The following is a 45,557-nucleotide window of genomic DNA, read 5'->3' as shown; positions in this document are numbered from 1 at the left end:
AATCAATCATTGACTCTGAAGGTCGTGTGATTGCAACTTGGGCGGATGTAATCAACCGCGCTAACCTGGGTATGGAAGTAATGCACGAGCGTAACGCTCACAACTTCCCTCTCGATTTGGCTGCTGGCGATTCTGCTCCTGTAGCTCTTACCGCTCCTGCTATCAACGGTTAATCAATAATCTGAGATACGCTCCCCACGCTTATCTGTAAACGAAAGACGCTCTCCCGAAAGGGGGGGCGTTTTTCCATTGGGTTAATTAATCCGTTAAGCATGACACTTGACATTTTTTTGAAGTGTAAAAATGATCCTTATAGTTGAGAAGTTAGGAAATAATTATCAAAAAGTAAATTTTACGGGTAATAATTGCTAGCAGCGCAGATAATTGCCTGAAAGCTCAACTATAAGGAAAAGCCAAGAATGATTTTACACCGTGGACGTAGGGTAGTAGCCGCTTTGCTGCTGTCAGTGGTACTACTGACAACAGCCTGTAGTCCAAAAACACCTGGACGTTTTGACCAGGCGCAAAAAGAAAGCACTCAACAGAAAAAGGGTCTTGCGGTAGCTAAAACCGCAACTCAAGGTAGCGAATTTAATAAATTTTTCCCAAAAGCTGGTGATGGCTACCAACGCGTCTATACCCAAGAGAAAAAAGGCTTTGCGGAAGCGAAGTTGAAAAAAGGCGGTAAAGATATAGCGGTGCTGTCTATTTCTGATACCACTAGCACACCCAATGCAGCAGCAAAGTTCTCGAAAAGCACTAAAAAAATTGGCGGTTATCCCGCAATAGAAGTTGGTAAAACGCAAACTGCAATTTTGGTAGGTAAGTACCAAGTAAAAGCACTTTCTCGCGATTCATCATTTACAGGTAGCGATCGCGAAGATTGGCTAGAGAAGTTTAATCTTAATGGTTTGGCTAACCTGAAATGATTTGCACTAGTAACATTCAAATAATAAAACCTAAATAAGGAGATTTTTGTGAGCAAATCGATTGTTGAGTTGGTCGATCAATTGCCAACTGGCGGCTTGACTGTTTCTATGTTGAAGTCCCTAGATTTTGTTGCTCCTGGAGAGTGGCAAAATACCGTCGGCTTTGTCAACACTATCAAGAAAGTTACTGGCGAAGACGACGAAGATTTAATTCAGCAAATTGGCGAACGAGCGATTTATCTATTCAATGACAAATCCCAAGGATACCAAACAGCCTTGTGGTTATATCAAACTGTTGATAATACAGATAAAGCGCTTGGTGCAGCAGCTTTAGCTAACAAAGTCGGCGAAAAAATTCCTCTGTTGGGTTTTTTAAACTCTGTCACTCCCAAACCAGATAAAGCCCAAACCATTGATTTGACATTAAAGTTAGTGGCTGAATTGGTAGCCTTCTGTCAAATTAACGGCATTCCGGGAGATAGTATTGGGGATTTTGTCGCCTCTTTAGGAGAGTATAGTGGTGAGTCACTGATCCGCATGGTGGCATTAGTTTGCGTTGATGGTTTGATACCTTTGGGCCCAGATTTTATCAGCAAAGCGATATCTGGGTTGAATCAAACAAATCCACAGGAGTTAGAACAAAACTCGACTTTCCAAAACATCAAAGATGTGATTCCAGGGAACAATGCTGGCAGTAAACTTAACTTTATCGGCGAAAGCTTTGACTCTGTGAAAGGTTGGATGAATGGGTTAGTTAGCGCCAATAATTTAACACCGCAAAAGGTTGTCCACAACTTGCAAAGTTTTACCGATATTGCCGATGACAAGTTGGACTACCTCGCAGCATTCCTGGATGTAGCAACAAATTATTATGAGCATACTGGCACGCAAACTTTAGCACATCGCTTGATTGAACGCGCGGTGGCTGAGATTTAGGTTGATAGGAAGTGGGGACTGGGAAGATTTCCCAATCTCCAATTCCTATTGGGGTAAATGCAAATCTGCTGCGATCGCATACAAGTAAGGTTGAAAAATAGCCAAGTTTTCTAGTTTATCAAACTTACCTGTTTGCGTACCTGTGTCAAATGCAGTAGTCATTACGTAAAGTTTAGTACCATCAAAGGCAACATGACCGATATGTTGCTCTTGTACTCCACCTTGTCGCTTAAGTCCGGCGAACCCATAACGGATTCCCTGAAGCTTACCAATCGGTACTGGTTGCGGTGGGTAGGCTGAGAAAATAATCTCTTTTCCATATTCACCCTGGCGATCTTTGGCTAACGCAGCGTAGTGGTCTACAACCCAAGTCTTAAGTACTGGTAATAATTGGGTTTGGTATTTGGGACTTTGGTAGTCTACTAAAGAAGCAGTTGGAATACCAGATGCTAAGAGTTTCTTTCGGAAATCCTCATTGTTTGCTAGTGGGTAAATGTTAATCTCAACTGTACCCAAACGTTTTCCTTTGGAGGAGACACACAACAGGGGTGCATTTCCTTCACAGGGATAAATTTGCCAGTTAGTTGGAGCAGCAGCACTTCCCAGAATTTTCTGCCAGATATTTCCTTGATTAGAGTTGGGAAGTTCGGCAACAGTAGGAGGTTTTACTACTTTGGGTGAAGAAAATTGGGGTAGAAAAAATTTGGCTCCCACCGGTATTGACACCAGCAAAATAGAACCTAGTAATAAATGATAAAGTCGTAACATTTTTTCAAAATCCAGAGCCAGGGATTGCAGACTAACGATATCTACAATACTTTATGGATCTCTGCTTCGGGAGAGTTTCTAGCTATGATGTATATCTAAGAACATCAATCAAGTTGTTCTTAGATTACATCTTATGGTTTATTGCCTAAGTTGACACATTAAGCAATGCTGTACTCCTAGAAATAATTTGTATTGCTTTCAATGGTTCAGCCGTTTAATCTTCGTCAAGGGCTGGGAAAGCTTCTTCAAGCTGCCACAACCGATCTTTATTTTCAACGAACCAAATACGAGTTTCTGGAGTTAATTTACTCCAAATGTCTTCAACCGGGATGTGAGGAGATGCATACTGATAATGCTGACCAAGTGATTTAAGATTGTCCGCTACATCACGGGGAATTCCAAATTGTTCCCAGTCAACTGTTATATGTCTTCCCGAAACTCCGGCTGTGGGGTCGAAAACCAATTGTGCCGATCTGACTAAATCAGCAAAGTGTTTCGGTTTGAGTTTGGTGATTTCTTGAATTTGGAGTGATTCGTTATGCTCTTGAGACATGATCGCCGCAGTGGTAAAGATTAGTGATTCAGTTGAATTTACTGCCAGAGATTTTTACCCCAATATTTTTACTTTAGCGCAGAGGCACTAACTCGATCGTGACTTAACCACACAAGGGGTTTGAGCAAATCGTTTAAGGTGAGCAAATTTACCACATATCTATCAGTACAATGTCTAAGCTAGTAATAAAAGTTTGTAGTAAGCACTTTAGTGCTTAAAAAATAAGGACTAAAGTGCTTACTACGAACTGTTCCCAGTATCTATTTTAGTGACGAGTGTAGGAATGCTCAAAGTGAGTTTTGAGTGTATGAGCCATAACAGAGATGACAATTGCTACTATAGCAACCGATATTGCTGCGATTTTAATTCTAAAATCATCTGCAAGTATTGCTACAGCAGCTAGAGCGATCGCTACTCCGATACAACCTTGTTTGACTCTATTTGTCACCTGATAAGCTCGATTGCAAGAACTACAAATAAGTGTGTGTCGCGTGAATCTATCTAGCAAAATCGGCTTTGAATTCAACTCTTCATTCTCAATATTTTTAAATGTAGAATAGCCTTGATAAAAAGGCAAAGATGACCCAAATTTATCTAGCCACTTGCGGTACTCAATCACTAATGTGTCAGATGTTTTCAGCGGCAAATATAATTCTTTGAGACTTCTTCCCAAGCGCTCAATTTCTGCCTGTTGTCCCGCAATCAGAGGCAAATCCTGCTCCAATATTTTGTTCGTATTCAAGTGATCGAGCCAGCGCGGCCTCAGCTTGACTCCCCAAGTCATGAAATTACGATAACCTCTAGCTAAAAGACGGCATCGCCCTTTACCTAAAGGAATTGAATATAAAGCTAATCCAAATGTCCAATCTTTTTTTTCAATATAAGCAGTGTTCAGTACAAGACTTGGAGCAACAAAATCAATATACTTCCAGGCTTCATTTGATTTGTTAGCTCCCCGCCACCTACCTTTAACTCCCTGAACTGAATTCTCTAGCACTTCCATTTCTAGCGGTTGGGCATTTTTACGATTACCACCACCTCTAGTGCCATTATGGCTAATAGCAACATGAGCAGGATCGATGACGTTTTCTACTAGATATGTTTGGTCATAAGGCAGATCCAATATAAAGTCTGCACACACAAATCCTGATTTATCTAAATCTGGCAAAATTGGAATACTTTCATCAACAGCAGTTTCTTTTTCGCCAGCCCATACCCAAATCATGCCTTGGCGTTCCACAACTTTAAAAGATGGCACGCAAGCATTGGCTGGAATTTTTGCATCTGTTGGTAATTGGGGAATGTGCAGACATTCACCATCACTGCCAAACTGCCAGCCGTGATACAAGCATTCAATTTTGCCGTCAATAATTTGTCCTTCAGAAAGTTTCGCTGTACGGTGAGGACAACGATCGGCTAAACAAATCAATTGTCCATCTTTGTCTTTGAACAAAACCAAAGGTTCATCGTACAAGGAAAAGCTATGAGGGCGGTTAGCAGGTAAGTCTTTGACGAAGGTGACGGGATACCAGCATTGCCTCCAGTTAAATTCTTGCTTTTCCTCTAATTTCTCAAAGGTAGAAGTTGACGGTATCGCCTGTAGTGTTTCTGTTTCTAATGACATATTTATCTCCAGGTTTCTATTATTTTAGACTTTTGGATTTGCAAATCTTTAGTCCTATAGATAGAACATTTCTAGAGTGAAACTTCAAAGATTAACCATGAGAAAGCATTTAAGCATTTTGAGGAAGTCAAAGGTCATTTTGCTTGCGGAAAATACTGAAATTAGTAAGCAAACTGGGGTTTGAATAAGCCAAAGGTCATTTTGCTTGCGGAAAACACCAAAATGAGTAAGCAAACTGGGGTTTGAGTAAGTCAAAGGTCATTTTACTTGCGGAAAACACCAAAATGAGTAAGCAAACACAGCTTTTGAGTAAGTCAAAGGTCATTTTGCTTGCGGAAAACACCAAAATGAGTAAGCAAACACAGCTTTTGAGTAAGTCAAACCTCATTTTGAGAAAGCATTTAAGTATTGTGAGAAAGTAAACGGGTGTTTTTATAAAGAAATGAGGCTTTTTGATAAAGTAATCGATAAATATACTTAACTATTGAAAATCGCGCCTGCACAAATGAAGTCGGCGATCGAATAACTTGATAACTTAGTGATTTGTTTATAGAATAATTACCTCAGCTACTCATCTTCGATTAGAACTGTAACAGCAGCGATCGCAATCAACATTTCGTCATTTTTATCATTGAGTTCGGGAATCGCCCGCCCTTGAACTATCATCCCCCCAGATTCTACGGTGAGGGTTTTTCGCCCAAATGGTAATACAGCGAGTACTTCTTCTTCTCTAACTTGTTCTGGATATGGCACTGCTACCTGAACTTCTATAATCATTTGATTGGGGTGACTCAAACCTGCAACTTCCCAAACACCAGGTAAGGCATTGTGAGCGATCGCATTTCGTACTGCCCTAGATGCTGCTACAGTTGGTTCTTGTCCGTGTTGATCGATTCCCATCCCCATTTCGATAATCAAGCGTTTACGGACCATTGCTAACTCCGGTAAATTTTGCACCTTTCACCAAGAAAAGCAGCTATTCTGGGGGGCAAGAGCCAAAACGAATACTGCATCCCTTCTCTACAAGACCCTTTCCACAGAGTCCTGCAATGAGAGCCAGATATACTCGCGCCCTCTTACCTCCTGTCTGCTGCCTACTTTCACAGTAGACGCTGCAAGCGACTTAGACGGTCTGAATAACTTCTCATAACCTCTATGGCAAACATAGGAGTTTCCTGAACGGCAAACAGAAAGCCTTTCTCATCAAGGAAAACCAGTTTGCTATCCACCTTAGCAATAGCTGTGTAAGTTCTACTTTTTACTCCCACAAGTACCCCAGCACCAAAAACTCCACCCGTTTCAATGGTTTCTACAACCTTGCCATTGACCAATATATTTACTTCTCCTTCGAGAATGCCATACATTTCATCACCAGACTGTCCTTCTTCAAAGATGACTTGGCCTGCTGAAAATGCTTTAGGATCGGGTTGTTTTTGAAATATACCGACTGTTACAACAGGACTTAACATTAGAGCAACCCCGAAATTCTTTGTTTTTGAACGAAATCTTTTGATAGCTTTAGGCGAACCCAAAAAAGTATACTACTTTCTGCTGATAAACTCTCAATCTCCGCAAAATTCCTGATTAGTCTCTTAATCGCCTAGATACCTCTCCCTGGTTTTACTACGCAAAATCGTCCCTCTCGCTCGTCTGAGAGGGAGAGACAGGAACGAAATTCAGCTTTTTGCTCTCCTCTCCGAAGCCTACAGTGTACACACAAGTCTGAAATAGCAGATTAACCAAGGTTTTACCCCACCCTAACCCTCCCCTTATAAAGGGGAGGGAACTAAATTTCTTGTTTCTCCCCTTTATAAGGCTACGGTGTACACACATCTTTCTAGAAAACCAAAATCGTCCTAGATCCCCCTAAATCCCCCTTAAAAAGGGGGACTTTGAGAGCTTTTTGCCCCCCTTTTTAAGGGGGGTTGGGGGGATCAAAAGCCTGTGGCGCAACTCTAGAAGACTTGTGTGTACACCGTAGCTTTATAAGGGGGGATTAAGGGGGGTAATTTAACTTGTGTGTCACCGTAGCAAAGTTGGGAGACGGGCTGGGGCGAAGGTCAAATAATACTTATCAAACTCAGGTTAAAATAGTGAATTTTGGTTTTCAGGCTATCTTCTATAATTAATAAAACCTGCACACCTAATTCTAGGCATGAGACTGTGACCGAATCAGGAAGTTACAAAGATACTGTAAACCTACCCAAGACTAATTTTGATATGCGGGCAAACGCCATCAAGCGTGAGCCTGAAATCCAAAAATTTTGGGAAGAAAATAAAATTTACGATCGCCTCTTTGAAAGTAACCCCGGCGAATTATTTATACTGCACGATGGGCCTCCCTACGCTAATGGCTCACTCCATATTGGTCATGCCTTAAATAAAATTCTCAAAGATATTATTAACCGCTACCAAATGTTACAAGGGCGGAAAGTTCGCTACGTCCCTGGTTGGGATTGTCACGGATTGCCAATTGAGTTAAAAGTTTTGCAGAACATGAAGTCAGCAGAACGGCAAAATTTAACGCCTTTACAACTGCGGCAAAAAGCGAAAGAATTTGGTCTAGCGACGGTAAACGACCAGCGCAATAATTTTAAACGCTACGGTATTTGGGGTGATTGGGAACATCCTTATCTAACTTTGAAGCCGGAATATGAAGCGGCTCAAATTGGCGTGTTTGGTCAGATGTTCTTAAAAGGCTACATCTATCGCGGTTTGAAGCCTGTTCACTGGAGTCCTAGTTCTAAAACTGCTTTGGCTGAAGCTGAGTTGGAATATCCAGAAGGTCACGTTTCCCGGAGTATCTATGCAGCTTTTGCAATCACAAGTTTGGCGTCAGCTGTAAAACCACTGTTGGCAGAATATTTGTCAGATTTGGGTGTGGCTATTTGGACAACTACACCTTGGACAATTCCGGGGAATTTGGCTGTGGCGGTGAATGCAGATTTAAATTATGCAGTGGTGGAAGTTTCACCTTCAGAAGCAAAAGCACAGAGTAATTTTAAATATCTCATCGTTGCTGCTGATTTAGTAGAACGTTTATCTTCAACCTTGGGAGTTGAGTTAACTGTAAAAGCTACGTTTAAGGGGAATGATTTAGAACATACTACTTACCGCCATCCTCTATATGACCGCGAAAGTCCGATTGTTGTCGGTGGTGATTACATCACTACTGAATCGGGTACGGGGTTAGTACATACTGCTCCCGGTCATGGTCAAGAAGACTACATTGTAGGTCAGCGCTACGGTTTACCCATCCTTGCACCAGTGGATGACAACGGCAATTTTACCGAAGAAGCGGGACAATTTGCTGGGTTGAATGTGCTGGGTGATGGGAACCAGGCGGTGATTGATGCAATGGCGGCGGCTGGTTCCTTGTTGAAAGAAGAACCATATCCCCATAAGTATCCTTATGATTGGCGGACGAAGAAACCAACGATTTTCCGCGCTACTGAACAATGGTTTGCTTCCGTGGAAGGATTTAGAGAAGAAGCATTAAAGGCGATCGCCACGGTAAAATGGATTCCAGCCCAAGGTGAAAATCGCATCACGCCAATGGTAGCGGAACGTTCCGATTGGTGTATCTCTCGTCAACGCGCTTGGGGTGTACCCATTCCCGTTTTCTACGACGAAGCCACGGGAGAACCACTACTGAACGAAGAAATTATCAACTACGTCCAAGGAATTATTGCCGAAAAAGGTTCTGATGCTTGGTGGGAATTATCAGTTGAGGAGTTATTACCCGAATCCTATCGCCAAAATGGCAAGTCTTACCGCAAGGGTACAGACACAATGGATGTATGGTTTGATTCTGGCTCATCTTGGGCGGCTGTCGTTCAACAGCGTCCAGAGCTACGCTACCCTGCTGATATATATTTGGAAGGTTCCGACCAACATCGCGGTTGGTTTCAATCCAGCTTGCTCACCAGTGTAGCGGTAAATGACATTGCGCCTTACAAAACTGTACTAACTCACGGCTTCGCTTTAGACGAACAAGGGCGAAAGATGAGTAAGTCAGAAGGAAATGTGGTCGATCCAAATACAATTATTGAAGGCGGAAAAAATCAAAAAGTAGAACCGCCTTACGGTGCAGATGTATTGCGATTGTGGGTATCATCGGTTGACTACTCCGGCGATGTCCGCATTGGCAAAAACATCATCAAGCAAATGAATGATGTTAGGGGTAAGATTCGCAATACAGCGCGGTTTTTGTTGGGTAGCTTGGATGATTTTGACCCAGAAAAAGATGCAGTTCCCTTTGAAGAATTGCCAGAACTTGACCGTTATATGCTGCACCGCATCACTGAGGTATTTGAGGAAGTAACGGAAGCCTTTGAAAGTTTCCAATTCTTCCGCTTTTTCCAAACAGTGCAGAATTTCTGCGTGGTGGATTTATCCAACTTTTATTTAGATGTGGCCAAAGATAGGTTGTACATCAGTGCAAAAGATGCTTTCCGCCGTCGCAGTTGTCAAACGGTGCTGAAGATAGCAATAGATAATTTAGCACGAGCGATCGCACCAGTGTTATCTCACACTGCCGAAGATATCTGGCAATATCTCCCTTACAAAACACCTTACAAATCGGTGTTTGAAGCCGGTTGGGTGCAGGTTGAGGAAAAATGGCGTAATCCAGAGTTAGCAGAATTTTGGTCAGCACTGCGACAACTCCGCACCGATGTTAATAAGGTGTTGGAACAAGCCAGGATTGAAAAACTCATTGGTTCTTCCCTGGAAGCGAAAGCTTTGATTCATATACCTCACAAACAATTAGGTGATGCTATCAAAGCCTTTAACCCGGTTAAGGGTAACGGTATCGACGAACTGCGGTATTTATTGCTGACTTCCCAAGTGGAATTATTAGATTCTGCTGAAGGATTGCAAGGATTAGAATATACAGCGCAGACAGAAGACTGGGTAATTGGTGTAGTAAAAGCAGATGGGCAAAAGTGCGATCGCTGTTGGAACTACTCTATTCATGTGGGAGAATCAGCAGAACACCCCTTAATTTGCGAACGGTGTGTTGCAGCCTTAGCTGGAAAGTTTTAAAAGCAAAAATTTCACGGCGCTAGCAAACTACAAATCACTAGACTTATTGCAAAAGTCCTTAACACCCCACCCCACAAGCGGGTTGGGGTTCTTTATTTTTGATTTATGCAAGAAGAGGTCTACTAACCTACAAATGGCTAAATGCACTGACAGCAGTTTTGTTTTACATGAAGTACAAAACGACAGGATTTGAGGCAAAAGACAGAAACAAGGAAGTAGAAATTCTTGATGTTTAATGCGTGAGTCCTGCATTTTGTACCTCATCTACTGGAAAACTGCAAGAATATAGAAACGAGCAGTGCTAAGTCTCTATTAGGGTTCTGTATAACCGATATTTAATTTCTGGAAATTTCTTTTTAACATGATGAAGTCCGCATAAGCGGACTTCGCTTGATAGCCTAGTACAACACGGTGTAAATAAACCACCCATTCAACATCAATAAAATGCTTACGCTGTATTCATTTTGAATTTTGAATTCCGCCTTGCGGTACTAGTCATTCCCAGAAATTACGCAACTGGCACAAAGTTAAATATGTAATTAAATCAGATTACAGTCAGCGACTGAAAAAATTTTTTATGTAATACGCATTCAGATTATTTCGTATTATGCAGAAGTTCCAAGTGTAATATACTTTGGTAGCAAAAAATTGGGTATTATTACTGAACATTTATCAGTATTTTCACTGTATTATCTTTATTAAAGAGTTGAATCGGGTTATTATTAAGAAAAAATAAAGGTATGGATTAATACGTGTAATCTCGTTTAAAACATCCATTAACTCAATCAAAATTTAAGAGATAGAGAGATATGTCAAATAAAATTGCTCAAGATTTGGCTGATTTTCTGCTGCAAATAGAACAGCGATCGCAGCTTCATGCAGGCTATCCATATAATTTAAGTTGTGATTACAGTGCGATCGCTAAATTTTTCAATCTTTTGTTAAATAATGCTGGAGATCCATATATTGAACCAGATTTTGGTCTCCATTCTCGTAAGTTTGAGCAAGAAGTATTATCTTTTTTTGCCCAACTCTATAAAATTCCAGAAGATCAGTTTTGGGGTTATGTTACTGCTGGCGGAACTGAAGGTAATTTATATGGAATATTCTTAGCAAGAGAAATCTACACTGATGGCATTCTTTACTCATCACAAGATTCTCATTACTCCATACCAAAAGCGGCAAAATTATTCCGCATCCAACACAACATTGTTAACTCACAAATTAATGGAGAGATGAATTATGAGCATTTTGAAAAACTCATTAGCGAAAATCGTAATTATCCTGCGATCGTAAATTTGAATATTGGAACTACTGTCAAAGGCGCAATTGATAACTTAGATAAAGTTCTCGAAATCTTAGAGCGCAATCAGATTAAAGATTACTACATTCATTGTGATGCCGCCCTTTCAGGATTAATATTACCCTTTCTAGATGGCGCTCCACAAGTTAACTTTCAAAAACCCATAGATAGTATAGCTATTTCTGCTAAATTCATTGGTTCACCCTTGCCTTGCGGTGTAGTTTTAACCAAGAAAAAATGGGTAGAAAAAGTTGAAACAGCAATTGAATATATTGGTTCATCAGATACAACCATTCTGGGTTCTAGAAACGGTCATACCCCTCTGATTCTCTGGTATGCAATGAAAACAAGAGGCTATGATGGGTTAGCCAAAGAAGCAAAGACTTGTATAGATAACGCCCAATATCTTTTCCAACAACTTAAAATCAGAGAATATCCATGTATGCTCAATAAATTTTCCAATACCGTAGTGTTTCAAAAACCTTCTCAAAAGTTAATTAAAAAGTGGCAGTTAGCGATTTATGAAAATTGGGTACACATTGTAGTCATGCAAAATATCGAGCTGCACAAAATTGATACTTTTGTTAACGAACTTTTGTTAGAAGAAGGGTTAATTGATAACGTAGATAATTTTCAGCTAGAATCAGCGCTACATTAAAAATAAATTGTCAAGTGAAGTCGATCGCCCAGTTTGAGAAGGTGTTTCTCTAAAAAAAATTTACTCCCAAGATTTTATCTTTTTAAAAAGTTTTTTCCGCACAAGTTAGCAGCAAGGAGTATTTCTACTTCTGCCCGTTCCATAGGTGGTAAGAAAAAATACCCTTGCCCATAATCACATTGTAAAGCCTTCAATTGTACTAATTGGTCTACAGTTTCTATGCCTTCTGCTGTTACAGACATATTTAAATTATGGGCTAATGTTACAATCGCTCGAATAATTTCTAAATTTTCTCCTTGACTACCTATGCTGGTGACAAAAGAACGGTCAATCTTAATGGTTTTGATTGGTAGGCGATGCAGATAACTCAAAGATGAATAGCCAGTCCCAAAATCATCCATGTGCATCTCGACATTCAGCGCTGTTAACTGGGAAAGCACAGTGGTAGCTAATTCAAAATTATCCAACAACAAGCTTTCAGTAATCTCCAATTTCAAACAGCATGGCTTCAGTCCAGTTTGCTGTAAAATATGTTTAACCTGTTTAAACACATCAGGTTGCGTGATTTGTCTACCAGAAAAATTTACGCTAATTGTCAGAGGTTGCGAGATAGGAAATTGTTTATGCCATTTGTGCATTTGGTAACAGGCTTCATAAAGCACCCATTGCCCGATACTAACAATCATTCCAGTTTCCTCAGCCAGGGGAATAAAATCTTGAGGGGAAATAAGTCCTCGTTCTGGATGATACCAACGTATCAGTGCCTCAAATCCAATAATTTTGCCAGTTGTCAGTGAAACAATTGGCTGGTAATTAAGGCGAAATTCTTCTTGTTTGAGCAGCGCATTTCGCAGAGCAGTTTCTAACTCTAAGAGCAAAGCTGCACCCTCGTGCATCTTTGGATCAAAAACCTCATAACGTGCCTTACCAAGTGATTTGGCACAATACATTGCCACATCAGCATCGCGTAGAATCTGTGCTGCTTGCTCATAATCTGCTCTACTTAAAGCAATGCCAATACTAACATTAGTAAACACCCGATGCTCATTTAATTGAAATGGCAAAGCTAGCACCTTTTTAATTCGCTCAGCCACCTGTATCGCTGTGTTGATATCCTCAATTTCCTCAATTAAGATTGTGAACTCATCTCCGCCAAAACGAGCTACTATGTCTCCGCCTCGCAGAACTGACTTGAGCCGATGAGAAATTGCAATCAAAAGTTGATTTCCTAGTAGATGTCCAAGGCTGTCATTAACAACTTTAAAGCGGTCTAAGTCTAAGAAGAGTACGGCAAATAAATAATTATTTTGCTGTTTAGCCTGTTCTATTGCCTGCTGTACCCGCTCCATAAATAATCGTTGGTTAGGTAATCCGGTTAGCCCATCATGAAGACTATTGTGCAGTAATTGTTCTTGTGCTTCTTGACGTTTAACAATGTCTTGTTCAAGTTGTTGATTAACCCTAATAAGTTCAATAGTGCGTTCTAGCACCAACTGCTCAAGCTGATAACGATACTGGACTAATTCTTCTTCAGCTAGCTTCCGCTTAGTGATGTCACGGACAATAACAATATACTCCCGTAGCAAAGAATTAAATGGCTGGGAAATCGTTGATTCAACAATTCGCAAACCTTGGTTAACTTTCAAGCTTTGCTCGCTCCTAATAGACCATTGCTCCGGTTTGCCGCGATAGCATATTAAAAGTTGATTCAAGTTTTGCCCAAGCAACTGCTGAATACTTGTTTGAAATAACTCTTCAGCAGCAGCATTTGTTTGAGAAATTGTCCCGTCTTCATCTAATACTAAAACAGTATCTGGAACAGTATCGAGAGTAGTTATAAATAGGTTTCTTGCTTGTTTGCGTGCTTCATCAATAGCAATGATTTGTGGTAAGGTTGTCCAACAAGCGATCGCAACCCCTGCAAAAGAAAGCGTCACTAATAAAATCGCTAGGAAAGAATTTTGAGGATGATTAGAAAGTCTATCTACAAAATCGCGAATAACCCAACTGATTGTGGCAGTAATACAAATCAATGATACTAAAACAATCACTTGCAATACTACAAAATCTGGATTATTTCTACTAGACTTAGTATCGTAACGCTGTGTCCACCAATTTGGGTGTAGTGGCGCAAATCTTAATCGCCTTAGAACTAAATCTCCAATTGTCAAAATAATGGGTAATAATAATCCCACTAAGAAATCTCTCCAGTTCCAAGCTAAACCTCCCATTATTAGAACTACCGCTTCGACCAAGAAAAAACCAAGTGACCACCAAGGCCATAACACGTATGGTTTGCCACGACACATCCATAATCCCAGATGTAGCCCCATAATGGACATGAGATAACAGGTGCCTGCTACTGTGACAAGTTGAGATACATTTCCCAAATTTAGACAAAGTAAACTGAGTAGAAAGGTAACTAAAATAGCAGGGACAAGGACACCTTGACGGGAAACTAATGCAAATATAGGAGAAAGCTGTCTATCTAAAGCAAGTTGGTATAATATCCGAGGAGAGTTAGAAACTGCTGTAGCAGAACTTAGAAGGCAAGATATAGTAATCAGAAGTGTTACTAGAAAAGAGGCAGATTCACCCCAAAAAGGCTTAGAAGCCGCTACTAGATTTAAGAAAGCATCACTTATTGTAGGATTTTGAGTAGAAGACATTAATACCCAAGAACCACCTAGAAAGACCGGAGGAATTAACCAAGCAGCTACGGTTAAAAACTTTAAAGTTTTATACGGGTGGCGACTATCAGCAACAAAAGAAGAAGTGGTTTCACAAGCATAAATTGAATAGCTAGCTAGAAAAAACCATTTTGCCCATTCTTGAAAGCTCAGGCTATGTGTGCTATTTGGGAGAAAATTATAATTAGCAGATGAGAAGGCTAACCATAAGACTCCTTGAACACAAAATAATAACAGTAATAAAATTGCTGGTAATACAAAAAATAAATGTAGGAGCGCCAAAGCACGAGTGCCACTGAACGCTAAAATAAAAGGAATCGCTGTAAATAAAATTTTTAATAAAGTTTCTGGACAAGAAATACCTAATGTTTCAAAATTGACTTTAATTAGGTTGGTGAGAATAATCGCATACAGTGCAGGTGCTGCTGCCCAGCTAAAAAAGTATCCTAATGCTACGTAACGGCCTAAGCCAGGAAACTTTTTTAATAGCCTTGTGGTATAGTTTGGTGTTCCTCCAGCAACATCTGACCAATGCCTACCTAGACTTTGTACCTGCAAGTTAAGCAAAAAGGAAATAATCGTGCCAAAAAACCAAACTAAGATAGCTTTCGGCCCTAACGCTGCATGAATGATAGGGGCGGTACCAATCCATCCAACATGACCAGTTAACCCGAAGCCCCAGGTTTCGAGATAACTTAGAGTCCGTGGTAGGCGCATTAGCAAGTGCTGATTGTTCTCCGCCCGTGCAGAATCGTTACTAACCATTGTTTCTTAGTGAGATTTACTGACCTTTTCACTCAATAGCTGAATCTCACCAATTATAGCTTCCGTATAACTGCTGAACTTTAAGAAAGGATAACTTATTTGTTACTGAATTGGGGATTTTAGATTTTAGATTGACCTCATGCCTAAAGAGTTTTCTTGAATAGAGAATTTTAAATTGGGGATTTGAGATTGATTCCACATAGCTTGTTTATCATCGAGTAATTATAAATTCTCTTTATTCCGACCTTTATAAAAATTGAAAGGTTCAGATTTGCTACCTAATTTAATAGACATAGACATCTCCAAAAATAAATTATTCATTGCCTGAAACGCTTGTAAAGACGTAGCATTCCTACGTCTTTACATTCATCTCTCTAATTTAATAAATCGGAAATTGTGTTGTTTATCAATGATTAACTAGAGCTATAGCTTTTGCAACAACTCCTGAGTTAATTGCAAGAAAGCTTTTGAACCTGCTGATTGGGAAGCAATTAAAACAGCTGGCATAAAACTATCAACAGCCTTAGCAACATTGACATCAACTGGTATTTGTACCTTACAAATTTTTTCGACACCAAAATCTTCTACAACGCGGTGCATTACTTGTTTATAGTATCTACCAGTGAGCAGGTTAGCGCTGGACATGCTAAATACAATTCCCAACATTTTTATATCTATCTTGGTTTCATGTCCGTGACTATCTTTTAATTGGGCAATCCGTCTTTCTAGCAGTTGAATACCTACTACAGATAATGGTTCTGGTTTCGCAGGAAGTATGTAGAAATCACTGGCAGCTAAAGCGCTACGAGTCAATAAATTATAACCAGGGGCGCAATCGAGAAGGATAAAATCATATTCTTGACGTACTGGTTTTAAGATGTTATTAATTAAAACCCTTTCAAAGCGATTCCAAATCGTTTCAAAGTCCTGTTCGCCCAAAGCAGTTGCTTGCTGATGCAGCATTTCTGAAACAACAAATTCATCATATAAATCGATGTCTCCCGGCAATAAATCTAGTCCGGGAAGATTACAAACCTGGGATTGAATGATATTCTGAATTGTAAATTTTGCTTGGGGGTCTGGATTGATAACTTCGTCTATCAGATACCTAAATGTCTTACTTTGTTTACGAAGCTTGGCAAAATCTAAAGGCGACATCAAACTGAGTGTGGCGCTAATTTGGCTGTCTAAATCAAGAACCAGCACCCGCTTGCCATGATTTTTAGCTAAACAGGTAGCTAAGTTGACGGTGAGGGTGGTTTTACCAACGCCACCTTTCATATTGGCAGTAGCAATTACATATCCCATTGATTGAGTCCTCTATTGACGCATTCCCACTTGTAGTCTGTCAAGAAATAATTGAGGGATGCGGATTGTTTTCTAGTTAACGCTAAAGCACAAACTACGAACCGATCAAATCAAACTTGACAGACTACTAGGTAGCGTACACCTCTGCTGATATCTTAAATCTTCCATTAAATTTAATATTTTTGGAAATTCAAAAGAGTGATTTCAGTGATGTTGACTCGATTGAGGCAGCAATATGTAGTTGAATCTTTGCCTGGACTTGAGCTACCAGCCTTCTTTACTGCATAATGACAATCTTGGGCTTAATGCCGTAATAGCGATCGCTCTCACAAAGCAATTATAGAGGTATTGACAAATACAGTCGCCCTAAATCAATTGTGAGAAAATAATATTGTTGTGAATATCACTAAGTATTGGGTGCAAAATGTGGATGCATTTGCTAATTGAATTGAACGAAGCCGATCGATAATTTCGTGAAATCAAAGGCGCATTTACACACAAACTTATAAGGTAATTAAAATGACTTACGATTCCGAAGATGTAGAACAAATCCTGCAAAAAGCACTCACTCGTAAAGATAAAGGTGAATTTTCACGAGAACAGCTTTTAGAAATGGCATCTGAGTTAGGTATTTCTTCTAATATTTTGGAAGCAACTGAAAAAAAGTGGCTGGCTCAACAACAAGAGGAACGTTTACGGCACAGATTTAATGCTTTCCGACGCAGAGCCTTTTGGACACACTTTGTTTCTTTCCTGGCGGTGAATTTATTCCTCATTCTTTTAAATTTAATCACTAGTCCTAGTTATTTTTGGGCTATTTTCCCAGTATTAGGATGGGGGTTAGGATTATTTTTTCATTGGTGGAGTGTTTATCAGAGTAAATCAGAGGATTACGAGATCGCTTTTCAGAAATGGCGTACACAAGTTTAACTTTCAATTTCAGATATTCAGCACTGTCTAAATAAAATTTTTCCATGAAAAACTCACACTCACCGCAAAGGGTAAGTGTGAGTTTTGTAATTTATAGGTAAATCTCCTCTAATATCGCAAAAATAGGTAAATTTGGGCAACCTTAAACTTGAGGAGTTATATAACTACCTCCTTTGATCTTTGTGCTTGCCAATTTGCCAAAATAGAGCTGTAGGCTAGAATAACTACGCTTTAAGAAGCTTGATTGCCTAAACTCAGGAGCAAGGGTCGGCTGGTTAATAAGATAAGAGGAAGGGAATATGGACAACAACAACAACTGGTTGCAACAGCTAATGATGGTGGGCCTTGGCACAACGTCTATTGTCGCAGAAAAACTGCGGCAAGTCAGCGATGATTTAGTTAAAGACGGTAAGCTCAATCCTGAGCAAGCCAAGGCGGTAATAGATGATATCGCCCAGCAGTTAAAGTCAGAACAGGGAAACTTCGATGTGCAAATGCAACGGCAAATGCGAAATATGATGCAGGATTTGGGGGTAGCTCGTCAGTCAGAAGTGGACGAGCTGAGGGGGAGAATTGACCGTTTAGAGCGTCAATTACGCGATTTAGAAAATAAGCTTTGGCGTTAGAATGCCCTTTCTGATTTAAACTAAATGTGTCCTGTTGGTAATCTTTTTGCCAGGATACCTAAGTAAGGAGAACTGATTTTGAAACCAATTTTCCTCAGCGTGGCCTTCATGCTGGTGTGTGTTGTGCTTTTGGTTGTGGGACAAGTAGGTAGTAAACAAAATACTGCCATTGCTGCCGAGTTAACCCAAACGCCGCCAGCCCCCACAACTGTAACTGAAAACAATATCTTAATTGCGAGTAATACTATGTCTGATGCTAATGCCGTAACCACACCCTCTGGATTAAAGTATGTGGAGTTAAAAGAGGGGACTGGGGCGACTCCTAAATCTGGACAAACGGTTGAAGTTCACTATGTCGGCACTTTAGAAGATGGTACTAAGTTTGATAGTTCGCGCGATCGCGGTCAACCCTTCAGCTTTAAAATCGGTGCTGGACAGGTAATCAAAGGTTGGGATGAAGGACTTAGCACTATGAAAGTAGGCGGTCTTCGTAAGTTAATCATCCCATCTGAGTTAGGCTACGGCGCTCGTGGTGCTGGTGGCGTGATTCCACCCAATGCAACTCTAGTTTTTGAAGTGGAATTGCTGGGAGTTAAATAGCGACTGGGGACTAGGGATTGGGTACTGGGAACAAGGAGGAACTATTAAAATAAGTTTCTATTCTCTCTGTTCTGAATGCCCAATGCCCTATTAGATAAATTAGGTATTTCAGACTACAAATGGGACAGAAGTATAGCTAGAAAATATGAGAAAAATTATCTGTAACTTTGATCGGACTGCCGCAACTATACCAACAACCTAAAAGTCAGACTGATACGCCCGAATGTTTCTGGTTGCTTGAGAATTCCATGCTTCCAGTATTGCTGCGTCTTTTGAGGCATAAAAAGTAGAGAACCACTTTTGAGTAAGTAACTATGTTCAATGGTTTTGTCTCGTTTATTCTGAAATGTAATTATTCTTTCAGCCCCTAACGAAATAATAGAGATACCAGTATCGTCCATGAGTTCATCAACTGAATCGGAGTGAAATCCCATTGTTGAGTTACCATTTGTGTAATAATTCACTAAACAGTTGTTTGGTCGAAACTCAAAGTGTTTTTCAAGCTTATCAATAATAGGAATTAACTCATTCAGCATCGGGCATGAGTCGTAAGAAATGTTTGAGTAGTTATATGGTGAACCAAAGCTAGCTGTTTTTCTTGCCTGTATACGCTCATCCCAGTTAATTATGGATACAAGACTATTAAATAGAGAATGACTATTCGGCAAAAATACATCATTAATGAGTAAATCAGGCTCATTCATTGCTCAAATAATTATTTGGTCTAACTAAATTTTTAAATTTTGAAACTTTGTAAATTGTGGATTAAACAAAAGTTTCGCAGTACCTGTAGGACCGTTGCGATGTTTAGCTATAATTACTTCTGCAATGCCGCGATCGGGAGTATCGGGAGAGTAATATTCATCGCGGTACAACATTATTACTAAATCCGCGTCTTGTTCAATACTTCCACTTTCTCTCAAATCAGATAACATCGGACGCTTGTTAGTCCGCGCTTCTACCCCGCGACTTAACTGAGATAAAGCAATTACTGGTACAGATAATTCCCGCGCTAAACCTTTGAGTTGACGCGTAATTTTTGATAATTCTTGTACCCGATTATCACCTGCTCCTTCCATCAATTGCAGGTAATCTATTACAATTAATCCTAATTCAGTTCCAATTTCAGCTTGTAGTCTTCTTGACTGACTACGCATTTGTGTAACTGTAATATTCGGTGTGTCATCAATATAAATTGGCATCTCGGAGAGGATACCAATAGCACGGCTTAAAGGTTCCCACTGCGTTTGACTCAGACGCCCAGTTCGCAAATAACTACTTTCAATTTGCGCTTCGCTAGCTAATAGACGTTGCGTCAATTGCTCTTTGGACATTTCCAAGCTGAAAAAAGCAACTGGTAATTTATAAGAAGCGGCGATATTATGAGCAAGGTTTAAGCAAAATGCTGTTTTTCCCATTGATGGGCGGCCCGCGATAATAATCAGATCAGAACGCTGAAAGCCGCTGGTCATTGCATCTAAATCGTAAAATCCGCAGGGAATCCCAGGTAAGGCGATGCCTTGATTTCTATCTTCAATATCCTGGAAATTATTAATTAGAGTATCAGAAATATGGACTAAACCTGATTGGGGACGTTCTTGAGTTACGCCGAATACTTTCTGTTCTGCTTGATCTAAAACTTGTGGTAACTCGGTTTCTGTTTCGTAACCAAGATGTACAATTTCATTGCCAGCTTTAATTAACTGTCGCCGCAGGTATTTTTCCATGACTAACCCTGCTAAGGCGTCAATGTTCACGGCTGACACTGTACGGTCTACCAGAGTTGCTAATTTATTTCTACCACCAATCCGGGCTAGCAAATCATGATCGGTTAGCCAACTTGTAACTGAGAGTAAGTCTGTGGGTTTACCTTGAGTGTGGAGCCTCACAGCTGCTTGATAAATATCTTTGTGGGCGCTAATATAAAAAGCTTCGGGAAGGAGGCGATCGCTAACTCGACTAATCGCTTCTGGATCTAGCAAAATACCTCCCAAAATCGCTTCTTCCGCCTCAATATTTTGTGGTGGGAGGCGATCGCTACCATCGCCTTGAAAACTCAATTCTTCAGCCATAAACGATTTTAGTTTTGAGATTTTGCTAGAGACGCGATTAATCGCGTCTGTACAGGAGTTAGGAGTTAGGAGTTAGGAGTTAGGAGTTTTCACTTTTACTTCCCTTGCTCCCTCATCCTCATCCCCCACATCTTTGCGTCCCTTTGTCTCTCTCCTGAGTTAGCTAGCGACTACTTGAATATCAACTTGCGCCGCTACTTCCGAATGCAGCTTAATTTCGGCTTGATAAGTACCAAGGTGGTTAATATCGGGGATGGTAATTCCACGCCGATCGATTTCCTGACCAGTGGCTGCCTTAATTGCATCTACAACATCTTGGGTGGTGATAGTACCGAAAATTGCTTCGTTTTCACCAACTGGCTTGGCAATTGTCAAGCTGCCAACTTTTTCTAAAGATTCTTTTTGCTCAAGAGCTTGTTGTCTGAGTTCTAATTGCCGTTGACGCTCTTGCTCGCGACGACGCTCTACTTGCTTGAGAATACCAGGGGTGGCATTGGTTGCCAATTTCTGGGGAATCAGATAGTTACGAGCGTAGCCAGGAGCTACTTCCACTAAGTCGCCAGATTTTCCCAGCTTGCTGATATCCTGATTTAAAACTAACTGCACGCGTTTCGCCATCGTTTTTCGTTTTTCCGGTAAAATATGATTAATTTAAGTGGGTTTGGGCAGCATAGCTCACTAAAACAGTTCTGTTAGCAGTGTTGAGCCACTGCTGAGTAAATAGTCCTGAATAGCGAGTGTTTTTTCAGAACTTAGAACTCCTGAAATGAGTATATTGTCTCAAGTAGCTTTGCCCATACCCTAAAGCTTACAGATCCTAGCGAAAGGAAGGGTGCGATCGCAACTATTAGCGCCGAGAAAGTTGGAGAAATGGGATGAGAGAGCAGAAGAGGCAAGGGGGCAGGGGAGCAGGGGAGAATAATCAATGCCCAATGCCCAATACCTAAAAGTTATTTTTCATTTCCCGTATCCGCGCAAAGGTTTGCACTCCATCGCTACCCTTAACGGTTGATTGTAATGATGGCTGATCCCAACGTAAAAAGGGATTTGTTCGCTTCTCCATTCCCAGCAGCGAGGGTATAGTAGCTTCTCCTCGACTACGATAAGTTTTCACTTCATTGAAACGTCTTTGTAAGTCGGCATTGTCGCCATCCACAGTTAGGGCAAATTGCAGATTTCCTAAAGTGTATTCGTGGGCACACCAAATACGCGTATCATCTGGTAAAGAGCGCAGTTTGCTTAAAGAATCCACCATCTGGCTTGGTGTTCCTTCAAACAAGCGACCGCAACCGCCAGAAAATAAGGTATCGCCGCAAAATAAATCGCCTGTCTCACCAGATTTTTCGGGGGGAAAGTAGTAAGCGATGTGAGCGCGGGTATGTCCGGGAACAAAAATAACTTCAGCTATGCGGCCTGCAAACTGGACGCGATCGCCTTGTTGCAAAAACACCTGCTGTCCCGGAATTCGTCCGCGATCTTCGACGCCACCGTAGACTGTGAGTTGCGGGAAGTGTTCTATTAACTGCTGATTGCCACCTACATGGTCATTGTGGTGGTGTGTGTTGAAAATCGCTACCAACTCAGCTTTTAACTGTGCAAGTTGCTTTAGTACTGGTTCAGCCTCTGCTGGATCGACAACAGCAGCAATTTGTTGCTGGCGATCTACCAGTAAAAATATGTAATTATCTGAGAGTGCCTCAAGCCTAATTACTTCCATTACTTAATATCTCCCTTGCCAGTAAATACTTTGGAATTTATCAGCAATCTTAAATATCTCAGTGAGAAAAGGTTGAGAAAGTCCATGACTACTATGATAGTATACAACCGTAATAATACTTAAAACTATGCTAATTAACTATAAATTATGATGTGGGCATATCAGTAAAATTTCTCTGGGAAGAAGTGTAAAAGCTAAGTTAGATTTATTCTGTTATTTTTGTCCTAAATTGTCTTATTTACTCAAAAACCCAAAAACAGTAATCAAAAAAATTTTATTCGTACATACTTACTAACTCTTAGTACAGAATTTTATAGATTCACTTTGGGTTATTTATAAAAGATAGATGTTAATAACGAAAAATAGAACAATCAATCATGGTAAAAAAAGATGAGCTTTCCAATTTTTTCTTTGCAGGTTCATAGATGAAGCTAATCCATACAACTAGCTGGTATTTTCCAGATTCATCAGGTGGTGTTGAAGTATACTTAGATTCACTATTGCATGGCTTACAAGTACATGGACTCGAAAGTATTGTTGCTGCTCCTCAACAAGGTACAGAGGAAGATACTTACGAATACAATGGTATCTCAGTTTATCGTTATCCTGTTTTTCCTAACCCCAGTAAGAGACAGGTACACAAACAGCTACCTCACGGAGGCTTTAAAACTTTTGCTAATTGGCTAGAAAACAATCGAGCCGATGTATACCATCAACATTCATGGCGATTTGACTGCGGTTTACATCATCTTGCTCTCGCTCGCCAGTTAGGAATGGCTACTGTAGTCACCGCCCACATGCCTGAGCCTATATGTCTGCGTGGTACGATGATGCGCTGGGACAAAGAACCTTGCGATGGGCTGATTGATTCTGTTAAGTGTAGTCAATGTTTGGAAGTACCAAAGCAAGTAGCACCTTGGATGCTCAAGGCTTTAAGCCGAGTTCCCTTGGATATTGGGGTAGCAGCAGAAACAAAATTACTGGCCTCAAAAAGTTTCAAACTACGCCTACTTGGTAAAACTCTTGGCATTCCTACTCTAGTGTCTCAACATAGACGCAATTTGATGCAACTAGCAAAACTAGCCGATCGCATTGTTGTAACAAGTAATTGGCAATACAATGCTTTTGTTGCAAACAACGTTCCTCCCGAAAAACTTACTGTTTCTCGGCAAGGTGTTGCTAACACTTTCAAACGCGAAGTAACACCAAACAAACTACAAAACTCTACATTAAAAATCGGCTTTTTGGGTCGCTGGCAAGAAACTAAAGGGGTACAAGTTTTAGTAGAAGCGGTACATAGTCTACCGAATGATGTATCTGTAGAGTTAATTATTCATGCTACTCATCCGGGAAAATACGGTGCTGCCAATCGTGAAAAAGTTATGGCGATCGCTGCTCATGATAACCGGATTCGGATTGCTGAACCACTTTCACGCGAAGCAGTACCAGAGGCATTAGCAGGTTTCGATATACTAGCAATACCGTCGCAGTGGTTAGAAACTGGTCCCATAGTTGCTTTAGAAGCACAAGCTATGGGCGTTCCCGTACTAGGTTCAAATTTAGGAGGAATTGCTGAGTTAGTCCGTCACGGCATCGATGGTTGGTTAGTTCCAGCGAAAGATGTCCAAGCATGGGCTGAAGCGATCGCCACTTTAGCCAAAGACGCCGATTTACTCGCTAAATTACGTCAAGGTATCCAGCTAGTACGTACAATGGATACTGTTGCTTCAGAGATGCTGACACTTTACCATGAAATCTTAAAAATTCCTCAAAAAACTTTGTATATTGATGGACTGACACCTAATTTATTATGAATAAACAAAATAAAAAATTAAAGGTTTCAATCCTCACGCCTAACTTTTCTAAAGGTGGAATTGACAGAGCATATTTGCTAAGTCAAATTTTTCAGAAATTAAATTATGAAGTAGAAGTATTAGGATTTTTATTTGGAAAAAATATTTATCCAGAGCCACCATCCGATCTAGCAATCTTCTGTCTACCAGGCTGCAATTATCCACAATTGTTCGGTTCTGTCAGGCAAATCTTAAATAAGATAGATGGAGATATTATCTGCGCTGTTAAACCAAAACCCACAAGTTATGGTGTAGCTTTAATTAACAAAATCCACAACCATAGACCAGTAATTTTAGATATTGATGATTGGGAATTAAGTTGGTATGGTGGCGATGAGTGGCAGTATCGCCCTAATTTGAAACAGCTAGCTAGAGAACTTCTAAAAAAAGAAGGTGCTTTAAGGAATCCAGACCATCCACTTTACTTAAAGTGGATGGAGTCATTGATTAATCATGCCGACGCTATTACAGCAGATACTCAATTTTTGCTGAATCGCTTTGGTGGTATTTATATACCCAATGGCAAAGATACTTGCTTATTCGATCCCCAAAAGTACGATCCGCAAATCAGTCGCCAAAAATATGGTTTAGCTGAATACCGCGTTCTCATGTTCCCTGGTGCGCCTCGACCGCACAAGGGTCTAGAGGATGTTTTAATGGCACTTGACCAGTTACAAGAATCTGACTTCAGGCTAGTGATTGTTGGTGGTAATCCTTACGATAACTATGATGAGCAGTTGATTGAGCGCTGGGGACAGTGGATTATTATGCTGCCTCAAACGTCAATAGAACAAATGCCGGAAGTAGTGGCTGCGGCCCATATTGTAGTAGTTCCTCAACGAGATACATCTGTAGCAAGGGCACAATTTCCGATTAAACTCATGGATGGTATGGCAATGGCAAAGCCAGTTTTAGCAACACGAGTAGGAGATATTCCCGAAATTTTAAATGAAGTTGGTTATTTAGTCGATCCAGCTTCTCCAGAACAGATTGCAGAACAAATTAAATTAATATTTCAGGATTTCGAGGCAGCTAACGAAATAGGTAAAAAAGCGAGAGATAGATGTTTAGAAAAATATAGTGTAGAGAAAATGGCATCTACTATGGAGTCGGTAATTGCCAATTTATAAACAATAAATTGATTAATTAATTGTTCCAAAATTGGTATTTAGCAACTCCAAAAATTATCTTAATTAATAAATTATGTTAATACTAAGTAAATTGTGATGATAAAAACCAATGTCTAAAGGTCAACTAATCCTCAGATTCGCCAAACCCTATCCAGGTTTAATTATCCTAACGATGCTGTTAGGATTTTCTGGTGCTTTATTTAATGGTGTCGGTGTGACTTTGATTGTGCCAGTAATTTTGAGAATTGTCGGACAACCAGTAGACTTAACTGGTTTTCCTCCGATTCTCAAAGCTATAATGTTTCCATTTGATAATCTTCCCGAAAATTCTCGGAATTTGGGAATGGCTGGAACAATTATATTTATAATTTTATTAAAAAACTTATCTAGTTATTTTAGTATTTTAACATCGAGTGTTTTCACTCGGAGATTAAATGCGGATATTCGCGAAGCTAGCTTAGAGTTATTGCTAGATATTGATATAGACTATTATTCAAAAACGAAAGTAGGCGATATTATTAATCGCCTTGGTTCGGAAACTGCCCGCACTTCTAGCGCTATCGGAAGTATTATCAATTTAATTATTTTAATAATTACAATTTTAGTTTTCGTTGGTTTATTATTAGCAATTTCTTGGCAGCTAACAATCGCAGCGACAATTTTGTTGGGGTTCATAACCTTAATCAATCAATACACAATTAGTAGAGCGAAAAAATTTGGTCAACAATTATCAGAAATGTCTACATCTTATTCCATCAGTGTTTTAGAAACATTGAATGGAATTCGTTTGGTAAAGTCAACTGCCAATGAAGACAGAGAATATCAAAAGATTACCAAATTAATCCGCGATCGCGAAAAAGCAGATTTTCAATCTCAGGTAAACTCACAAGCGATCGGGCCGATAAGTGAGGTGATGGGAGTTATAGCTTTACTTATGATTGTATTCTTAAGTAAAACTTTTTTTGCCAACCAGATTTCTTTCATTTCAACGGTACTACTGACATATTTATTAGTATTACTGCGACTGTTGCCTTTGGTATCTCAGTTAAATAGTCTTCGTAGTAGCTTTGCCAATAGTGCTACTAGCGTAGAAATAGTGAGTGAGTTTTTAAGTCGCGATCGCAAGCCGTTTATGAAAAACGGTAATGTTATTTACACAGAATTAAAAAAAGGAATAAGTTTTAATTCACTTTCCTTTGCTTACCCCAGTCATGAAAAGTTAGTACTGAAAGATGTAACTTTATTTTTACCCCGTGCTACAACTCTCGCTTTGGTAGGTGGTTCTGGTGCAGGTAAGTCAACCTTAGCTGACCTCTTACCGAGATTTTACGATCCGACATCTGGCAGTATCTCCATCGATGGCACAGACCTGCGTGATTTTGATATCAAATCTCTCAGAACACACATGGGAATTGTCAGTCAAGATACATTTCTGTTTAATGACTCGGTGCGAAATAACATTGCTTATGGAAGACCTGAAGCTACAGAAGATGAAATTATCTCAGCAGCCAAACGAGCAAATGCTTATGAATTTATTGATAAATTACCTCAAGGATTAGACAGCCAAATTGGCGATCGCGGCGTCATGTTGTCTGGTGGACAAAGGCAAAGATTAGCGATCGCTCGCGCCCTCCTGCAAAACCCAGAAATTTTGATTTTAGATGAAGCCACCAGCGCTTTAGATACCGTTTCCGAACGTTTAGTACAAGCTGCACTCGACGATCTGAGTCGCGATCGCACAACCCTGGTAATTGCTCACCGCCTTTCCACAGTCCAAAAAGCCGATCAAATTGCCGTATTAGATCAAGGACAGGTGGTAGAAGTGGGAACCCATGAAACACTTTTACAAAAAGGGGGTTACTACTCACGCCTCTACTCAATGCAATTTGCCGATCAGACAGAAGTTTCCACTAAAACTAATCCCAGCTTTAACCGCATTTCTCACGAACTGCGTACAAGGCTTAACTCAATGATTGGTTTCCTCGGACTATTAGTTGACGATCTAGTAGACAATTCCCAAGAGCGCCAGGAATTAATTGACCAATCATACAACTCAGCCTTAAGAGTTCTCAACGCCATCGATCTCTTCAGCGATGTAGTTAACCTAAAAATTAACTGGCAGTTATCGTCAGATATAGACCAAAATCAAGATGAACATAACCAGTATCAAAACTTTAGTCATATTTCGGATGAGTTTCGCACGCGTCTCTATCCTCTGATTAGCTCTCTGCGCTTGCTAGCCGATAAATTAGAATCCGAACCCCAAAAACAAAATCTATTAATTGCAGAATCTTATCAATCTGCTATTTACCTATTAGATGTATTAAAGCTTTTTGAAAATAAAGTTTAACTTTAGTTAATGTCAGGAACAAAAGTACTTATACCACAATCTTGAAAAACCTAATACGATTTATGACTATTAAAACTGTTGGCATGATTAGCAGCTATTCAGGTCTTGCTAAAAACAAAGATTGGTTATGGCAACAAACTCCGCACTACTTTGGTGTTTGGAACAACATCCAAATGTTGAAAATGGCACAAAAACCAGATTTTATGTTGCTATATCAATTTGATTTTCCCCAAGCATCGCCGCAAAAATCTTGGTTAGATAGTTTTCGCAAACGGCAGCAAAAACCAGTAGTGAATGTTGAATCTCTATTGCGTGGTGTCAACAAAGAGCGAATTATTTATTTGCTCAGAGAACCGCCTTTAGATGAGGTTCTGAAAATAACTAATCATAATTATCAAGAAGCTCAGAAGTATTGTGGCTATGTTTCTGGCCCCGATGATTTTGCTCCTATTCCTGACTATATGCCTGCTATTTGGTATCACTCAAATTCATTTCAAGATTTAAATGAAATGCCACCGCCCCCAAAAGTTGCCCCATGTAGTTGGATTACTTCGGGAATTAGCCGCACAGCCAATCATCGCCAGCGTTTAGATTTTTTACAATCTTTGCAATCTAGCGGCATGAAATTTGATTTGTATGGGCGTAACTTACCAGAATGGGCGAACAGTTCGGGAGAACTAAGCAACAAATGGTATGGTATGGCACCATACTATTACAATCTGGCAATTGAAAACTATGCTGATAACAATTGGTATGTGAGTGAGAAACTTTGGGATAGTTTGCTTGCTTGGTGTTTACCAATTTATTATGGTGGTCCGGCTGCTGATAAATTATTGCCACCAGGTAGTTTTTTGCGGTTGCCCAGTTTAGATGAAAAAGGCATTGCTTACATCCAAGAAGTGACAGCTACGCCTGATGCTTGGTATGCTGCCAAAGATGCGATCGCAGAAGCACGTCAAATCATTTTACACAAATTAAACTTGCTTAACTGGTTATCAAACTTTGTCGATCAACACTCATAAATTATGAATGGTATTTGTACCCTTGGCAATGATTATGTTTTCGATCAACTGGTGGCTTTGCTCAACAGTATTGATGTTATCTTAGGGCCAGAAACTCCCGTTTGTATCTATCCTTTTGACGATCGGACACAACGGATTGCTGACGAAATAGCTAAACGCCCGAATGTATTTCTTTATGATGACCAAGAATCAATCAACCGCTGGGATCAATTTATGCTAGCAGCAGCCCCAGAACGATTGAATCGGAGTAAATCTCGTCTTTATGGCGCTCACCGTCGTTTTTGCGCTTTTGATGGGCCATTCGAGAAGTTTATCTATTTAGATGCAGACACCTTGGTAATGAAGCCACTTGCAGCAGTGTTTGGAAAGCTAGATAGTTATGATTTTGTGGTCTACGATTTCCAGTTTACAGATGTTAGTAAAATATATAATGTTAATTCTCCCAAATTACTAAAAGTTTTTGAGCAAAAACGCATTGATTATGAAATATTTTGCTCAGGCTTTTATGGCGCCAAACAAGGACTATTTGACTCTGAAAAAAGAGATTGGTTAATATCAAATTTACAAAATGGTGAGTCAGAAATTTTGTATGGTGGTGCTGGCGAACAACCATTAATCAACTATATGGTAATGAGGTCTAATCTTTCTATTTATAATTTTGCTTGCCAACTGCCAGATAATGAAAAAACAGGATGTTCTGCTAGCTCTAAACACTTCGAGGAACGAGAACATATTCTTTACGATCGCGGTAATAGACTAACTTATCTCCATTACATTGGGATTCCTCCTAATATCAATCAAGCAGTCTGTGCCGGAGAAAATATTGAGTTTCCCTATCGAGAGTTATTTCTCTATTATCGTTACTTACACGAGCCAGAAAAGCGTCCAGTATTTACCAGTCCTCCTAAAAATTATAATGACGCTCCAGCACCAAATTTATTTACCAGAGCTTTGCAAAAACTTAAGTTAATTAAACAAGGATAATTTATGAGTAGTGGTATTTATATCGTTGCCAATGACCGCGTTATCGATAATGCTATTGCTCTGCTCAATAGCATTCGTTACTATGACCCAGAAGTTACCATTTATCTCATACCTTTTAATGACAATTATCACAAGGTAGCAGAACAGCTTGCTACCTTACACAACGTCCAAATTTTCCCAGATTTAGAACTTATTGATACATTTACCAAACGCATCGGCGAAATTTTTGACCGAGATTTCCTCGCCTTACCCAACAAAATGCGTAAACTGGTAGCGTGGTTTGGACCTTTAGATGAATTTATTTATATTGATACGGATATTGTCGTTTTTGAAAAAATTGCCGATAATTTGGACAAACTTTCAGAAGTCGATTTCTTCTGCTGTGATTACCATTATGCTAATGAAAAGCTGCGAAACATTTTTTCCCCATTTGTGAAAGAGCAGCAAATTTTTTCCGATGCCCAACTTCAAGATGTTTTCAACAGCGGTTTTTGGGCTTCGAGAAAAGGAATTATTACCGAACAACAAATGGATGAAGCTTTACGCGAGTGTGCAGCACATCGCGAATATTTCGATTTTTCTCAAGGAGTTACAGACCAACCAATTTTAAATTATCTTGTTCTCAAACTAATTTCCAAACGTGGAAATCTCGTTAAAATTCCTGGGGGAGGGCCTGGTAGTTGGGCCGGTTCGCGAAATTTCCAACAGCAAGATTACGCCCTGTATGACCGAGGACAACGACTCAAATATCTCCACTGGGCTGGTACGCGGATGAAAACTGGTAGTCCCTATTGGCAATTGTGGGAACACTATCGCTATTTGCATGAGGGTAAATTTGCCTTCATTCCCAAACTGACTCGCCGTTTATTTCCCTTTGTTTCTGCGCGTACTTAATATTAGGAGTATCCCAATGATTGATGGTATTTATATCCTAGCCAATGATGTTGTCTATGACCAATTAGTGGCGTTGCTCAATAGTATGGAAGCTAATGCTGGTAGGAAAATTCCTATTTGTATAATTCCATATAATGAGCAGTTAGAGAAAGTAAAAGTAGAGATTGCGTCTAGAGATAATGTGACGCTATTTGAGGACTCTGTATCCATAGCTTACTGGGATAACTTTGCAGCCCAAGTCTGGAAAAATCACTCAAGGGCACAAAAAACTTGGCGAAAATGGGGGCTTCCAGAACTTTATCGTCTACCAATGCATCGTAAGCTTTGTGGTTTAGATGGTCCCTTTGATAAATTTATTTATTTTGATGCAGATACGCTTCTTATGGGGCCTATAGACTATATATATGAAAAATTAGATAAATATGATTGGGTAACAAATGATTTTCAATATAAATCTGAATTGAAATATATTTTTGATGGCTCACCAGAACTTATACAGCAAATTTTTGACCAAGAAAAATTGCATTCTCATATATTTTGTGCAGGTTGGTTTGCAACTAAAAAACATATTTTTTCTCAAGCTACATTAGCAAACCTACTCGACAAATTACAGACTAGTGAAGCTGATGTCATGGCTCTTGGAGGTCCTGACCAATCTTTATTTAACTACATGGTATTGAGAAGTGTAATTTCCTATTATAACTTTGCTTTTCATGACTGCGAACAGGCAACTGGCAACCATTGGAGTTCTCAATTTGATGTGGTAGATAACATCCTTTACGACCAAGGACGGCGGCTGACATATCTGCACTATATGAGTATAAGTTCACCGCACTTTACTCAACTTTGTGCTGGTGAAGATGTCGAGATTCCATATCGAGATACATTTTTGCATTATAGATATTTAAACTCACCAGAACAAAGGCCCAAAAGCTTTAGGCGTCAGAGTCCGCTAATGCGTCTGCAAAAGACTACTACAAGTTTTTTCAATCAAAAAGTCAACAATATTAGGCTTAACTATCGTAATTTAAAGGATAAAATGACTAAGTAATTAAGCAAAAGTAGACTAAAATTTTGTTTAATTTCTAGCTTATCTATTGCCTAATTATCGATAATAAAGGTAATTTGAACGCAATTAAATTAAAGCCCCGTAAACGTTTGAGCAATTGGATTCTCCCAAAGTGACAAAAGAGGGCTAATAAGTCCAGTTTTGCTTGGTCTGCAAACTATAGGTTCCATCTTTCACATTCACCCGCTCAGGAATCAGATTTAAATCTCTAAATATATTTGCCTGATGCTGTAGAGCATCAAGCGATTGGTCGTCAATCGGAATGATGGCGCGTTCGCCGCTATGTTTCTGTAAAATTTCTACGATGGATGGATCAATTTCATGGTGTTTAGCCAATCGTTGAACGGCTTCTAATTCCTGTTTCTTAGCCCAAGTTCCAGCTTCGTTTACCTCTTCTAAAATCACCTTAAGCAAGTCTGGATAGTCGCGTACCAGTTCTGGAATCGCGTAGTAATAAGTGGGAACTTCCACGGAGGTTTTGTCACCAAATATGCTTTCTAGGTCTGTAATCGATCGCCCTGGGTAAGCGCTTCGGGCAAGAGTTGCTGTGTAGGGAACCCAAATCACCCAAGCATCGATTTCACCCCGGCAAAATTGGGGCAGCGCCTCCGGTTGTGTCAGATAAACTGGCTCGATGTCACTAAAATCTAGACCGACTTTTGCCAGCGATCGCACAAGTATATAATGTGCGCTTGAGCCTTTGTCAAAAGCGATCTTTTTGCCCTTCAGGTCTGCTAGTGTCTGAATCGGCGAATCTTCTGGCACTAGAATCGCTTGACCTTTGGGAGCGGTATATTTTTCTTTCGCCACCCGCACAAATACATGATCCGCCGCTTGAGAGAAAATGCTGGCTGTGCCACCACCCCCGCAGAAGTCAATCGTCCCGTTGCTAAGTGCTTCTATCAGAGAAGAGGCTGATAAAAAGCTTGTCCAGGTGACAATCAGCCCATAAGGTCGCAAACGTGTTTCCAACAAGCCTTGAGTACGGAGAACTTCCAGATTTGTCATCCCCTCTGGATATCCAATTTTGAGTTGCTTCAGCCGCCGCGCCTGCTCTGCTAAGGGCGTGTTGCTAGATTGAGCAGAACGCTGAGAAAACCAGCGATCCAAAATTACACAGAAAATTATCCCCCCCATAAACAGTCCCACAGTTTCCAGTAACTGGATTGTGGATCTTTTGGATAGTTGGAACTGATTACCAGATTCAGAAGCAGCAACAGCATGACCATCAAAAACTAAAGGCAAGACCAAAACCGAGACAAGTCCGATGCAAAATCGAACTACAAAACTGTAGGTAGCCGATCTACGAGTGGCTGATCTGAGCGACCGTAAGATATTTTGACCTGTGCATCTAGGCAGAAGGTCAATCAAACGGCTAATCATAATGACTCCTTTGATAAATTAGGTAATGCAAATGCCGGATGAATTGGGGATGGGGGAAAAAGTCAAAGCACCGCTTGACATATATAAACTACCAAACTTGCTCCCTTGTTACACCCAATATGCGATACTCACATTATCATATCGATATTGTGGTAATTCTCTACAAAGGTTGAGCGATCGCTAGTTTTGGCCATCAGATAGGTGTTGAATGAGGAATGGTGATGGATTGGTTAATTGCAACAATTAAGATTGGGGTAGCTACGGCTGTGGCAACAACATTTGATGACAATATTTATTTGACTGCCTTCTTCAGTGAGGTCAATCGGACTTTCCGTCCTCAACATGTTGTAGTTGGTGAGATTCTAGGGTTCACGGCATTAGTAATAGTAAGTTTACTTGGTTTCTTACTGGGTCTAGCAATTCCATCAACTTGGACTGGTCTACTGGGGATTCTGCCGATACTTATTGGCTTGAACAATCTGCTCAACCTGAATAAGGATGATTCAGTTGAAGATAAATCAGCTAATCTGAAAAGAAACTCGAAATTTCATGGATTTGATTCCAGAAAGCGATCGCTCTGGGACGTAATCCGCGATCCGCAGACCTATCGCGTCTCCTCGGTAACAATTGCCAACGGCGGCAACAATCTTGGCATCTATATCCCCCTGTTTGCCACTAGCTCAATCCAAAATCTTACTGTGATCGTACCAGTTTGCTATTTCATTATTTTTTGCTGGCTGTTTATGTCCTATAATCTGACTCGTTTACCTGGTATCGCTTTGATACTCAGCCGTTATGCTAGCAAGATTTTCCCCTTCGTTCTGATGTGGCTGGGTTTCAGAATTCTGGTAGACAGCGAATCTTATCGTATTTTTCTCCCCAAAACTTGACAGGTTTTAAGGTGGTAAATTTTCATGCAAGAAGTACATAGCTCTACGAAAGTTAATTCAAGAGTTTAAAAGCCCAACCAGCCGATTAGTAAGATTGTTTCGCAACGGTCGAGACAATTGGAAAGAGAGAGCTTTGGAAAAAAAGAAAAAACTTAGAGCATTAGAAATAAAAGTTCGTCACTCAAACTTACTCTAACGGAGTGCGTCTAACTAAAAAGGCCATCCAAGAAATTGAAAATCAAATCGAACGCTTAACTAATTTTAACCAAGAGAATTTACCAAATTTAAGCAAGTTATTTATTGATATCTATTGTGGAGTAACGTAATTTCCAAAAAGTTAAAAGCGCAAAAATAGTCGATAGCAATTCTGCTCGCTGCACTCAATAGTTTTTGAGCGCAGACATTTATCTTGAATATTTAATGGGAATAAAGCGGTTGCCGTCGACAACCGCTTTATTCCCATTAAAATAATTATTATTTTTATTGACTGTATATTTTATTCTCTGGAAGTCCCTTAAGAAAAAGAATCTAAATCTAAAGATTGCATACCTTCGCGTTGTATAAAGGTCATCATACTTCCCAACTGCAACCAAACTAGCAAACAAGTAAATAGACTAATTGGTAGACCGACTCCTAAAGCCAAGGATGAGGGAAAGCCAAATATCTCTAAGCCTGAAGACATAAATAGACAAGTACCGCCTGTTATGCCGATAAATGGTACAAGTAATTGTTTCAGTGAGGAACGTGGCTGAGTATTTTCTGCTTGTTCGCTTGGCCAGTTCTGCACAATTACTTTCAAAGTACCAGATAATGCTAAACCAGATGTTAATGCTATCAAAAAGCCAACAAGTAAGAGAAAGTAAGGCGGTTGCTCAGGAAAATAATACATGAAAACTCCTAATTTATATTAAAGATTTTTACTTTTTATTTGTTGACTGGTTCTCAGCAAAAGACCCAAGTAATGTCGCTTTTGGCAGGATAGCGGCTGCCCCTTCTCTGGATAACTCTGTTAAAATCCCGATCGCTACATTTAATAAACGATCTGGTTTTAAGTCATCTTTAACTAGGTTCCACAGGCGTTGCACATCTTCGGTGTGTAGGCGGTCATCTTCGGTAAGAGCAAGCACCAACTGTCGCCGGAGAAATTTGCCTTCTTCCGATATTAAGTATTGGAACCCCATCTGCGCTGTGGGCAATACATCAAAGTTGTTATCGGTACGAGCGATCGCAATCAAATTCTCTAACCGCTGCCACTGAAATTTACCATCTTTGAACAACACATTCAATAATCGTCGTCGTAATTCTGGCGATTCCCCTGTCAGCAACCGGCGCGCTATATACGGATAACCCACTTCAACAATTTTAAAATCGGGGTTAAGGCTAAGAGCAATACCTTCTTGGGTAACTAGAGAACGAATAATCAAAGCAAACTTTGCCGGAACTCGGAAAGGATATTCGTACATCAGTTCCGAAAATTCATCGGTAATAGTTTTGAAGTTAAAATCTTTGACATTTTTGCCAATCGCGTTTCCTAGCACCGCTTCTAGTGCTGGCACTATCGGGCAAATATTCGTATCTGGAGTCAGAAACCCTAATTTTACAAAGTCTTCGGCTAAGTCGGTGTAGTCTTTATTCACCAAATGCACTAGCGCATCTACCAGCGTTTCTTTGGTGCTTTCTTCCAACTGATCCATCATACCGAAGTCAATATAAGCCATACGACCATCGGGTACAGCAAACAAATTGCCGGGATGAGGGTCAGCATGGAAGAAGCCATATTCTAAAAGCTGTTGCAATCCCGATGTTACACCAATTTGGATAATCGCTTCTGGGTCTACACCTGCTTCGCGGATGCGTTGAGTATCCGTCAGCTTGAAGCCATCAATCCATTCCAGGGTTAAAACGTGGGTATTGGTATAACGCCAATAAATGCCTGGAACTTTTACTTGTGGGTCATTGTGGAAGTTGCTAGCAAATTTCTCGGCGTTGCGGCCTTCATTAATATAGTCAATTTCTTCAAATAACTTCGTGCCAAACTCGTCCACAATTAAAGTGAGATCGTGACCGAGATTTAAAGGCAACCAAGGAGCTAGCCAACCGGCTGCCCAACGCATCAGATATAGGTCGCGTGTAATTACCGGGTGTAAGTTAGGGCGTTGCACTTTCACTGCTACTTCTTCGCCGCTAATCAAACGACCTCGGTACACTTGACCCAAGCTAGCAGCTGCGACTGGATGAGGTGACAGTTCGCTAAAACTTTCGTGAATTGGACGGCCTAGTTCACTTTCGATAATCTGGTAAGCGATCGCATTATCGAAAGGTGGTAACTGGTCTTGTAACTTTATCAGTTCTTCTAAAAAATCTTTGCGTATCAGGTCAGGCCTTGTGGAGAGGGCTTGACCAACTTTAATAAAAGTCGGGCCGAGGCGGGTGAGCAGTTCTCGCAACTGGATAGCTCGTTTACCCTTGTTCTGCTCAACTTTATCTTGCCACTCGTCCCACTTCAGACCGAATATAAATCCTGCAAAGGAGGAGATAATTCTCAGCACTCGCCCCCAGGCTAGCCAAGGACGGTAACTATAGTAGCGAGCGATCGCATCTGGATTATAGAGTTTTAGTTGAGCAGGTTGATACTGACCCACGCCTTTTTTTGCCTCTTCAACTGAAAAATTTACAATGATTGTTTTTCTCCTGACCTACAAGTTAGTTGTAAGTTGCAGGATAGCGGTAGTCTTCTGTCTAAAACAACTAGAACTCTACCCTTTGGGGTAGCGATCGAGGCGATTTTAGCGTCTGTTACTGCCTAGATTTGTTTATCTTTTTCTTAATTATACTTTATAAAACTACAACTACCTATCCAAGTTTTAGATGATTTTATCTTTTCTTAACTTTAATTTATATAAATAAAAATATAAATATGTATTTATATATGCAAATTGAAACTCAGTAACCGCTTTCAACATAAAGATCCCCAACTCACAACATAAGTCGGGGATCTTGGTACTATGTTTATTTATCCCTGTGATTTAAGTGGAAAATAAAATTACAGCATCAACTAAAACCTTGGTAATTGGTAATAGCTTTGCCACTATTACCAATTATCTACTTTTAATGATCGTGTAATGCTATTTAGATTTGGCCTCCAAGTTTTCTAAACGGCTTCTCAATTCCTGGTTTTGTTGTTTGAGTTGGTCGAAATCCTCACGCAGTTGACGCAGAGTTTTTTCCGAACCAATGTTCTTTTGCACCTTGGAAATTTCTTCTTCAGCAGAACGACGTACACGCCCATCAGCTGTTTGTTCAGCTAGCGATCGCAAAATTCCCACTGCTTTGGGTGTTTCCATTTGCCCTAATGCTGCTGCTACCGACACTTGCGTTAAAAAGAAGCTTTCTTTGGCTAGTTCTGTTAATTTTTCTAAAATCCGTTCCAAATTAGCCGGACTTTGACCGACAGAAATCTTTCCTAAAGCGCGAATTGTGGCTAAACGTAGGGGTTGTGGCACACCGAGTTTGGTGTATTCGATCAGTAGATTTAAGGCTGCTTCCGAGGTTTTGAATTCAGCTAAACCAGCGATCGCACCACTCCGCACGACTTCATTCCAACCCGCCTTTTCTTCTAAAACGCCTTTCAGCAGCTTTAATACCTTGTCTTCCTTGGGTTTTTCTTCCAAGTTTGATGAGGCGATCGCCCCGATTACACGAGAAGCTGCTGCTTCCACGTAGTAGCTGGGATCGCCTTTTTGCAACAGCCCTTTCACAACTTTATAGCTTTCAGCAGTTTTGATTTGAGTAAGTGCTTCCACTACAGCTCGTCGCACGCAAGCATTTTTATCTTTTAACCCAGGAATTAAGCCATCAAAGGCTTGATCTAAATTGATTTGGGCTAGTTGTTTCGCCACTTCCACGCGCACACCCCATAATGGGTCATTTTCTAGCGATGCAGACAGTGCAATGATCGCTTCTAACCCACCTTTTTTCGCCAAAGCTGCTGCTGCATAACTACGCGAAATCGGGTCGGGATCGAATTCTAACTGTGCTTTTAACTCCGCGATTGGATATTCTAAAGTTACTGTTTTTAGGTAATTATTTCCAACATCAAAGCTAATAAATTGGGGCTTATTTTCTAGGGGAAAGTAGAAGCTTTGTTCGCGTTCATTCACGCGGACGGTGAAAGTTTTGAGTGCTGAGAATGAAGTGCTGAGTTTTCCGTTACTCCTCACTTTTTCTTGTTGCGTATAGCCAAAACCAATAGGTATTTTTAAATCAAACAAATCCTTAGTGCCATTTTTACCTTCATCAGCTTGGGTTTGAGTGACTGTAATTTTTGCTAAATTAGCATCTCCATCCCAAGAGTAAGCTACTTTAAAATCGGGATGACCACCACGATAAACGTATTGGTCAAACAGGAACAAAAGATTACGTCCGGTTGCCTTTTCAATCGCCCTGAGTAAGTCTACTGTTTCTACAGTTTTGTGGGCATTATCTTGGACAAATGTTTGAATTGCTTGCCAAAACAACTCATCTCCCAATTGGGCCCGAATCATGTGATATACACAAGATCCTTTTTCGTAGATGTGGCGATCGTAAAGTTCAATAGCTTCTCGGTAAACGTGCGTTACCATTGGACGGCGATAACGGCTGCTATCTTCACTTAAGTAACGACGAGCTTCTAATAAACGATAGTAAGCTGCTTCTTCTAGACTATATTCTTGTTCTGTCCACATCACCTCAGAGTAAGAAGCCATCCCTTCTTTAATCCAAGCATGAGACCAATGCTTAATCACCACCAAATCACCAAACCACTGGTGCGCGAGTTCGTGAACGACTAAAGCTTCGGTGTTGCGGTTATCTAAGGCGGCACGTTCATCCAGCAAACATCTATCTGTTAACAGTGTTGTGGAGGTATTTTCCATACCGCCAAAAATGAAGTCATCGACGCAAACTTGGGCATATTTCGGAAAAGGATATGGATAACCATACTTTTGGCTCAAAAATTCGATCATTCGGGGAGTTTTTTCCATGCTGCGTTTAGCATCTTCCTCCCGTCCCTTTTCTACATAGTAGGTGACAGCTTTACCGTTCCACTCATCTCGAATTTCAGCAAAATCACCTACTGCTAAAGTCATCAAGTAGGTAGGATGAACTTGTTGCTGTAACCAATGATAGACTTTATAATCACCATCTTCTGTGGTGTCGATTAATTCGCCATTGGAAATCGCCACGAGAGGGTTGGGAACGCGGACGCGAATTTCCGAAGTAGACAGTTGTCCTGGATAGTCAAAGCAGGGGAACCAAAAGCGAGAGTCTTCGTCTTCACCTTGAGTCCAGACTTGAGTAGGCTTGTTTGGGTAGTGCTTATCTGGTTGAATAAAATAAATACCGCGTTGCGGTTTTGCCACTGAGTAGGCGATCGCAATCAGCAAGCGTTGACCAATCTGGGTTGCCTGAGAAAGTTGAATAGAAAGCTGTTCCCCGTCATAGTCAAAATTTTGTGGCACTTCGTCCACCTGCACAGACTCGATATTTAGGTTGACAGCATCCAAAGTCAAACGATCAATACCATTACGGATTGGCAAGAGGCGAATGCTACAACTGCCCTGATAGCTTTGTTTGGGAATATCCAAACTGAGATCGAGAAAAATATGCTCTACCTGTCCGGGGCGATCCGGGTTGTAGTGTGGTCTTGCTCCCGGTAACTCAAAAGGTTTGTGTCCGTTATTATCTGTATCAAAATAAGACTGCGACATTGATGCTTACTGACCTTGTAATCCTGAAAAGTCTGGCTTGGTTGGATGTAGTTAAGTAAAATAGCGGTTTTTGATGTATTTCCCAAATCAACAGGGCATTATGGAGGTGAGAACTCCCTTTTGGGATTGGGGGATTGAAATTAATCTCACCCGAACTTCCGCTACCGATGCTGGAATTTTTTTCCATATCCCTGCTGCATTTATTTTTCCTGATGTTCTGCACTTTTTTGGCATTGAGTCAAGAGTCTCTTGTCCCTCTATATATTCTCATTAAGTACAAATACTCCTAATTATTTTTATAACTTAGGATAGCTTGCTGCTAAACACGCTACTTTGTTTAAAATGAACAGCATATCATTTGCAAATTCGCTCCTCATCTGATTGAAGTATTTTTGAGAGTAATTTTAGACCGCTAATTTATAGGATTACTAATTTTATCAGTAAATACCAACTGGAGTTGAAACTAAATGTAGGATACCAGTTGCGTAAGAGTAAAATAATTGATTTTTGTCTCCGTAAAAACTCCCATACTGGCGAGTGCCTGTAAAAGTCGCTCAGAGAGTACGCTTGTAGATTGATTTTGCGCTTCCCAAATCTTCTTAACTTCTTTAACAAATCAGCGGGCGATCGCTAGCTTGTTTGCTGCATAGATGGACTGTGAGATCCAAGTGCTATAGCAATTTGAAATCATTCGTAAACAATGAGATTCTCAACTTCATAAGAGTTGTCGGGAATCTTACCCTTGCAATTTTTACAAATCAGATAGGATTGCTATGTATTTAATTTGCAAAAACCCATTTGTAGTGAACAATCACTTTTAAGTTGGATCTTTGCTGATTGAGACATCACGTTTAACTGAGAATCTTTATGATTAATATCTGATTAATAATGGATGTCAAAAGCAATAATTTTCTGCAAATAGGAGGTAGATGTGCAGCTTGTCAATGAGCGTGCTGCTGAATCCTTTTGTCATGGGTTAGTCTAGCGATGGATTAGCGGAAATTATTATAAATCCGAAAACTCTACAGTGACACTTGTATAAATCTCGGTGACAATCTGAGCAAAAGAGGATAACAAAATGCCTGAAAGTAAATCAAAATTTCTCATTCCTGCTATTGGTGCTGCTGTCGTTGTCGCAGGAAGTATAGCGGCTTATACGTACTTTAAAGGCTCACCAGGAGGTAGTTCAGATGCTTTAGGCAGTGCTAAAGTAGTACCTTCAACAGCACTGATGGCAACTTACATTACTACTGACTCTGAAGCCTGGGCAAAGTTACAGCAGTTTGGCACTCCAGAAGCACAAAAGTTAGTGGCAAAAGGTCTGGAAGATTTCAATAAGCAAATTTTCAGTGACAGTAACGTTTCTTATGAAAAAGACATAAAACCTTGGGCTGGTGGTGTGATGATTGCTGTATTGCCACCAAATCCCGTCAAACCAGCACAGTTAAAGGTACTCTCTGGGACAACTAATATACCAACAAATTTACAGCAGGAATCAAATATCCTGATAGTGGTGGGAATCAAGGACAAACTCAGTGCGTTAAATTTTGCAAATAAATTGAAGTCACAAAAAGGGGTGAAACTACAGGAATCTGACTATCAAGGTCAAAAAATTATCGAAACTACACAAAATGGCAAGCCGACGTATAGCGTAGTTTTAAATGATAGTCAGTTGGTATTAGCCCCCGAAAAGCAGGCTGTAGAAAAAGCAATTGACACCTTTAAGGGACAGTCTTCTTTTGCCAATAAAGAAGGTGCTAGTAGCATTCTTAAAGGAGTGGATGTTAAAAACAGCCTCGCCCAAATTTATGTACCAGACTATGCCGGAATGATACAGCAATTAACCGCTGGAAATCCACAGGCAAAGCAGTTACCGCCACAAACCCTGACGCAACTGAAGCAGATAAAATCTGTGGTAGCGGGTGTTGGTGTTGATGATGCGGGAGTGCGGGTAAAAGCGATCGCTAATTTAGATCCGCAATTAAATAAATTTCAGTATCAATCAAGTCCTGGGAATATAGTCGGGCAATTTCCTGCTGATACCTTTGCCCTGATTAGCGGAAATGGCATCAGCCGTGGTTGGGAAGTGCTAGTAGAGCAGTCAAAAGATTATCCAGAAATGAAGCAAGCCCTAGAACAAGCGCGAGGACAACTGAAATTCGCCAATCTAGACTTAGATAAGGATATTTTTGGCTGGATGAATGGGGAATTCGCCTTTGGTGCGATTCCATCAAATCAAGGAGTATTAGCGAGTGTTGGTTTTGGAGGTGCTTTAGTATTTGATACTAGCGATCGCAAAACTGCCGAAGCCACCTTGACAAAATTGGATACCCTTGCCAAAACCCAACAAATCAACGTCGCCAACAGAAATATCGGTGGTAAAGACGTAACTGAATGGCAAATTCCCCGACAAGGAGCTTTATTAGCACATGGTTGGCTAGACCAAGATACTGTATTTGTAGCTCTTGGTGGCCCAATTGCTGACGCAGTTAGCGATCGCAAGAATCCATCTCTCGACACTAGCGACGCTTTCAAAGCCGTGACTGGTTCTTTGCAAAAGCCCAACGGCGGCTATTTCTACCTAGATATGGATAAAACTAAAACTGTGCCCCTGATCAATAGTTTTGTTTCATCTAATGCTGATACCATCACCATTTTGAATTCCATTCGTGGTGTTGGTTTTACCGCTATTAGCCCTGATAAATCCACCAGTGAATTAGAGATGTTATTAGCTCTTAAGCCTAGTGCAAAGTAGGGCATTAAAGTAGGGTATTAGGCATGGAGTATGGGGATTGAATATTTCTCCCTCACTTCCTCATCTCCCACCCTACGGGAAGTTAAACCTACATCTCCCTCAGCCTTTTTCTTCTCTACGAGACACTGCGCGTAGCTTGCTTACCTGTAAGGGTACAATTTTGAATTTTGAATTTTGAATTGATTTCTCCCTCATTTCCCCTCCCTACTCACAAAACTTGATTATTCCGAGATTCCAAGTTTTGGTTCAGCCTATCCAACGCGCCAGTCAATCTTTCTTGGGCTACAAGGTTAGGATCTGGTAGGGGTTCATCGGCTACTTCTTCTTGTTTCTTGAATTTTTGTAAGGCTCGAATTGCCACAAATAAAACTAAGGCAATGATTACAAAGTCAACTATTGCGCCAAGAAAGTGACCAATCTTGATTCCCGGGCCAATGGCGATTGTTCTCCAGTCTTTGCCAGCAAAACTAACCAAGGGATTAATCAATGGCATGATTACATCTTCAACAAAGGAAGTGACAATCTTGCCAAAAGCACCACCAATGATGACAGCGATCGCCAAGTCAACTACATTGCCTTTAAGGGCAAATTCTTGGAAATCTTTTAAAAAGCCACTTGCTCTTCTTCTTGCTCTGGCCATATTTGACTTCAATAAGCTGAACTTACTGTACTTTTGTTTATAAATGACACTCAGTTTTTTGCCATTCTTGTTGAGACAAATATTGCTAAATATCAAAATTTTACCAGTCTTGAATAAAATTCTCTGATAAATACAAAATGTAAACCAGTATCATTTAAATCTTCTCAGAAGTTTGCTGCTCTGCAAATGTCAACCTTCTATAATATTTGTTGCTTGGGGCAAGCCAAAGGAGGCAGACTGCCGTTATACAATTCAATTCATTTCTAGACTGCCGTCCAGCAATTATGTCATAAGTAGAAAAGGCTGTTAAATGCAAACTAATTTATGACTGCTGCTGTAAACACTAATCCTGGTTTAGCTTCTCGCTTGGTAAATGGCATACTGGCAATCCAGCCTTTAGCTAACCTAGCCAAGCATCAAGCTAGACAAATGATGATTAAACGTGCCGAGAGAATTGGTGTGCCTTGGACGCAAGAAGTCGAAACATTACAAGCGCGTGATTGGAAGGACGATCTCGCTCAAGTACAAAATCCTCAGCTTTCCTACCCCGATTACTACGTCACCTCATTCCATGCCTACGAAACCGGAAATCTCAGTTGGCAAGCCGCTTTTGAGGTAGAACCTGCTGCTTACGCTGTCCACGCTAAGATTTGGCAGAGCGCTGAAGAAGCACAAGGCGATCCGATGCTGCGCCAAAGCTACCACAATATCCTGAAAAGTCAAATTCCCAATGAGCCGCAAGACATCTTGGATGTAGGATGTAGTGTTGGCTTGAGTAGTTTTGCCCTACAAGAAATTTATCCCCATACCAAAATTACAGGCTTAGACTTATCTCCCTACTTTTTAGCCGTCGCCAATTACCGCGCTGGGCAACGTCAAGCTAAAATTAACTGGCTTCATGCCCAAGCTGAATCTACTGGGCTACCTGATGCCTCGTTTGATTTAGTTTCCATTTTCCTGATGTGCCACGAATTACCCCAGTCAGCAACCCGACAGATTTTAGCTGAAATGCGGCGCGTGTTGCGTCCGGGTGGCTACTTGGCAATCATGGATATGAATCCCAAATCTGAAGTTTACAAGAAAATGCCAGCCTACATTTTGACTTTGCTCAAAAGTACTGAACCGTATTTAGATGAATATTTTGCTTTGGACATTGAGCAAGCTATTGTTGAGGCGGGTTTCCAAACTCCTACTATCACCAACAATACTCACCGTCACCGTACAGCGATCGCTCAGGTGAGTGGTTGATTTATCTCTACTGTTGTGGGCAGCAATACCACCCTTACTGCTGCTAGGCTACTACTACTGTCGGATGCCATTTGCCCCACCTCTGTTAAAGTTACTGATGTTCTTTATCATTGGGGCAATATCTGGTTTTTTAGCCCTTAGACTGGAATGGGATTTTGAAAATGTAGCGAACTCTTTTGTAGGCTGGCATCAGATTAAGCGATGTCTGGCGACAAGCCACTTCGCGTCTACGCTTCCTGGTATAGCCTTGCGACAGCTTGTGGAAATAGGCCCAATTGAAGAAGGCTGCAAGTTGGCTGCGGTTGTTATCCCAACTTACTATCTGCAACGCAAGTATCGATTACTTCACTCTACGGTTTTCCTCTTCGCGATCGCCGTTTCCCTTGGATTCACTGCCGAAGAGAACTGGATTTACTTTTTCCACGGTACAGCATCAGTTTTTGAACGTACTATCGGCACGCCAGTCCATGCTATGTTCTCTGCACCTTGGGGATATGCATTAGGAATGTATATTTCTTCTAAAAATCGCTTAAATCGAGATAAAAAGTTTATTTTTAGGGCTTGGCTAAATTCTGTCATCTGTCATGCCCTAGTTAATGTCTTATCTACTGCTTGGGGTTACTCATTACCCTTACGTTTCCTAAGTTACGGTTTATTTCCGTTTCTGTTGTGGATGTTTTGGCGGCTGGAACAATTACTACGAAAAGTTCAAGGTAAACCTGTAATTACCCTGATTTCAGACCGTACAATCCAGCGCCGTTACTGGCAGAGGAGTTTAGTACTGTTTGCCCTCGTGCTGGGTGGAAATGCTATTTTTGGGCTGTTTCTCTTAGTCAGGACTGTTAGTCCTTTGAGTCCATCGAAGCTTTTTGACACTTATATCTTGTGGTTTATATTTAGTCGCTTTTTACTAAATCTCTTTTTTGGAGTTTTAGCGTGGAGCATTTATCGCTATTTGCGACATTCCGCCCGTCGTCGGTATTTTTAAAATATGATTTAGGAAAAGGCTAGGGGGTTTCTATGCAAACAACTCCAGTGCGTTGGACGACTGCTGACCTAGAGCTATT

The 45,557-nt window shown here is 40.5% G+C and carries 37 protein-coding genes and 1 pseudogene (1 of these 38 only partly in view); 22 read left to right on the top strand and 16 right to left on the bottom strand.

The window, feature by feature from the left end:
- The 3 genes and pseudogenes from AC1F2U_RS22335 to AC1F2U_RS22325 form a co-directional block, all read left to right on the top strand.
- Positions 1-173, top strand: a pseudogene (locus AC1F2U_RS22335) (photosystem II q(b) protein); the annotation flags it as partial.
- Between the two features lie 246 nt (positions 174-419).
- Entirely contained in the window at positions 420-929 is a 510-nt protein-coding gene (locus AC1F2U_RS22330) for a hypothetical protein (RefSeq protein ID WP_334837548.1), read from the top strand.
- A gap of 48 nt (positions 930-977) precedes the next feature.
- Complete coding sequence (locus AC1F2U_RS22325; protein WP_480263056.1) at positions 978-1,865, top strand: hypothetical protein; 888 nt, start codon at positions 978-980, stop codon at positions 1,863-1,865.
- Positions 1,866-1,910: 45 nt separating this feature from the next.
- Here AC1F2U_RS22325 and AC1F2U_RS22320 read toward each other — a convergent pair whose 3' ends face one another.
- From AC1F2U_RS22320 to AC1F2U_RS22300, 5 genes are all read right to left on the bottom strand, one after another.
- Complete coding sequence (locus AC1F2U_RS22320) at positions 1,911-2,633, bottom strand: hypothetical protein (RefSeq protein WP_480263055.1); 723 nt, start codon at positions 2,631-2,633, stop codon at positions 1,911-1,913.
- Between the two features lie 214 nt (positions 2,634-2,847).
- Complete coding sequence (locus AC1F2U_RS22315) at positions 2,848-3,186, bottom strand: hypothetical protein (protein ID WP_094347761.1); 339 nt, start codon at positions 3,184-3,186, stop codon at positions 2,848-2,850.
- 265 nt (positions 3,187-3,451) lie between these two features.
- The gene (locus AC1F2U_RS22310; RefSeq protein WP_480263054.1) at positions 3,452-4,810 is read right to left on the bottom strand and encodes an aromatic ring-hydroxylating dioxygenase subunit alpha; all 1,359 of its coding nucleotides are present in this window, start codon (positions 4,808-4,810) and stop codon (positions 3,452-3,454) included.
- A 567-nt stretch (positions 4,811-5,377) separates the two neighbouring features.
- Positions 5,378-5,743 carry a Lin0512 family protein gene (locus AC1F2U_RS22305; protein WP_335178030.1) on the bottom strand — a complete coding sequence of 122 codons (366 nt, stop codon included), beginning with the start codon at positions 5,741-5,743 and terminating at the stop codon, positions 5,378-5,380.
- Between the two features lie 167 nt (positions 5,744-5,910).
- Positions 5,911-6,279, bottom strand: a complete 369-nt coding sequence (locus AC1F2U_RS22300) for a Crp/Fnr family transcriptional regulator (RefSeq protein WP_335178017.1) — start codon at positions 6,277-6,279, stop codon at positions 5,911-5,913.
- A 694-nt stretch (positions 6,280-6,973) separates the two neighbouring features.
- Here AC1F2U_RS22300 and ileS point away from each other — a divergent pair.
- Together ileS and AC1F2U_RS22290 are read left to right on the top strand one after the other, a co-directional pair.
- Entirely contained in the window at positions 6,974-9,856 is a 2,883-nt protein-coding gene (gene ileS / locus AC1F2U_RS22295; RefSeq protein WP_480263053.1) for an isoleucine--tRNA ligase, read from the top strand.
- 809 nt (positions 9,857-10,665) lie between these two features.
- Positions 10,666-11,817: a histidine decarboxylase gene (locus tag AC1F2U_RS22290; protein ID WP_480263052.1), complete on the top strand. Its 1,152-nt coding sequence runs from the start codon at positions 10,666-10,668 to the stop codon at positions 11,815-11,817.
- Positions 11,818-11,891: 74 nt separating this feature from the next.
- Here AC1F2U_RS22290 and AC1F2U_RS22285 read toward each other — a convergent pair whose 3' ends face one another.
- Positions 11,892-15,272 carry an amino acid permease gene (locus AC1F2U_RS22285; RefSeq protein WP_480263051.1) on the bottom strand — a complete coding sequence of 1,127 codons (3,381 nt, stop codon included), beginning with the start codon at positions 15,270-15,272 and terminating at the stop codon, positions 11,892-11,894.
- A gap of 423 nt (positions 15,273-15,695) precedes the next feature.
- Positions 15,696-16,580 carry a ParA family protein gene (locus tag AC1F2U_RS22280; RefSeq protein ID WP_480263050.1) on the bottom strand — a complete coding sequence of 295 codons (885 nt, stop codon included), beginning with the start codon at positions 16,578-16,580 and terminating at the stop codon, positions 15,696-15,698.
- Positions 16,581-17,099: 519 nt separating this feature from the next.
- Here AC1F2U_RS22280 and AC1F2U_RS22275 point away from each other — a divergent pair.
- From AC1F2U_RS22275 to AC1F2U_RS22265, 3 genes are all read left to right on the top strand, one after another.
- On the top strand, positions 17,100-17,510 hold the full coding sequence (locus AC1F2U_RS22275) for a 2TM domain-containing protein (protein ID WP_480263049.1): 411 nt from the start codon (positions 17,100-17,102) through the stop codon (positions 17,508-17,510).
- A gap of 299 nt (positions 17,511-17,809) precedes the next feature.
- Complete coding sequence (locus tag AC1F2U_RS22270) at positions 17,810-18,136, top strand: phasin family protein (RefSeq protein ID WP_190941652.1); 327 nt, start codon at positions 17,810-17,812, stop codon at positions 18,134-18,136.
- 78 nt (positions 18,137-18,214) lie between these two features.
- Positions 18,215-18,736, top strand: coding sequence for an FKBP-type peptidyl-prolyl cis-trans isomerase (locus tag AC1F2U_RS22265; RefSeq protein ID WP_480263048.1), 522 nt, complete (start codon positions 18,215-18,217; stop codon positions 18,734-18,736).
- Positions 18,737-18,921: 185 nt separating this feature from the next.
- Here AC1F2U_RS22265 and AC1F2U_RS22260 read toward each other — a convergent pair whose 3' ends face one another.
- From AC1F2U_RS22260 to gloB, 4 genes are all read right to left on the bottom strand, one after another.
- The gene (locus tag AC1F2U_RS22260; protein WP_480263047.1) at positions 18,922-19,440 is read right to left on the bottom strand and encodes an alpha-ketoglutarate-dependent dioxygenase AlkB; all 519 of its coding nucleotides are present in this window, start codon (positions 19,438-19,440) and stop codon (positions 18,922-18,924) included.
- Positions 19,441-19,464: 24 nt separating this feature from the next.
- Positions 19,465-20,808, bottom strand: coding sequence for a replicative DNA helicase (dnaB, locus tag AC1F2U_RS22255; RefSeq protein WP_480263046.1), 1,344 nt, complete (start codon positions 20,806-20,808; stop codon positions 19,465-19,467).
- Positions 20,809-20,967: 159 nt separating this feature from the next.
- Positions 20,968-21,426 carry a 50S ribosomal protein L9 gene (rplI, locus tag AC1F2U_RS22250; protein WP_094352304.1) on the bottom strand — a complete coding sequence of 153 codons (459 nt, stop codon included), beginning with the start codon at positions 21,424-21,426 and terminating at the stop codon, positions 20,968-20,970.
- A gap of 325 nt (positions 21,427-21,751) precedes the next feature.
- A complete protein-coding gene (gloB, locus tag AC1F2U_RS22245; RefSeq protein WP_480263045.1) occupies positions 21,752-22,525 on the bottom strand; it encodes a hydroxyacylglutathione hydrolase in 774 nt (257 codons plus the stop codon).
- 425 nt (positions 22,526-22,950) lie between these two features.
- Here gloB and AC1F2U_RS22240 point away from each other — a divergent pair, with 425 nt between their 5' ends.
- From AC1F2U_RS22240 to AC1F2U_RS22210, 7 genes are all read left to right on the top strand, one after another.
- Entirely contained in the window at positions 22,951-24,339 is a 1,389-nt protein-coding gene (locus tag AC1F2U_RS22240) for a glycosyltransferase (protein WP_480263044.1), read from the top strand.
- On the top strand, positions 24,336-25,508 hold the full coding sequence (locus AC1F2U_RS22235; protein WP_480263043.1) for a glycosyltransferase family 4 protein: 1,173 nt from the start codon (positions 24,336-24,338) through the stop codon (positions 25,506-25,508). Before AC1F2U_RS22240 ends, AC1F2U_RS22235 begins: the two co-directional genes overlap by 4 nt.
- A 109-nt stretch (positions 25,509-25,617) precedes the next feature.
- On the top strand, positions 25,618-27,858 hold the full coding sequence (locus AC1F2U_RS22230; RefSeq protein ID WP_480263042.1) for an ABC transporter ATP-binding protein: 2,241 nt from the start codon (positions 25,618-25,620) through the stop codon (positions 27,856-27,858).
- Positions 27,859-27,920: 62 nt separating this feature from the next.
- On the top strand, positions 27,921-28,880 hold the full coding sequence (locus AC1F2U_RS22225; protein ID WP_480263041.1) for a glycosyltransferase family 10 domain-containing protein: 960 nt from the start codon (positions 27,921-27,923) through the stop codon (positions 28,878-28,880).
- 3 nt (positions 28,881-28,883) lie between these two features.
- Complete coding sequence (locus tag AC1F2U_RS22220) at positions 28,884-29,864, top strand: Npun_R2821/Npun_R2822 family protein (protein ID WP_480263040.1); 981 nt, start codon at positions 28,884-28,886, stop codon at positions 29,862-29,864.
- Positions 29,865-29,867: 3 nt separating this feature from the next.
- Positions 29,868-30,758 carry an Npun_R2821/Npun_R2822 family protein gene (locus AC1F2U_RS22215; protein WP_480263039.1) on the top strand — a complete coding sequence of 297 codons (891 nt, stop codon included), beginning with the start codon at positions 29,868-29,870 and terminating at the stop codon, positions 30,756-30,758.
- A 16-nt stretch (positions 30,759-30,774) separates the two neighbouring features.
- Positions 30,775-31,809 carry an Npun_R2821/Npun_R2822 family protein gene (locus AC1F2U_RS22210; RefSeq protein ID WP_480263038.1) on the top strand — a complete coding sequence of 345 codons (1,035 nt, stop codon included), beginning with the start codon at positions 30,775-30,777 and terminating at the stop codon, positions 31,807-31,809.
- Between the two features lie 144 nt (positions 31,810-31,953).
- On the opposite strand, the gene AC1F2U_RS22205 is transcribed toward AC1F2U_RS22210, so the two are convergent.
- Complete coding sequence (locus AC1F2U_RS22205) at positions 31,954-33,210, bottom strand: aliphatic sulfonate ABC transporter substrate-binding protein (protein WP_480263037.1); 1,257 nt, start codon at positions 33,208-33,210, stop codon at positions 31,954-31,956.
- Between the two features lie 31 nt (positions 33,211-33,241).
- Here AC1F2U_RS22205 and AC1F2U_RS22200 point away from each other — a divergent pair, with 31 nt between their 5' ends.
- Together AC1F2U_RS22200 and AC1F2U_RS22195 are read left to right on the top strand one after the other, a co-directional pair.
- Complete coding sequence (locus AC1F2U_RS22200; RefSeq protein WP_480263036.1) at positions 33,242-33,394, top strand: hypothetical protein; 153 nt, start codon at positions 33,242-33,244, stop codon at positions 33,392-33,394.
- Between the two features lie 37 nt (positions 33,395-33,431).
- The gene (locus AC1F2U_RS22195; RefSeq protein ID WP_480263035.1) at positions 33,432-34,100 is read left to right on the top strand and encodes a cadmium resistance transporter; all 669 of its coding nucleotides are present in this window, start codon (positions 33,432-33,434) and stop codon (positions 34,098-34,100) included.
- A gap of 514 nt (positions 34,101-34,614) precedes the next feature.
- On the opposite strand, the gene AC1F2U_RS22190 is transcribed toward AC1F2U_RS22195, so the two are convergent.
- The 3 genes from AC1F2U_RS22190 to AC1F2U_RS22180 form a co-directional block, all read right to left on the bottom strand.
- A complete protein-coding gene (locus AC1F2U_RS22190; RefSeq protein ID WP_480263034.1) occupies positions 34,615-34,989 on the bottom strand; it encodes a hypothetical protein in 375 nt (124 codons plus the stop codon).
- A 28-nt stretch (positions 34,990-35,017) separates the two neighbouring features.
- Positions 35,018-36,742, bottom strand: coding sequence for an ABC1 kinase family protein (locus tag AC1F2U_RS22185; RefSeq protein WP_480263033.1), 1,725 nt, complete (start codon positions 36,740-36,742; stop codon positions 35,018-35,020).
- 483 nt (positions 36,743-37,225) lie between these two features.
- The gene (locus AC1F2U_RS22180) at positions 37,226-39,847 is read right to left on the bottom strand and encodes a M1 family aminopeptidase (RefSeq protein ID WP_480263032.1); all 2,622 of its coding nucleotides are present in this window, start codon (positions 39,845-39,847) and stop codon (positions 37,226-37,228) included.
- A gap of 73 nt (positions 39,848-39,920) precedes the next feature.
- Here AC1F2U_RS22180 and AC1F2U_RS22175 point away from each other — a divergent pair, with 73 nt between their 5' ends.
- Positions 39,921-40,121 carry a hypothetical protein gene (locus tag AC1F2U_RS22175; protein WP_480263031.1) on the top strand — a complete coding sequence of 67 codons (201 nt, stop codon included), beginning with the start codon at positions 39,921-39,923 and terminating at the stop codon, positions 40,119-40,121.
- A gap of 804 nt (positions 40,122-40,925) precedes the next feature.
- Positions 40,926-42,602 carry a DUF3352 domain-containing protein gene (locus AC1F2U_RS22170; RefSeq protein WP_480263030.1) on the top strand — a complete coding sequence of 559 codons (1,677 nt, stop codon included), beginning with the start codon at positions 40,926-40,928 and terminating at the stop codon, positions 42,600-42,602.
- A 208-nt stretch (positions 42,603-42,810) separates the two neighbouring features.
- On the opposite strand, the gene mscL is transcribed toward AC1F2U_RS22170, so the two are convergent.
- Entirely contained in the window at positions 42,811-43,242 is a 432-nt protein-coding gene (gene mscL / locus AC1F2U_RS22165; protein ID WP_480263029.1) for a large conductance mechanosensitive channel protein MscL, read from the bottom strand.
- A gap of 324 nt (positions 43,243-43,566) precedes the next feature.
- On the opposite strand from mscL, the gene AC1F2U_RS22160 reads away from it, so the two are divergent.
- The 3 genes in view from AC1F2U_RS22160 to AC1F2U_RS22150 are tightly spaced (at most 32 nt apart) and all read left to right on the top strand, a layout consistent with a single transcriptional unit that may run on beyond the window.
- Positions 43,567-44,490 carry a class I SAM-dependent methyltransferase gene (locus AC1F2U_RS22160; RefSeq protein WP_480263028.1) on the top strand — a complete coding sequence of 308 codons (924 nt, stop codon included), beginning with the start codon at positions 43,567-43,569 and terminating at the stop codon, positions 44,488-44,490.
- Positions 44,483-45,478 (top strand): PrsW family intramembrane metalloprotease, encoded by a 996-nt coding sequence (locus AC1F2U_RS22155; protein WP_480263027.1) that lies wholly within the window; start codon positions 44,483-44,485, stop codon positions 45,476-45,478. Before AC1F2U_RS22160 ends, AC1F2U_RS22155 begins: the two co-directional genes overlap by 8 nt.
- Before the next feature lie 32 nt (positions 45,479-45,510).
- Positions 45,511-45,557 carry the 5' portion of a Uma2 family endonuclease gene (locus tag AC1F2U_RS22150; RefSeq protein ID WP_480263026.1) on the top strand. Its footprint extends 511 nt past the window's final position, so 47 of the gene's 558 nt are visible here — the first part of the coding sequence; the start codon lies at positions 45,511-45,513; the stop codon falls past the right edge of the window.

The organism is Nostoc sp. LEGE 12454 (assembly GCF_056620565.1).
The sequence above is the reverse complement of the archived record's forward strand: the minus strand, read 5'-3'. Positions and strand labels throughout refer to the sequence as shown.

What these genes read in the sequence shown, in the direction of transcription:
- AC1F2U_RS22260 (WP_480263047.1), bottom strand. Translation starts at nt 19,440, where the DNA reads ATGAATGAGCCTGATTTACTCATTAATGATGTATTTTTGCCGAATAGT.
- rplI (WP_094352304.1), bottom strand. Translation starts at nt 21,426, where the DNA reads ATGGCGAAACGCGTGCAGTTAGTTTTAAATCAGGATATCAGCAAGCTG.
- AC1F2U_RS22190 (WP_480263034.1), bottom strand. Translation starts at nt 34,989, where the DNA reads ATGTATTATTTTCCTGAGCAACCGCCTTACTTTCTCTTACTTGTTGGC.
- AC1F2U_RS22220 (WP_480263040.1), top strand. Translation starts at nt 28,884, where the DNA reads ATGAATGGTATTTGTACCCTTGGCAATGATTATGTTTTCGATCAACTG.
- AC1F2U_RS22230 (WP_480263042.1), top strand. Translation starts at nt 25,618, where the DNA reads ATGTCTAAAGGTCAACTAATCCTCAGATTCGCCAAACCCTATCCAGGT.
- AC1F2U_RS22320 (WP_480263055.1), bottom strand. Translation starts at nt 2,633, where the DNA reads ATGTTACGACTTTATCATTTATTACTAGGTTCTATTTTGCTGGTGTCA.
- AC1F2U_RS22330 (WP_334837548.1), top strand. Translation starts at nt 420, where the DNA reads ATGATTTTACACCGTGGACGTAGGGTAGTAGCCGCTTTGCTGCTGTCA.
- AC1F2U_RS22195 (WP_480263035.1), top strand. Translation starts at nt 33,432, where the DNA reads ATGGATTGGTTAATTGCAACAATTAAGATTGGGGTAGCTACGGCTGTG.
- AC1F2U_RS22170 (WP_480263030.1), top strand. Translation starts at nt 40,926, where the DNA reads ATGCCTGAAAGTAAATCAAAATTTCTCATTCCTGCTATTGGTGCTGCT.
- gloB (WP_480263045.1), bottom strand. Translation starts at nt 22,525, where the DNA reads ATGGAAGTAATTAGGCTTGAGGCACTCTCAGATAATTACATATTTTTA.
- AC1F2U_RS22225 (WP_480263041.1), top strand. Translation starts at nt 27,921, where the DNA reads ATGACTATTAAAACTGTTGGCATGATTAGCAGCTATTCAGGTCTTGCT.
- AC1F2U_RS22175 (WP_480263031.1), top strand. Translation starts at nt 39,921, where the DNA reads ATGTATTTCCCAAATCAACAGGGCATTATGGAGGTGAGAACTCCCTTT.
- AC1F2U_RS22215 (WP_480263039.1), top strand. Translation starts at nt 29,868, where the DNA reads ATGAGTAGTGGTATTTATATCGTTGCCAATGACCGCGTTATCGATAAT.
- AC1F2U_RS22275 (WP_480263049.1), top strand. Translation starts at nt 17,100, where the DNA reads ATGACTTACGATTCCGAAGATGTAGAACAAATCCTGCAAAAAGCACTC.
- AC1F2U_RS22290 (WP_480263052.1), top strand. Translation starts at nt 10,666, where the DNA reads ATGTCAAATAAAATTGCTCAAGATTTGGCTGATTTTCTGCTGCAAATA.
- AC1F2U_RS22280 (WP_480263050.1), bottom strand. Translation starts at nt 16,580, where the DNA reads ATGGGATATGTAATTGCTACTGCCAATATGAAAGGTGGCGTTGGTAAA.
- AC1F2U_RS22310 (WP_480263054.1), bottom strand. Translation starts at nt 4,810, where the DNA reads ATGTCATTAGAAACAGAAACACTACAGGCGATACCGTCAACTTCTACC.
- AC1F2U_RS22305 (WP_335178030.1), bottom strand. Translation starts at nt 5,743, where the DNA reads ATGGTCCGTAAACGCTTGATTATCGAAATGGGGATGGGAATCGATCAA.
- AC1F2U_RS22205 (WP_480263037.1), bottom strand. Translation starts at nt 33,210, where the DNA reads ATGATTAGCCGTTTGATTGACCTTCTGCCTAGATGCACAGGTCAAAAT.
- AC1F2U_RS22200 (WP_480263036.1), top strand. Translation starts at nt 33,242, where the DNA reads ATGCCGGATGAATTGGGGATGGGGGAAAAAGTCAAAGCACCGCTTGAC.
- AC1F2U_RS22300 (WP_335178017.1), bottom strand. Translation starts at nt 6,279, where the DNA reads ATGTTAAGTCCTGTTGTAACAGTCGGTATATTTCAAAAACAACCCGAT.
- AC1F2U_RS22235 (WP_480263043.1), top strand. Translation starts at nt 24,336, where the DNA reads ATGAATAAACAAAATAAAAAATTAAAGGTTTCAATCCTCACGCCTAAC.
- AC1F2U_RS22270 (WP_190941652.1), top strand. Translation starts at nt 17,810, where the DNA reads ATGGACAACAACAACAACTGGTTGCAACAGCTAATGATGGTGGGCCTT.
- AC1F2U_RS22315 (WP_094347761.1), bottom strand. Translation starts at nt 3,186, where the DNA reads ATGTCTCAAGAGCATAACGAATCACTCCAAATTCAAGAAATCACCAAA.
- AC1F2U_RS22180 (WP_480263032.1), bottom strand. Translation starts at nt 39,847, where the DNA reads ATGTCGCAGTCTTATTTTGATACAGATAATAACGGACACAAACCTTTT.
- dnaB (WP_480263046.1), bottom strand. Translation starts at nt 20,808, where the DNA reads ATGGCTGAAGAATTGAGTTTTCAAGGCGATGGTAGCGATCGCCTCCCA.
- AC1F2U_RS22160 (WP_480263028.1), top strand. Translation starts at nt 43,567, where the DNA reads ATGACTGCTGCTGTAAACACTAATCCTGGTTTAGCTTCTCGCTTGGTA.
- AC1F2U_RS22210 (WP_480263038.1), top strand. Translation starts at nt 30,775, where the DNA reads ATGATTGATGGTATTTATATCCTAGCCAATGATGTTGTCTATGACCAA.
- mscL (WP_480263029.1), bottom strand. Translation starts at nt 43,242, where the DNA reads ATGGCCAGAGCAAGAAGAAGAGCAAGTGGCTTTTTAAAAGATTTCCAA.
- AC1F2U_RS22285 (WP_480263051.1), bottom strand. Translation starts at nt 15,272, where the DNA reads ATGGTTAGTAACGATTCTGCACGGGCGGAGAACAATCAGCACTTGCTA.
- AC1F2U_RS22240 (WP_480263044.1), top strand. Translation starts at nt 22,951, where the DNA reads ATGAAGCTAATCCATACAACTAGCTGGTATTTTCCAGATTCATCAGGT.